Origin of the sequence: Klebsiella sp. GB_Kp056, from assembly GCF_040064755.1 — a bacterium.
GTDB classification, from domain to species: domain Bacteria; phylum Pseudomonadota; class Gammaproteobacteria; order Enterobacterales; family Enterobacteriaceae; genus Klebsiella; species Klebsiella quasipneumoniae.
In genome coordinates this window covers 1-56,547 of sequence record NZ_JBEAJA010000043.1, presented here as the reverse complement: position 1 = coordinate 56,547, position 56,547 = coordinate 1, and the positions used below count along the sequence as shown (strand labels likewise).

Annotated in this window: 51 protein-coding genes, 1 pseudogene and 1 other annotated feature (1 of these 53 only partly in view); of the genes and pseudogenes, 23 read left to right on the top strand and 29 right to left on the bottom strand. The window is 58.1% G+C overall.

Translation table 11 applies throughout. The features are described from left to right. Both ybbP and ybbA read right to left on the bottom strand, forming a co-directional pair. Window positions 1-2,055: the 5' portion of a putative ABC transporter permease subunit YbbP gene (ybbP, locus tag ABLV52_RS10250; RefSeq protein ID WP_348890335.1), read on the bottom strand. It extends 360 nt beyond the left edge of the window; the window shows 2,055 of its 2,415 coding nt (coding positions 1-2,055); it begins with the start codon at window positions 2,053-2,055; the stop codon falls past the left edge of the window. After that, window positions 2,052-2,738, bottom strand: coding sequence for a putative ABC transporter ATP-binding protein YbbA (gene ybbA / locus ABLV52_RS10245; protein ID WP_032454210.1), 687 nt, complete (start codon window positions 2,736-2,738; stop codon window positions 2,052-2,054). Before ybbA ends, ybbP begins: the two co-directional genes overlap by 4 nt. Between ybbA and tesA the strand changes: the two genes are divergently transcribed. From tesA to ABLV52_RS10230, 3 genes are read left to right on the top strand one after another with little or no spacing between them, the layout of a single operon-like run. Continuing rightward, a complete protein-coding gene (tesA, locus tag ABLV52_RS10240; RefSeq protein ID WP_044521318.1) occupies window positions 2,709-3,332 on the top strand; it encodes a multifunctional acyl-CoA thioesterase I/protease I/lysophospholipase L1 in 624 nt (207 codons plus the stop codon). The two genes, ybbA and tesA, sit on opposite strands and share 30 nt — an antisense overlap. Then, window positions 3,322-4,131, top strand: coding sequence for an SDR family oxidoreductase (locus ABLV52_RS10235; RefSeq protein ID WP_072096484.1), 810 nt, complete (start codon window positions 3,322-3,324; stop codon window positions 4,129-4,131). Before tesA ends, ABLV52_RS10235 begins: the two co-directional genes overlap by 11 nt. Before the next feature lie 58 nt (window positions 4,132-4,189). Next, on the top strand, window positions 4,190-5,044 hold the full coding sequence (locus ABLV52_RS10230; protein WP_023288662.1) for a co-chaperone YbbN: 855 nt from the start codon (window positions 4,190-4,192) through the stop codon (window positions 5,042-5,044). 106 nt (window positions 5,045-5,150) lie between these two features. Here the strand turns inward: ABLV52_RS10230 and fetB are convergent, their stop codons facing one another. Both fetB and fetA read right to left on the bottom strand, forming a co-directional pair. Next, window positions 5,151-5,933: an iron export ABC transporter permease subunit FetB gene (gene fetB, locus ABLV52_RS10225; RefSeq protein ID WP_004204721.1), complete on the bottom strand. Its 783-nt coding sequence runs from the start codon at window positions 5,931-5,933 to the stop codon at window positions 5,151-5,153. Continuing rightward, complete coding sequence (gene fetA / locus ABLV52_RS10220) at window positions 5,920-6,597, bottom strand: iron ABC transporter ATP-binding protein FetA (RefSeq protein WP_023288661.1); 678 nt, start codon at window positions 6,595-6,597, stop codon at window positions 5,920-5,922. The genes fetB and fetA overlap by 14 nt, the downstream gene beginning before the upstream one ends. Window positions 6,598-6,737: 140 nt before the next feature. Between fetA and ABLV52_RS10215 the strand changes: the two genes are divergently transcribed. Together ABLV52_RS10215 and ABLV52_RS10210 are read left to right on the top strand one after the other, a co-directional pair. Continuing rightward, window positions 6,738-7,655 (top strand): SPFH domain-containing protein, encoded by a 918-nt coding sequence (locus ABLV52_RS10215; RefSeq protein WP_004204723.1) that lies wholly within the window; start codon window positions 6,738-6,740, stop codon window positions 7,653-7,655. Further along, window positions 7,652-8,110, top strand: coding sequence for an NfeD family protein (locus ABLV52_RS10210; protein WP_348890334.1), 459 nt, complete (start codon window positions 7,652-7,654; stop codon window positions 8,108-8,110). Before ABLV52_RS10215 ends, ABLV52_RS10210 begins: the two co-directional genes overlap by 4 nt. Here the strand turns inward: ABLV52_RS10210 and cueR are convergent. Then, complete coding sequence (cueR, locus tag ABLV52_RS10205; protein WP_004204725.1) at window positions 8,107-8,517, bottom strand: Cu(I)-responsive transcriptional regulator; 411 nt, start codon at window positions 8,515-8,517, stop codon at window positions 8,107-8,109. The two genes, ABLV52_RS10210 and cueR, sit on opposite strands and share 4 nt — an antisense overlap. A 106-nt stretch (window positions 8,518-8,623) precedes the next feature. Between cueR and copA the strand changes: the two genes are divergently transcribed. The 3 genes from copA to ybaK all read left to right on the top strand — a co-directional run bounded on the left by copA (window position 8,624) and on the right by ybaK (window position 12,731). Beyond that, window positions 8,624-11,125, top strand: coding sequence for a copper-exporting P-type ATPase CopA (gene copA / locus ABLV52_RS10200; protein ID WP_044521405.1), 2,502 nt, complete (start codon window positions 8,624-8,626; stop codon window positions 11,123-11,125). 130 nt (window positions 11,126-11,255) lie between these two features. Then, on the top strand, window positions 11,256-12,050 hold the full coding sequence (locus tag ABLV52_RS10195; protein ID WP_023288658.1) for a TraB/GumN family protein: 795 nt from the start codon (window positions 11,256-11,258) through the stop codon (window positions 12,048-12,050). A 201-nt stretch (window positions 12,051-12,251) separates the two neighbouring features. Continuing rightward, window positions 12,252-12,731: a Cys-tRNA(Pro)/Cys-tRNA(Cys) deacylase YbaK gene (ybaK, locus tag ABLV52_RS10190; protein ID WP_004204728.1), complete on the top strand. Its 480-nt coding sequence runs from the start codon at window positions 12,252-12,254 to the stop codon at window positions 12,729-12,731. An 89-nt stretch (window positions 12,732-12,820) separates the two neighbouring features. On the opposite strand, the gene ushA is transcribed toward ybaK, so the two are convergent. Further along, a complete protein-coding gene (gene ushA, locus ABLV52_RS10185; RefSeq protein ID WP_032734896.1) occupies window positions 12,821-14,473 on the bottom strand; it encodes a bifunctional UDP-sugar hydrolase/5'-nucleotidase UshA in 1,653 nt (550 codons plus the stop codon). A gap of 269 nt (window positions 14,474-14,742) precedes the next feature. Here ushA and ABLV52_RS10180 point away from each other — a divergent pair, with 269 nt between their 5' ends. Together ABLV52_RS10180 and ybaL are read left to right on the top strand one after the other, a co-directional pair. Continuing rightward, window positions 14,743-15,963, top strand: coding sequence for an MFS transporter (locus tag ABLV52_RS10180; protein ID WP_008805454.1), 1,221 nt, complete (start codon window positions 14,743-14,745; stop codon window positions 15,961-15,963). A gap of 225 nt (window positions 15,964-16,188) precedes the next feature. Next, window positions 16,189-17,865, top strand: a complete 1,677-nt coding sequence (ybaL, locus tag ABLV52_RS10175; protein ID WP_023288655.1) for a YbaL family putative K(+) efflux transporter — start codon at window positions 16,189-16,191, stop codon at window positions 17,863-17,865. Window positions 17,866-17,899: 34 nt separating this feature from the next. Here the strand turns inward: ybaL and ABLV52_RS10170 are convergent, their stop codons facing one another. The 9 genes from ABLV52_RS10170 to ABLV52_RS10130 form a co-directional block, all read right to left on the bottom strand. Continuing rightward, entirely contained in the window at window positions 17,900-19,204 is a 1,305-nt protein-coding gene (locus ABLV52_RS10170) for an inosine/guanosine kinase (RefSeq protein WP_032454205.1), read from the bottom strand. Window positions 19,205-19,267: 63 nt separating this feature from the next. After that, entirely contained in the window at window positions 19,268-20,230 is a 963-nt protein-coding gene (hemH, locus tag ABLV52_RS10165) for a ferrochelatase (RefSeq protein ID WP_023288653.1), read from the bottom strand. Window positions 20,231-20,358: 128 nt separating this feature from the next. Next, window positions 20,359-21,003, bottom strand: coding sequence for an adenylate kinase (gene adk / locus ABLV52_RS10160; protein ID WP_002892184.1), 645 nt, complete (start codon window positions 21,001-21,003; stop codon window positions 20,359-20,361). Between the two features lie 222 nt (window positions 21,004-21,225). After that, the gene (gene htpG, locus ABLV52_RS10155; RefSeq protein WP_023288652.1) at window positions 21,226-23,100 is read right to left on the bottom strand and encodes a molecular chaperone HtpG; all 1,875 of its coding nucleotides are present in this window, start codon (window positions 23,098-23,100) and stop codon (window positions 21,226-21,228) included. Window positions 23,101-23,211: 111 nt separating this feature from the next. Continuing rightward, window positions 23,212-23,817 carry a recombination mediator RecR gene (recR, locus tag ABLV52_RS10150; protein WP_002892177.1) on the bottom strand — a complete coding sequence of 202 codons (606 nt, stop codon included), beginning with the start codon at window positions 23,815-23,817 and terminating at the stop codon, window positions 23,212-23,214. After that, window positions 23,817-24,149, bottom strand: a complete 333-nt coding sequence (locus tag ABLV52_RS10145) for a YbaB/EbfC family nucleoid-associated protein (protein WP_008805448.1) — start codon at window positions 24,147-24,149, stop codon at window positions 23,817-23,819. The genes recR and ABLV52_RS10145 overlap by 1 nt, the downstream gene beginning before the upstream one ends. 57 nt (window positions 24,150-24,206) lie before the next feature. Beyond that, window positions 24,207-26,114, bottom strand: a complete 1,908-nt coding sequence (gene dnaX / locus ABLV52_RS10140; RefSeq protein ID WP_065812398.1) for a DNA polymerase III subunit gamma/tau — start codon at window positions 26,112-26,114, stop codon at window positions 24,207-24,209. Continuing rightward, window positions 24,810-24,874: a sequence feature (DnaX frameshifting element), on the bottom strand. Its footprint overlaps the gene before it by 65 nt. Before the next feature lie 92 nt (window positions 26,115-26,206). Next, window positions 26,207-26,758 (bottom strand): adenine phosphoribosyltransferase, encoded by a 552-nt coding sequence (gene apt / locus ABLV52_RS10135; RefSeq protein WP_023288650.1) that lies wholly within the window; start codon window positions 26,756-26,758, stop codon window positions 26,207-26,209. Window positions 26,759-26,908: 150 nt separating this feature from the next. Then, on the bottom strand, window positions 26,909-27,286 hold the full coding sequence (locus tag ABLV52_RS10130) for a DUF454 family protein (protein WP_004204740.1): 378 nt from the start codon (window positions 27,284-27,286) through the stop codon (window positions 26,909-26,911). A 69-nt stretch (window positions 27,287-27,355) separates the two neighbouring features. On the opposite strand from ABLV52_RS10130, the gene priC reads away from it, so the two are divergent. The 3 genes and pseudogenes from priC to ABLV52_RS10115 all read left to right on the top strand — a co-directional run bounded on the left by priC (window position 27,356) and on the right by ABLV52_RS10115 (window position 29,036). Then, window positions 27,356-27,883 (top strand): primosomal replication protein N'', encoded by a 528-nt coding sequence (gene priC / locus ABLV52_RS10125; RefSeq protein ID WP_048296890.1) that lies wholly within the window; start codon window positions 27,356-27,358, stop codon window positions 27,881-27,883. Window positions 27,884-27,895: 12 nt separating this feature from the next. Next, the gene (gene rsmS / locus ABLV52_RS10120) at window positions 27,896-28,069 is read left to right on the top strand and encodes a pleiotropic regulatory protein RsmS (RefSeq protein WP_044521303.1); all 174 of its coding nucleotides are present in this window, start codon (window positions 27,896-27,898) and stop codon (window positions 28,067-28,069) included. Between the two features lie 67 nt (window positions 28,070-28,136). Beyond that, window positions 28,137-29,036, top strand: a pseudogene (locus ABLV52_RS10115) (Rpn family recombination-promoting nuclease/putative transposase). Between the two features lie 35 nt (window positions 29,037-29,071). Here the strand turns inward: ABLV52_RS10115 and mscK are convergent. Together mscK and acrR are read right to left on the bottom strand one after the other, a co-directional pair. Then, the gene (mscK, locus tag ABLV52_RS10110; RefSeq protein ID WP_023288647.1) at window positions 29,072-32,419 is read right to left on the bottom strand and encodes a mechanosensitive channel MscK; all 3,348 of its coding nucleotides are present in this window, start codon (window positions 32,417-32,419) and stop codon (window positions 29,072-29,074) included. 129 nt (window positions 32,420-32,548) lie between these two features. Then, entirely contained in the window at window positions 32,549-33,199 is a 651-nt protein-coding gene (acrR, locus tag ABLV52_RS10105) for a multidrug efflux transporter transcriptional repressor AcrR (RefSeq protein WP_023288646.1), read from the bottom strand. Between the two features lie 142 nt (window positions 33,200-33,341). Between acrR and acrA the strand changes: the two genes are divergently transcribed. The 5 genes from acrA to maa all read left to right on the top strand — a co-directional run bounded on the left by acrA (window position 33,342) and on the right by maa (window position 39,532). Continuing rightward, window positions 33,342-34,535, top strand: coding sequence for a multidrug efflux RND transporter periplasmic adaptor subunit AcrA (gene acrA, locus ABLV52_RS10100; RefSeq protein WP_023288645.1), 1,194 nt, complete (start codon window positions 33,342-33,344; stop codon window positions 34,533-34,535). Window positions 34,536-34,557: 22 nt separating this feature from the next. Further along, on the top strand, window positions 34,558-37,704 hold the full coding sequence (gene acrB / locus ABLV52_RS10095) for a multidrug efflux RND transporter permease subunit AcrB (protein WP_023288644.1): 3,147 nt from the start codon (window positions 34,558-34,560) through the stop codon (window positions 37,702-37,704). Between the two features lie 483 nt (window positions 37,705-38,187). Beyond that, complete coding sequence (gene tomB / locus ABLV52_RS10090; RefSeq protein WP_002892066.1) at window positions 38,188-38,562, top strand: Hha toxicity modulator TomB; 375 nt, start codon at window positions 38,188-38,190, stop codon at window positions 38,560-38,562. A gap of 26 nt (window positions 38,563-38,588) precedes the next feature. Further along, window positions 38,589-38,807, top strand: coding sequence for an HHA domain-containing protein (locus ABLV52_RS10085; protein WP_002892050.1), 219 nt, complete (start codon window positions 38,589-38,591; stop codon window positions 38,805-38,807). A 158-nt stretch (window positions 38,808-38,965) separates the two neighbouring features. Continuing rightward, window positions 38,966-39,532: a maltose O-acetyltransferase gene (maa, locus tag ABLV52_RS10080; RefSeq protein ID WP_023288643.1), complete on the top strand. Its 567-nt coding sequence runs from the start codon at window positions 38,966-38,968 to the stop codon at window positions 39,530-39,532. Here maa and ABLV52_RS10075 read toward each other — a convergent pair. Beyond that, window positions 39,504-39,635, bottom strand: a complete 132-nt coding sequence (locus ABLV52_RS10075) for a hypothetical protein (protein WP_032428629.1) — start codon at window positions 39,633-39,635, stop codon at window positions 39,504-39,506. The genes maa and ABLV52_RS10075 overlap by 29 nt on opposite strands. A 33-nt stretch (window positions 39,636-39,668) precedes the next feature. On the opposite strand from ABLV52_RS10075, the gene ABLV52_RS10070 reads away from it, so the two are divergent. Next, window positions 39,669-40,139: a YlaC family protein gene (locus tag ABLV52_RS10070; RefSeq protein WP_023288642.1), complete on the top strand. Its 471-nt coding sequence runs from the start codon at window positions 39,669-39,671 to the stop codon at window positions 40,137-40,139. On the opposite strand, the gene ABLV52_RS10065 is transcribed toward ABLV52_RS10070, so the two are convergent. Next, on the bottom strand, window positions 40,108-41,565 hold the full coding sequence (locus ABLV52_RS10065) for a PLP-dependent aminotransferase family protein (protein WP_348890333.1): 1,458 nt from the start codon (window positions 41,563-41,565) through the stop codon (window positions 40,108-40,110). The genes ABLV52_RS10070 and ABLV52_RS10065 overlap by 32 nt on opposite strands. 100 nt (window positions 41,566-41,665) lie before the next feature. Here ABLV52_RS10065 and ABLV52_RS10060 point away from each other — a divergent pair, with 100 nt between their 5' ends. After that, a complete protein-coding gene (locus tag ABLV52_RS10060) occupies window positions 41,666-42,364 on the top strand; it encodes a GNAT family protein (RefSeq protein WP_101862457.1) in 699 nt (232 codons plus the stop codon). Here the strand turns inward: ABLV52_RS10060 and ykgO are convergent. The 3 genes from ykgO to ABLV52_RS10045 all read right to left on the bottom strand — a co-directional run bounded on the left by ykgO (window position 42,361) and on the right by ABLV52_RS10045 (window position 43,951). Next, entirely contained in the window at window positions 42,361-42,501 is a 141-nt protein-coding gene (gene ykgO / locus ABLV52_RS10055; protein ID WP_002892018.1) for a type B 50S ribosomal protein L36, read from the bottom strand. The genes ABLV52_RS10060 and ykgO overlap by 4 nt on opposite strands. After that, complete coding sequence (locus ABLV52_RS10050) at window positions 42,501-42,764, bottom strand: type B 50S ribosomal protein L31 (protein ID WP_348890332.1); 264 nt, start codon at window positions 42,762-42,764, stop codon at window positions 42,501-42,503. Before ABLV52_RS10050 ends, ykgO begins: the two co-directional genes overlap by 1 nt. 116 nt (window positions 42,765-42,880) lie before the next feature. Continuing rightward, window positions 42,881-43,951 carry a LacI family DNA-binding transcriptional regulator gene (locus ABLV52_RS10045; protein WP_023288639.1) on the bottom strand — a complete coding sequence of 357 codons (1,071 nt, stop codon included), beginning with the start codon at window positions 43,949-43,951 and terminating at the stop codon, window positions 42,881-42,883. Between the two features lie 270 nt (window positions 43,952-44,221). On the opposite strand from ABLV52_RS10045, the gene ABLV52_RS10040 reads away from it, so the two are divergent. After that, window positions 44,222-45,493, top strand: coding sequence for a maltoporin (locus ABLV52_RS10040; protein WP_023288638.1), 1,272 nt, complete (start codon window positions 44,222-44,224; stop codon window positions 45,491-45,493). A gap of 136 nt (window positions 45,494-45,629) precedes the next feature. Here ABLV52_RS10040 and ABLV52_RS10035 read toward each other — a convergent pair whose 3' ends face one another. From ABLV52_RS10035 to ABLV52_RS10010, 6 genes are all read right to left on the bottom strand, one after another. Continuing rightward, entirely contained in the window at window positions 45,630-45,944 is a 315-nt protein-coding gene (locus tag ABLV52_RS10035; protein ID WP_023288637.1) for a glucose PTS transporter subunit EIIB, read from the bottom strand. 64 nt (window positions 45,945-46,008) lie between these two features. Then, on the bottom strand, window positions 46,009-48,066 hold the full coding sequence (locus ABLV52_RS10030; protein ID WP_348890331.1) for a beta-galactosidase: 2,058 nt from the start codon (window positions 48,064-48,066) through the stop codon (window positions 46,009-46,011). 30 nt (window positions 48,067-48,096) lie between these two features. Beyond that, window positions 48,097-49,299, bottom strand: coding sequence for an arabinogalactan endo-beta-1,4-galactanase (locus tag ABLV52_RS10025; protein WP_049013784.1), 1,203 nt, complete (start codon window positions 49,297-49,299; stop codon window positions 48,097-48,099). 4 nt (window positions 49,300-49,303) lie between these two features. Then, window positions 49,304-50,155, bottom strand: coding sequence for a sugar ABC transporter permease (locus tag ABLV52_RS10020; RefSeq protein ID WP_004204761.1), 852 nt, complete (start codon window positions 50,153-50,155; stop codon window positions 49,304-49,306). A gap of 10 nt (window positions 50,156-50,165) precedes the next feature. Further along, the gene (locus ABLV52_RS10015; RefSeq protein ID WP_017898898.1) at window positions 50,166-51,473 is read right to left on the bottom strand and encodes a sugar ABC transporter permease; all 1,308 of its coding nucleotides are present in this window, start codon (window positions 51,471-51,473) and stop codon (window positions 50,166-50,168) included. A gap of 62 nt (window positions 51,474-51,535) precedes the next feature. Then, complete coding sequence (locus tag ABLV52_RS10010; protein WP_017898899.1) at window positions 51,536-52,768, bottom strand: maltodextrin ABC transporter substrate-binding protein; 1,233 nt, start codon at window positions 52,766-52,768, stop codon at window positions 51,536-51,538. A gap of 354 nt (window positions 52,769-53,122) precedes the next feature. Between ABLV52_RS10010 and ugpC the strand changes: the two genes are divergently transcribed. After that, on the top strand, window positions 53,123-54,232 hold the full coding sequence (gene ugpC, locus ABLV52_RS10005) for a sn-glycerol-3-phosphate ABC transporter ATP-binding protein UgpC (protein WP_348890330.1): 1,110 nt from the start codon (window positions 53,123-53,125) through the stop codon (window positions 54,230-54,232). A gap of 235 nt (window positions 54,233-54,467) precedes the next feature. Next, window positions 54,468-56,027 (top strand): EAL domain-containing protein, encoded by a 1,560-nt coding sequence (locus ABLV52_RS10000; RefSeq protein ID WP_048334184.1) that lies wholly within the window; start codon window positions 54,468-54,470, stop codon window positions 56,025-56,027. Between the two features lie 62 nt (window positions 56,028-56,089). On the opposite strand, the gene ABLV52_RS09995 is transcribed toward ABLV52_RS10000, so the two are convergent. Further along, a complete protein-coding gene (locus tag ABLV52_RS09995; RefSeq protein WP_004204767.1) occupies window positions 56,090-56,362 on the bottom strand; it encodes a metal-sensing transcriptional repressor in 273 nt (90 codons plus the stop codon). Between the last annotated feature and the right edge of the window lie 185 nt (window positions 56,363-56,547).

The window sequence follows — 56,547 nt, the reverse complement described above, 5'->3', positions numbered from 1 at the left end:
CACCATCACCTCCAGCGCCCGGCTGACCTGGGAGAGCACCTGGCCGACCTGGCGCAGGATAGCGCCAATATCCAGCAGACTGACGGTGGGAAACTCGCGGTTCAGCTGGGTCAACATCGCAGGACCGTTATCCCAGCGGAAGCTGGTGAGCCAGCTCTGCGGCTGCCCGTCCAGCGCCCCGGTGGGGAAAATAAAGAAGAAGTTTGGCCGCAGGCTCTCCCAGTCGACTTTGCGCACGCTGCTCACCTTCGCGCTGAACTCCTGCGTATCGCCGTTAAAGGTCACCGTATCGCCGATTGTCACTCCCAATCGCTGCGCCAGCCCCTCCTCAATCGATACCTCGCCCTGCTTCGGCGGCCAGCTGCCGGCCACCAGCGGATTATGATCCGGACGCTGTTCGCTCCAGGTGAGATTAAGCTCGCGATTCAGCGCTTCGTCTTTATTCCCGTCCGTGGACTGGCCGTTGATCTGCGTCAGACGAGCCCGGACGATCGGATAGAATTCCGCCGCCCGCGTCTGATGTTCGGCGAGGAAGGTCTTCACCGGCATTATCTGCTCAGGGGCGATATTGATCAGGAAGTAGTTCGGGCTCTCCGGGGGCAGTTGCTGCTGCCAGCGATCGAGCAGATCGCCGCGCAGCACCAGCAGGAGCGCCAGCAGCATAAATGACAGGGAAAACGCCGCCAACTGGCTGAGGGTCGACCACGGCTGGCGCAGCAGGCGATTCACCGCCAGACGCAGCGGCAAGGCTCTGAGCGTCAGGCGTTTGAGCAGCCACAGCAATCCCCAGCCCACCAGGCCGCACAGCAGCGCCAGCACCACCGCCCCGGCCAGCACTGACCACAGCAGCGGACTGCCGCCCATCAGCCACGCCAGCAGGCCCACCACCACGGCGCTGACCGTCGGGATCCAGATTTTTAACGGCCAGACGCTGGCCACCACGTCCTGGCGCAGCACTCGCAGCGGCAGGGTCGCCAGCAGCAGCCGATACGGCCGCAGGCCCACCAGCAGGGAAATCACGCCGGTCGCGCCCACCGCCCACAGCCACGGCCAGCCGCTGGCCGGCGGGAGCGCGGCGGGAAGAACCGGTTTGAGCACCAGCAGCAGCAGGCGCTCCAGCGCCAGCCCCGCCACCCCGCCGGTTATCACCGACAGCGCCAGCAGCAGCAGCCACTGACCGACAATCAGCTTGCGCAGCTGCGCCCGTCCGGCGCCCAGCGTCTTGAGTATGGCGACCAGATCGTAGCGGCTGCGGCAGTAGTGGCCCATCGCCACGGCCACCGCCGCGACGGCCAGCAGCAGCGTCAACAGCGCGGATAACAACAGGAATTGCTGCGAGCGTTCGAGGGATTTGCCCAGCGCGCTGTCGTCCTGTTCAAGACCAATCCAGCGATGCTCCGGGCCGAGTTTCGGCAGCAGCCACTGCTCATAACGGGCCAGCTGTTCAGCGTCGCCGGCGAACTTATAACGCCATGCGACGCGACTGCCGGGCTGCACGGCGCCGGTCTTTGCCACGTCGGCCATATTCATCATCAGCCGCGGCGCCATCTGGAAGGGGTTAAACCCCGCATCCGGCTCCTGAATCACTTCCCCGGCAATGCGCAGCGTGGCGTCGCCAACGTCAATCGTATCGCCGGTTTTCAGGTTCAGCAGCGCCATCAGCCTTGGCGCCAGCAGGACGCTGCCCGCCCGGGGCTTCAGCCCCGGCGGCTGCGTCTCGAGAGTGCCATACAGCGGATAGCGGTCATCCACTGCCTTGACGTCCGCCAGCTGCGGCGTATCGCCCGCAAAGGTCATGGTGGCGAAGCTCAGCTGTTCGCCGACGCTCAGCCCTGACTTCCGCGCTTGCGCGATCCACTCAGCGGGCACCTCGCGCGAACTGCGCAGCGTCCGGTCGCCCGCCATAAACTCACGGCTTTGCTGGCTGAGGCCTTTCTCCATTCGATCGCTTATCGACCCCAGAGCCAGCACGCAGGCCACGGCGAGGCTTAACGCCAGCCAGACGATCAGCAGTGACGGCGAGCGCCATTCGCGCCAGAACCAGCGGGCGATCATGCTTCCTCCCGCAGCTGGCCATCCACCAGGCGCAGACGGCGGTCGCAGCGCGCCGCCAGCAGCGGATCGTGAGTGACGAGGATCAGGGTGGTGCCGTGTTCGCGATTAAGCGAGAACAGCAGATCGGCAATTTTGTCCCCGGTCTGGCGATCGAGGTTGCCGGTGGGCTCATCGGCGAACAGAATGGCCGGACGCCCATTGAAGGCCCGGGCCAGCGCCACCCGCTGCTGTTCGCCGCCGGAGAGCTGCGCCGGCAGGTGGTGCAGGCGTTTGCCAAGCCCCAGCTGCTCAAGCAGCGCCCGGGCATCGCCCCGGCTCTGGCTATCGCTGGCGCCGCGCAGCAGCGCCGGCAGCTCGACGTTCTCCAGGGCGTTGAGCGTTGGGATCAGCATAAACGACTGAAATACAAAACCGACGTGCTGCGCCCGCAGCGCCGCCCGCGCCTCCTCATCCATTCGATGCAGCGGTTTGCCCAGCATCGATACTTCCCCGCTGCTGCCATCGTCCAGGCCGGCGAGGATCGCCAACAGGGTCGATTTACCGGAGCCCGACTCGCCGATCAGGGCGATGGTCTGCCGCGGTTTGACAACCAGCTCAACTCCGGTAAGGATGGTGAGCTGATGCTCCCCCTGACCGACGGACTTCTTAAGATGATGAACTTCAAGTATGTTTTCCGCTGGCATGTGCCTTTCCTGTTTTTGTTCCTGTTTACCTGCCGCGCGATGGCGGCGGACACGCTGCTGATCCTCGGCGACAGCCTGAGCGCTGGCTATCGGATGGCGGCCAACGCCGCGTGGCCTGCGCTGCTCAATGAGAAGTGGCAGGCGAAAACGCCGGTGGTGAACGCCAGCATCAGCGGCGATACCTCCCAGCAGGGACTGTCCCGTCTGCCAGCGCTGCTTAAGCAGCATCAGCCGCGCTGGGTGCTGGTTGAGCTCGGCGGCAACGACGGGCTGCGCGGCTTTCCGCCGCAGCAGACCGAGCAGACGCTGCGCACCATCATTCAGACGATCAAAGCGGCCAACGCCGAGCCGCTGCTGATGCAAATTCACCTGCCGGCGAACTATGGCCGCCGCTATAATGAAGCCTTCGGCGCGATTTACCCGGCCCTGGCCAAAGAGTTCGCTATTCCTCTCCTGCCCTTTTTTATGGAGGAGGTGTATCTGAAACCCCAGTGGATGCAGGACGACGGCATTCACCCGAATCGCGACGCGCAGCCGTTTATCGCCGACTGGATGGCGAACCGGCTGGCTCCCTTAGTTAATCATGACTCCTGAACGCCAGGGGTCGCTGACAGGTAAAGTTATGCAAAAAACGGTTTTAGTGACAGGCTGTTCCAGCGGAATTGGTCTGGAAAGCGCGCTGGATTTAACCCGCGAGGGCTTTCGCGTGCTGGCAGCCTGCCGCAAAGCGGAGGATGTGGCGCGGATGCAGGAGCTGGGGCTAACCGGTATTTTGCTCGATCTGGACGACCCGCAGAGCGTGGAGCGCGCGGCGGCGGAGGTGATTGCGCTGACCGATAATCGTCTCTACGGCTTGTTCAATAACGCCGGTTACGGCGTCTATGGCCCGCTGAACACCATCAGCCGCCAGCAGATGGAACAGCAGTTTTCCGCCAACTTTTTTGGCGCCCATCAGCTCACCATGCTGCTGCTGCCGGCGATGACCCCGCACGGCGAAGGGCGCATCGTGATGACCTCCTCGGTGATGGGGCTTATCGCCAGCCCCGGCCGCGGCGCCTACGCCGCCAGCAAATATGCCCTTGAGGCATGGTCCGATGCGCTGCGCATGGAGCTGCGCCACAGCGGTATTCAGGTCAGCCTGATTGAACCGGGCCCGATCCGCACCCGCTTTACCGATAACGTCAACCAGACGCAAAGCGACAAGCCCGTTGAAAACCCGGGCATCGCCGCCCGTTTTACCCTCGGGCCGGAGGCGGTGGTGGAAAAAGTGCGCCACGCTTTTACCAGCGATAAGCCGAAGCTGCGCTACCCGGTCACCCTGGTCACCCACGCGGTGGCGCTGCTCAAACGCCTGCTGCCAGCCCGCGCGATGGACAAAATTATCCACGGCTGAGTTGAAGCGCGGAATGCCGCCCCCATGTAAAACAGAAATCGACTAACGAGAAATGCCCATGTCCGAACAGAATATTGTCAACATTAGCGAAGCGAACCTGCAGCAGACGCTACAGCAGTCTATGAACGTCCCGGTGCTGTTTTACTTCTGGTCTGCCCGCAGCCAGCACTGCGAACAGCTGACCCCGGTTCTTGAGCGTCTGGCCGCGCAATACAATGGCCAGTTTACGCTGGCGAAGGTCGATTGCGACGCTGAGCAGATGCTCGCTTCACAGTTTGGTCTGCGCGCCATCCCTACGGTTTATCTGTTCCAGAACGGCCAGCCGGTGGACGGTTTTGAAGGCCCGCAGCCGGAAGAAGCGATCCGCGCCCTGCTGGATAAAGTCCTGCCCCGCGAAGAGGAGCTGAAAGCTCAGCAGGCGCTGGCCCTGATGCAGGAAGAAAAATACGCCGATGCCCTGCCGCTGCTGAAGGAAGCCTGGCAGCTGTCGAATCAGGAGAGCCAGATTGGCCTGCTGCTGGCGGAAACGCTGATTGCCCTGCACCGTTCCGATGAAGCGGAAAGCGTGCTGAAAACCATCCCGCTGCAGGATCAGGATACCCACTATCAGGGTCTGGTGGCGCAGATTGAGCTGCTCAAACAGGCCGCCGACACGCCGGAAATCCAGCAGCTGCAGCAGCAGGTGGAACAGAATCCGGAGGATGCGCTGCTGGCCTCCCAGCTGGCGCTACAGCTGCATCAGGTCGGGCGTAACGAAGAAGCGCTGGCGCTACTGTTCAGCCATCTGCAGAAGGATTTAGGCGCCGGCGACGGCCAGGCGCGCAAGATGCTGCAGGAGATCCTCGCCGCCCTCGGTACCGGCGATGCGCTGGCCGCCAAATACCGCCGTCAGCTCTATTCGCTGCTGTACTAATTCGTTGCCTGCCCCGGATAGCGCTGCGCTATCCGGGCTATGCGAACGAGGCGCAACGCAGCCTTAGTAACCCGGGTGAGGCGTGAACGCCGCAACCCGGGATCGTTCACGGGCGTTTTTTCAGCTGCGTCACCACCAGCTGATGGCGGGCGTTGAAGAACTTCCGGTAGGTCAGATAGCCGGCGATAATCGTCGACAGGCTGGCGGTCGACAGCAGCATAAAAGTTACCATGATCTGGTACTTAATCGCCTTCACCGGGTCAATACCGGCAAAAATTAGTCCCGACATCATCCCTGGCAAACTCACCAGGCCGACCGTTTTCGCTGAATCGACGGTGGGAATCAATGACGCGCGGATGCTGTCGCGGATCAGCCGCGCCGAGGCCATCTTCGGCGTCGCGCCGAGGCTGAGCTTCTCCTGAATCTGCTGCTGCTCGCTGCTGAAGCGCTGGCCCATATTGTTGTAGCACAGCCCCACCGCCACCATGGCGTTCCCGGCCACCATCCCGGCAATCGGGATCACTTGCATCGGCACGAAGGCTATCGAGCCGGAGAACACCAGCACCGCCAGCGTCAGCCCAGCGCCGGTGGTGATGGCGATAAATGACGAGACAAACGCCTTATCGATATATTTACTGCGCTTTTTGGCATTCCACGCCGCGTTAAAGCAGATAAACAGCACCATCAACAGCGTCAGAACCGCATGGTTGACGTTAAAGATATATTTCAGCACATAGCCGACGATAATCAGCTGCACGATCGCCCGGCAGATGCTCCAGAGAATATCTTTTTCCAGCGCCAGCTTTTCCCGATAGCTCACCAGAATAGCGATCAGCACCAGCACCATCGACAGCGCCAGCGATTCGTTCGTAATGTTATGCCCGTTCATGCTGTGCCTCCTGCATGTTTCCGCCGGCAGGTTGCAGCGTAATTACTTCATCGGCATGCGAAATTTCATTGCGATCGTGGGTGACCCATAGAACAGCGACCTGTTTTTCCGTCGCGTAGCCATGAATAATGTCATTCACATTCTGTTTATTACTGTCATCCAGCGCGCTGGTAATTTCGTCCAGCAGCAGCACGCGCGGCAGAAATTGTAAATTGCGAATCAGCGATACGCGCTGCTTTTCACCGCCCGACAGTTCGTTAATCGATTTTTCCAGCATATTTTCGCCAAGACCAAAGCGCTGCAGATCGGCCACCAGCGCCTGCGGATCCGGTTGTTTATTACGGATCTGCCACGGAAAAATCAGGTTATCGTAAACCGAATCCCCGAACAGCGCCGGCGTCTGCGCACAATAAGAGACCTGCTGGCGATACCTTTCCGGCGACAGCGTCGCGACATCGGCATCATCGAAAAACAGACGTCCGGAGGTCGGGCTGAGCAGCGAGGCGATAATTTTCAGCAAGGTGCTTTTCCCGCAGCCGGAAGGCCCGGTAATCAACTTGAATTCCCCGGGTCTGAGCTGAAGGTTGATATTATGTAAAATAACTGCGTCGTCGGTCTTAAATCCCACATCCTCGAGACGCAAAAGCGCGTTATTTTCCTTCATGAGTCTTCCTGATTATTTTCTGAAACACCGCTAGTTTACCCCACTTTCCTTTCTCCAGGATGAGGAGAAAGATATACTCAATTTAAACATGCGCTATTTCCTTGTAGCGCCCCACCAGGCAACAAGACAGGAGGTTTTTGATGCTGATTTTTATTCCTATCCTTATTTTCGTCGCGCTGGTCATTGTGGCCGCGGCGGTGAAAATCGTCCCGCAGGGCTACCAGTGGACGGTGGAGCGCTTCGGGCGTTTTACCCAGACGCTGCAGCCGGGATTAAGCTTAGTCGTGCCGTTTATGGACCGCATCGGCCGCAAAGTGAACATGATGGAGCAGGTGCTCGACATCCCGTCACAGGAGGTGATCTCCCGGGATAACGCCAACGTCACTATCGACGCCGTTTGCTTTATTCAGGTGGTTGACGCGCCGAAGGCCGCCTACGAGGTCAGCAATCTTGAGCAGGCGATCGTCAACCTGACGATGACCAACATCCGTACCGTGCTCGGCTCGATGGAGCTGGACGAAATGCTCTCCCAGCGCGACAGCATTAACACCCGCCTGCTGCATATCGTTGACGACGCCACCAACCCGTGGGGGGTGAAAATCACCCGCGTCGAAATTCGCGACGTTCGCCCACCGGCGGAACTTATCGCCTCGATGAACGCCCAGATGAAAGCCGAACGAACCAAGCGCGCTTATATTCTCGAGGCCGAAGGGGTGCGTCAGGCGGAAATACTGAAAGCGGAAGGGGAAAAGCAGTCGCAGATCCTCAAGGCGGAGGGCGAGCGGCAGTCCGCGTTCCTGCAGGCGGAGGCCCGCGAGCGTTCCGCTGAAGCGGAAGCCCGCGCCACCCAGATGGTCTCCTCGGCGATCGCCTCAGGCGATATTCAGGCGATCAACTACTTCGTGGCGCAGAAATACACCGATGCGCTGCAGCAGATTGGCGCCGCCAACAACAGTAAAGTGGTGCTGATGCCGCTGGATGCCAGCAGCCTGATGGGATCGATCGCCGGGATCAGCGAGCTGATCAAAGAAGGCGCTGGCGATCGGAAAAAATCATGATCGACCTGATCCTCGCCCACCCCCATCTGTTCTGGCTTAGCCTCGGCGGGCTGCTGCTGGCGGCCGAGATGCTGGGCGGCAGCGGATACCTGCTATGGAGCGGCGTCGCCGGCGTGGTGACCGGCGCCCTGACCTGGCTCCTGCCGCTGAGCTGGGAATGGCAAGGCACGCTGTTTGCCGTCCTCACTCTGCTGGCGGCGTGGCTGTGGTCGAAGTGGCTGCGCAAGCGCGTCAAACTGCAGCGTCCTGCCGATGCTCAACTCAACCAGCGCGGGCTACAGCTGATTGGCCGCCGTCTGACGCTGGATGCCCCGCTGGTAAACGGCCGCGGCCACGTGCGCGTGGGCGACAGCTCCTGGCCGGTGATGGCTGACGAGGACCTCGCCGCGGGCAGTCAGGTCGAAGTGGTCGCCGTGGAAGGGATTACGCTGCGGATCAGACCCGTTGTTCGTTAAGCCTGCGCCTTGCGATGACAACAGCCGGAAAGATTATCGATAATCGGGCACTCCGCGCTGTCGTCGCCGGGGCAGGATTCAGCCAGCGCCAGCAGGTGCGCGCGCATATTTTGCAGCTCGCGGATATGGTTCTCGATATCCGCCACTTTCTCCAGCGTGCGTTTTTTCACATCGGCGCTGTGCCGTGACGGGTCGTTGAATAGCGCCACCAGCTCGCGGCACTCTTCCAGATTAAACCCCACCTGCCGCGCCTGGCGCAGCAGCGTCAGCTCATCGAGATGCTGCTGACCGTAGGTGCGGTAGCCGTTTTCGCTCCGCAACGGCGGCGTCACCAGCCCCTTCTCTTCGTAAAAACGAATCGCTTTGCTGGTTAAACCGGTTTTTTTCGCCACATCGCTGATATTCATTTTTTCTCCTTGACCTTCCCCTTGCTGGAAGGTTTAACCTTCTTAATACTCGATGAAAGAGTGGTTCTGGTCAATCGTTGACCGGAAAATTATTCAGGAGTTATTTATGTCTAACACTATCGACCTGACGCTGGATGGCCTCTCCTGCGGCCACTGCGTTAAACGCGTGAAAGAGAGTCTGGAGCAGCGTCCTGACGTTGAGCAAGCGGAAGTCACCCTCACTGAAGCCCATGTGACGGGCAGCGCCAGCGCACAAGCGCTGATTGAAACCGTTAAACAAGCCGGATACGGCGCGGAGCTCAGCCACCCAAAGGCTAAACCGCTGGCAGAATCATCAATCCCGTCGGAAGCACTGACAGCGGCCACTCCTGAGCTTCCGGCAGCCCATGACGAAGATGACAGTCAACAGCTGCTGATCAACGGCATGAGCTGCGCCAGCTGCGTCTCCCGGGTACAGAACGCGCTTGCCGCGGTGCCGGGCGTCTCACAGGCGCGGGTTAACCTGGCGGAACGCACGGCGCTGGTGATGGGCAGTGCGTCCGCCGCAGAATTAGTGCAGGCGGTGGAGAAAGCGGGCTACGGCGCGGAGGCGATCGAGGACGATCTGGAACGCCGCGAACGGCAGCAGGAAACCGCCATCGCCACCATGAAACGTTTTCGCTGGCAGGCGATTGTCGCCCTGCTGGTCGGCGTGCCGGTGATGGTCTGGGGCATGATCGGCGATAACATGATGGTCAGCGACGACAACCGTTCGCTGTGGCTGGTCATCGGCCTCGTCACCCTGGCGGTAATGGTCTTCGCCGGCGGCCACTTCTACCGCAGCGCGTGGAAAAGCCTGAAAAACGGCACCGCCACCATGGATACGCTGGTGGCGCTCGGTACCGGCGTCGCCTGGCTGTACTCGATGAGCGTCAACCTGTGGCCACAGTGGTTCCCGATGGAAGCCCGCCATCTCTATTACGAAGCCAGCGCAATGATTATCGGCCTGATTAACCTCGGCCATATGCTGGAGGCCCGCGCCCGCCAGCGCTCCTCAAAAGCGCTGGAAAAACTGCTCGACCTGACGCCGCCTTCGGCGCGGGTCGTTACGCCCGAGGGCGAGAAAGATCTGCCGCTCGCTGAAGTTCAGGCCGGCATGACGCTGCGCCTGACGACCGGCGACCGCGTCCCGGTCGACGGCGTGATAAGCCAGGGGGAAGCCTGGTTTGATGAAGCGATGCTCACCGGCGAACCGGTACCGCAGCAAAAAGGCGACGGCGACGCCATTCACGCCGGCACCGTAGTGCAGGACGGCAGCGTGCTGTTCACCGCCAGCGCCGTCGGCAGCCAGACCACGCTGGCGCGTATTATCCGCATGGTGCGCCAGGCGCAGAGCAGCAAGCCGGAGATCGGCCAGCTGGCGGATAAAATCTCCGCGGTGTTTGTCCCGGCGGTGGTCGCCATTGCGCTGATTAGCGCTGCGATCTGGTACTTCTTCGGCCCGGCGCCGCAGATCGTCTATACCCTGGTGATCGCCACCACGGTACTGATTATCGCCTGTCCGTGCGCCTTAGGCCTGGCGACGCCGATGTCGATTATCTCCGGCGTTGGCCGGGCGGCGGAGTACGGCGTACTGGTGCGCGACGCCGATGCTCTGCAGCGCGCCAGTGAACTCGACACCCTGGTATTCGATAAAACCGGCACCCTGACCGAAGGCAAGCCGCAGGTGGTGGCGGTGAAAACTTTCGCAGACGTTGATGAGATGACCGCGCTGCGTCTTGCCGCCGCGCTCGAGCAGGGTTCAAGCCATCCGCTGGCGCGAGCGATCCTTGATAAAGCCGGAGACAGCCCGTTGCCGGAAGTGAGCGGCTTCCGCACCCTGCGCGGCCTGGGCGTCAGCGGCGAAGCGGAAGGCCATCGCCTGCTGCTCGGTAACCAGGCGCTGCTCAACGAGCAACATATCGCCACCGGCGATATAGAAAGCGAGATGATGGCGCAGGCCTCGCGCGGGGCTACGCCGGTGCTGCTGGCGGTAGATGGTCAGGCGGCCGCGCTGTTCGCCATCCGTGACCCGCTACGCGAAGACAGCGTCGACGCTCTGGCGCGCCTGCATCGTCAGGGCTACCGCCTGGTGATGCTCACCGGGGATAACCCCACTACCGCGAATGCTATCGCCAAAGAAGCCGGCATTGATGAGGTGATTGCCGGCGTGCTGCCGGACGGTAAAGCCGACGCCATTAAGCGTCTGCAGAGCCAGGGGCACAAAGTGGCGATGGTGGGCGATGGGATTAACGACGCCCCGGCGCTGGCGCAGGCGGATGTCGGGATCGCCATGGGCGGCGGCAGCGATGTCGCCATTGAAACGGCGGCGATCACCCTGATGCGCCATAGTCTTCACGGCGTGGCCGATGCGCTGGCGATTTCGAAGGCGACCTTACGCAATATGAAGCAGAACCTGCTGGGGGCCTTTGTCTACAACTCGCTGGGCATCCCGATTGCCGCCGGGATCCTCTGGCCGCTGACCGGCACGTTGCTCAATCCGGTGGTCGCCGGCGCGGCGATGGCGCTGTCGTCGATTACCGTGGTGAGTAACGCTAATCGCCTGCTGCGCTTTAAACCAAAAGCGTAAGCGTTGTCGAGGAAAGCGGGCGCTGACAGGGTCGGCGCCCGCTTTTTTACCGGGACAAGAAAAGCCCGCCGGAAGGGTGACGTGTATCACCATATGCGCTAGCATGAATGCCTCACACTTCGGAGCGCGTATGGGCCTGTTAAACCGGATAAAAATGCTGTGGCGAGCCGCCGTCGGCTCGTCTTATTCCTGGCCTGCGATGGATATCGTCCTGCCCGGCGAACGCTATCTGCACCTCGTCGGCAGCATCCATATGGGCACCCGCGATATGGCGCCGCCGCCAGCGAAGCTGCTGAAAAAAATACGCCAGGCCGATGCGTTAATCGTTGAGGCCGATATCAGCGGCAATGAAACCCCGTTTAGCCATCTCCCCGCTTATCCGCCGCTGGCGGAGCGCCTGAGCGACGCGCAGCTGAGCGAGCTACAGACGCGAGCCGGTGAACTCGGCCTGTCGGTCGCGCTATTCGACAGCCAGCCGCTGTGGCAGGTGGCGATGGTTCTGCAGGCCACCCAGGCGCAGAAGCTGGGGCTGCGGCCGGATTACGGTATCGATTATCAGTTGCTGATGGCCGCCCGCGAGAGCAACATAGCGGTGATGGAGCTGGAAGGCGCCGACAGCCAGATCGCGCTGCTGCGCGACCTGCCCGATGGCGGAATGGCGCTGCTGGAGGATACGCTGACCCACTGGCGCACCAACGCCCGTTTACTGCAGGTCATGATCGGCTGGTGGCTGGAGCAACCGCCGTCGCGCGGCGCGGTATCGCTGCCGACGACCTTCAGCCAGTCTTTATATGATGTGCTGATGCACCAGCGCAATCTCGCCTGGCGCGAGACGCTGCTGGCCCTGCCGCCGGGGCGCTACGTGGTCGCCGTCGGCGCGCTGCATCTGTATGGCGAAGGGAATCTGCCGGATATGCTGACATAAAAAAATGGCCAATATTGCTATTGGCCCGTCAAAGAGGAATTTCATCATTATTATTATCCCGGGATTTGCATCCCGGATCGTCTGATTGTCGCTCAAAGTGACCATCACTGCCAACACTATTGCGCAAGATGGTACTATTTTTTAGACAACCTGCGGGCGTATTCTGACGTCACGCAAAACCGGTTGGTAAGAAGGATAGCTATGACTCCCGCCGTTAAATTACTCGAAAAAAACAAAATCCCCTTTCAGATCCACAGTTACGATCACGATCCCAATGAGACCAACTTCGGTGATGAAGTGGTGCGCAAGCTCGGCCTCAATGCCGACCAGGTTTACAAGACCCTGCTGGTCGCCGTAAATGGCGATATGAAGCATCTGGCGGTCGCCGTCACCCCGGTCGCCGGGCAGCTGGATTTGAAGAAAGTGGCGAAAGCGCTGGGCGCCAAGAAAGTCGACATGGCCGACCCGATGGTGGCGCAGCGTATCACCGGCTATCTGGTGGGCGGTATCAGTCCGCTGGGGCAGAAGAAGCGCCTGCCGACGGTGATTGACGCCCCGGCGCAGGAATTTGCCACCATTTACATTTCCGGCGGCAAACGCGGGCTGGATATTGAGCTGGCGGCCAGCGATCTGGCGCAGCTGCTGGATGCGAAGTTCGCCGATATCGCCCGCCGCGATTGATGACGCGCCCCGTGCCCGGTAAGCGCAGCGCCACCGGGAAAGCGCCCGGATAGCGACGCAGCGCGCTTTATCCGGGCTTCCCCTCAGGGTTACTGCCAGCTCACCTCGCCTTTCGGCTCATAGGCGGCGGCATCCAGCGGCGAGTTCTTCTCGATATACTCTTTCAGCACTTCGGCATCGATAAAGCCGGTATTCACATACCCGGGTTTATCGGCGATGTTCGGATAGCCATCGCCGCCGGTGGCGTTAAAGCTCAGCGTCGCCATCCGGTAGGTCTTCGCCGGATCCACCGGTTCGCCTTTGATTTTCAGATCGTTCAACTTGCCGTCTTTGGCCACAAAGCTGACGTTCGCAAACTGCGGATAGGCGCCGGAATCCGGCTTCATCTGCGCGACGGCGGTCAGGTAATCCACCACCTCTTTGCCGCTCATATCGACATAGGTCAGCACATTGCCGAACGGCTGGACCTTCATCACATCCTTGTAGGTGATATCGCCCGCCTCGATGGAGTCGCGGATCCCGCCGCCGCTCATCACCGCGAAATCCGCGTTACTGCGCGCCATCTGCGCCGCCAGCAGCAGGTGGCCCATATTGGTCTGTACGAAGCGCACTTTACTGCGATCGCCCTCCAGATGACCATTCACGCTGCCGATCTTGACCTGCAGTTGCGCCTTACCTTTGTTCTGGAACGGCGTCAGCAGCGACATCATCTGCGGGTTCTCCGCGATCTGCGGCGTATACAGCACCCGCTCGCTTTGGCCGTTATCGTATGTCACTTTTTTCTTCAGGTTGACCGGGATCAGCTGATAGTGCACCAGCTTCATCTCGCCGTTGCGGAACTCAAAATCGGCGCGGCCGACGTATTTGCCCCACTCATGCGCCTGGACGATCCAGATACCGTTCTGACGATCCGGGGCGCACGGCGTCCCAGGCACATAGTCGACCTGTTTTTTATTTTCCGACGCCATGCACACCGGATCCTGCGAGTGACCGCCGACGATCATCGCCAGCGAGCCCGCGGGTAAACTGCGTGCCATCTCGACATCCCCCGGCGCGTTAGAGCCGTGGTTGCCGTTGTCATAGTGGCCCATATGGGTGGTGGCCAGGATCACGTCCGGCTTTTCATTCTGCTGCAGCTCCTGGATCACCAGCTTCGCCTCTTCCGCCGGTTTGCGGAATTCGATATCGGTGAAATATTCCGGATTGCCAATCTTGGCCGTATCGTCAGTGGTTAAGCCAATTACCGCGATTTTTAACCCGCCGCGTTTAAACAGCGCCCAGGGTTTGAACAGCCGTTCGCCGGTGCTTTTCTGATAAATATTGGCCGACAGGAACGGGAACTTCGCCCACTTTTCCTGCTGGCGCAGCACGCTCAGCGGATTATCAAACTCATGGTTCCCCACCGCCATCGCGTCGTAGCCGATCAAGTTCATGCCGCGAAAATCGGGCTCTGCATCCTGTAAATCAGACTCCGGCACCCCGGTATTGATATCCCCGCCGGACAGCAGCAGAACGCTACCGCCTTCGGCCGCCACCTCTTTACGAATACCGTCCACCAGCGTTTTCTGCGCCGCCAGGCCATATTCGCCGTAGTCATTGCGCCAGAAATGGCCGTGGTGATCGTTGGTGTGCAGGATGGTAATTTTATAGGTTTTATCCTGCTCATAGGCCTGCGCGGACAGGCTGCCCAGCGATAAAGCGGCGAATAACGCCAGCGCCACGCTGTGTTTGAAATAATGCATGCTTCACTCCCTGACTTAATCCCAAGTGCCGAAAGTATAGCGAGTTAGACGCGTTGACAAATATGTTTTCAGAATTGCGACTTCCTTCAAACCTTATCTGCAGGTATGTTAGTCGGATAATAATTCCACCTGCATCCTCTATACGCCTTCGCGTTGTATGGCATTGCGTCAGCCCGTTGGTTATATTTCCCATGTAGTAGCCGGGAAAATCAGGGTCGTCGCCATGGCGTAAAAATGACGAAAGCTATATAAAAAAGTGACGTGAACCTATGGCAATCAATCAGACCGCTCAACCCCTGTCCGGCCCCGCTGCGCCGCCGCAAAAAGCACGCACCTCGTTTGGCATCTTAGGCGCGATCAGCCTGTCCCATTTGCTTAACGATATGATCCAGTCGCTCATCCTTGCGATTTACCCACTGCTGCAGGCGGAGTTCTCCCTTACCTTCGTGCAGATCGGGATGATCACCCTCACCTTCCAGCTCACCTCATCGCTATTCCAGCCGGTGATTGGCTACATCACCGATAAACGCTCGATGCCGTGGTCGCTGCCGGTGGGCATGTGCTTCACCCTCTGCGGTTTGATTCTGCTGGCGCTGGCCGGGAGTTTCGGCATGGTGCTGCTGGCTGCCGCGCTGGTGGGTACCGGCTCCTCGGTTTTCCATCCGGAATCATCCCGCGTGGCGCGGATGGCCTCTGGCGGCCGTCACGGCCTGGCCCAGTCGCTGTTCCAGGTCGGCGGCAACTTCGGCAGCTCGCTTGGTCCATTGCTGGCGGCGGTGATTATCGCCCCCTATGGCAAAGGCAACGTCGCCTGGTTCGTGCTGGCCGCCCTGCTGGCTATTGTGGTGCTGTCGCAAATCAGCCGCTGGTATGCCGCACAGCACCGTATGAATAAAGGCAAACCGAAGCCGCTGATCGTTAATCCGCTGCCGCGCAATAAGGTGATTCTGGCGGTAGGTATTCTGCTGATGCTGATTTTCTCGAAATATTTCTATATGGCGAGCATTAGCAGCTATTACACCTTTTATCTGATGCATAAGTTCGGATTATCGGTGCAAAATGCCCAGCTTCATCTGTTTGCCTTCCTGTTCGCGGTTGCCGCCGGGACGGTAATCGGCGGGCCAGTTGGCGATAAAATTGGACGTAAATATGTGATTTGGGGCTCTATCCTCGGTGTGGCGCCGTTTACCCTCGTTTTACCCTACGCCAGCCTTGAATGGACGGGGATTTTAACGGTGATTATTGGTTTTATCCTCGCCTCGGCCTTCTCCGCTATCCTGGTCTATGCGCAGGAGCTGCTGCCGGGTCGAATCGGCATGGTTTCTGGCCTGTTCTTCGGCTTCGCCTTTGGCATGGGTGGCCTTGGCGCCGCGGTGCTGGGCCTGCTGGCGGACCATACCAGTATCGATCTGGTGTATAAAATCTGTGCCTTCCTGCCGCTGCTGGGTTTCCTGACGATATTTCTTCCTGATAACCGGCAAAAAGCCTGATTATCCGGCGGCCAAAGTGCAACGCTGGCCGCCGTTATCCCTTGCGCCATCAGCCTGATGCGCGCATTCCCTCCGCGATTTTCCCTTCTGTGCCTTTTGGCCGGTTAATTCCATTTTTTTGCACAATTCAAGAATTATTCATAAACAAAGTGAACGTTTTTGTCATAAACTATTACCCGGACAGGGTAGCAAAATGGACCGATTCACCACTGGAAAGGAGACGGAATGCACCACGCAACACCGCTAATCACCACCATTGTCGGCGGCCTCGTGCTCGCCTTTATTCTCGGCATGATTGCCAATAAGCTACGTATTTCTCCTCTGGTGGGATATCTCTTAGCGGGCGTGCTGTCCGGACCTTTCACCCCTGGCTTTGTTGCTGACACCAAACTGGCTCCGGAACTGGCGGAGCTCGGCGTGATCCTGCTGATGTTCGGCGTCGGCCTGCATTTCTCCCTCAAGGATCTGATGGCGGTAAAGTCGATCGCCATTCCCGGGGCCATCGCCCAGATAGCCGTGGCGACGCTGTTGGGTATGGCGCTCTCCGCCGCCCTTGGCTGGTCGCTGATGACCGGCATCGTCTTTGGTCTGTGCCTCTCCACCGCCAGTACCGTGGTGCTGCTGCGCGCCCTGGAGGAACGACAGCTGATTGACAGTCAGCGCGGGCAGATCGCCATCGGCTGGCTGATTGTGGAAGACCTGGTGATGGTCCTGACGCTGGTCCTGCTGCCGGCGGTGGCCGGCATGGCGGAGAAAGGCAACCTCGGCTTCGCTTCCCTGGCCCTCGACCTCGGGATCACCATTGGCAAAGTGGTGGCCTTTATCGCCATTATGATGCTGGTCGGCCGTCGGCTGGTGCCGTGGATCATGTCGCGCAGCGCGGCCACCGGCTCGCGCGAGCTGTTCACCCTGTCGGTGCTGGCCCTGGCGCTGGGCATCGCCTTCGGCGCCGTGGAGCTGTTTGATGTCTCCTTCGCCCTCGGCGCCTTCTTTGCCGGCATGGTGCTTAACGAATCCGAGCTGAGCCACCGTGCCGCTCATGACACCCTGCCGCTGCGCGACGCCTTCGCGGTGCTGTTCTTTGTCTCCGTCGGCATGCTGTTTGACCCGATGGTGCTGGTCCAGCAGCCGCTGGCGGTGCTGGCGACGCTGGCGATCATTATCTTTGGTAAATCCGCAGCCGCCTTTTTCCTCGTGCGTATGTTTGGCCACTCGCCGCGTACCGCATTGACCATTGCCGCCAGCCTGGCGCAGATTGGTGAATTTGCCTTTATTCTCGCCGGCCTGGGGATGGCGCTTAACCTGCTGCCGCAGGCCGGGCAAAACCTGGTGCTGGCCGGAGCGATCATCTCGATTATGCTCAACCCGGTACTGTTCACTCTGCTGGAGAAATATCTCGATAAAACCGAAACCCTCGACGAGCAGACCCTGGAAGAGGTGCTGGAAGACGAGAAGCAGGTGCCGGTCGATATCTGCAACCACGCGCTGCTGGTCGGTTTCGGCCGCGTCGGCAGCCTGCTGGGCGAGAAGCTGATGGCCCAGGGGATCCCGCTGGTGGTGGTTGAAACCTCGCGCACCCGCGTGGATGAGCTACGCGAGCGCGGGATCAGCGCGGTGCTGGGCAATGCCGCCAATGAAGAGATCATGGAGCTGGCGCATCTCGACTGCGCCCGCTGGCTGCTGCTGACCATTCCCAACGGCTATGAGGCCGGCGAGATTGTCGCTTCCGCACGGGAAAAATGTCCGCATATCGAGATTATCGCCCGCGCCCATTATGATGACGAAGTGGATTACATTATCGACCGTGGGGCCAATCAGGTGGTGATGGGCGAGCGGGAAATTGCCCGCGCCATGCTGCAGCTTCTGGAAACGCCACCCGCCGGTGAAGTGGTCACCGGCTGATGTTCTGCCCTCTCCCGTCGGGAGAGGGACTCCCTTACCGATCCCAGTACGCCTCTTCCAGGCTGTCCTCACGTTCCGGCAGGCCGCGGGTTAAGCGCGGCGAGTGCTGGTTCAGCACCTGATAGCTCACGCGGTTGGCATATTTACACACCTGCGCCAGCGAGGAGTAGGTCAGCCATTTGCATTTGTGTTTGCTGGAGTTGGGGACGTTATTGCGATGGTAGTTATTGGCGGTGATGTCATGCAGCAGCGCCGCCAGCGCGCCGTCCCCTGCGCCGTTGGTGTTCATGATCTTCTCCGGGCCGCCCATATACGGCGCAATGTGCGAATAAATCCGCAGCGGATTGACGCAGTCCTGGTGACGCATCGCGCGACTGAATTCGAACTGGTTAAATTCCGGGATCGCCCCCGGCAGCAGCGGATGCTGGGTCTTACGCTTCGCCTCTTCTTCAGTGAAGCCCGCCATATACAGCCCCGCCGGTCCGGCGGTGCACAGCACCAGGTCGACCCAGTCCAGCGCTTTATCCGCCGCCGACAGCGGATCGGCAAAGCCGGTCAGCGCTTCCCCTTCCTCTTCATTCATCGCCAGAATCGAGACATGCTCCTGCAGGAACTGCTGCCACCACGCCGGGTTATCGGCAATCACGTATTTGGTTCCAAGAGTCAACACCACCGGCACATCATGCTTTTTGGCATACTCGATGGCTTTCATCGTCGCGTCCGGCATCGGCTCGCCCGGCTTGCAGCGTACCAGGTAGGAGGTCAGCACCAGCGCCGAGGCGCCGGCGATCACCGCTTCCGGAATGCTTTCCGGGCGCAGCTTGTTCATATGACCCGGGCTGATGGCGAAGGTGCGCTCGCCGCTGTCGCTGATCAGGGTGAAGCAGCGGCCAATGGCGCCGTCGACGCCCTGCAGATAGTTCAGATCGGTACGGCTGGAGGTATTGCACAGGTAGCGATAGGCATAGCCGCCGATTTCGATATTGCTGCACATGACGCCAAGCAGCACCGAGCGATCGTCCGCCAGCACCGAGTAGTTGTGCATGGTATTACCGATCGTGCCGCCGGCAAACTGATGGGTAATAAGATTATTGCGCACCAGCTCCTGGTACAGCGCCTCGGCGACGTCATCTTCAATCACCAGCGAGTGGCCCGCGCTCAGGCCGTAGCGCACGATAAACGCCTCATCCACTTTCGCTTCGATATCCACCAGCGTCTGGTCGATACCCACCACCCAGGAGACGCTGGATTCATTCTCCGGCTGAATTTGCTGCAGCAGCGGGTCGCGGGCGTTAACGGGAAAATAGTGTTTGGATTTGCGTTTACCGGGAAATTTCATAGTGGCGCTTAAATAACAGGGAACAAGCGGGAAATAGTAGCATATTCCCCGCCCTGCGCGCGATCAGCGATAAGGCGCCGTCAGGTTGACCATCATCTCAATATGCGCGGCGTCCGCGTTAAGCGCCGGAATGTATTCATATTGCTTTCCGCCCGCTTCGAGGAATATTTCCCGGTTCTGGACGGCGATCTCTTCCAGCGTTTCGAGACAGTCGGCGGCAAACCCCGGGCACAGCACCTGAATATGCTTCGTCCCTTTCTCGCCGAGCATCTTCAGCGTCTCATCGGTGTACGGCGTCAGCCAGGGTTCCCGACCAAAGCGCGACTGGAAGGTCATCATCACCCGCTCCGGCGGCAGCCCCAGCGCGGAGACCAGTTCCCGCGTGGTATCGCGACAGCGCTGAGGATAATCATCCCCCTGATTGGCATAGCGCTGCGGGATCCCATGATAGGAGAGCAGCAGCAGATCCGGTTCCCCATGAACGGCAAACGAGGCGCGCACGCTGGCCGCCAGGGCATGGATATAGTCCGGGTGCCCGGCGTAATCGCGAATAAACGAGATACCGGGAATGGCGCGTTTCTTCGCGAGGATCCGCGCCAGCTCATCCCAGACGGCAGCCACCGTCGAGCAGGAATATTGCGGATACAGCGGCAGCACTACGATGTGCCCCACCCCCTGCGCCAGTAAATCATCCACCGCGCTGGCCAGCGACGGCGATCCATAGCTCATGCCCAGCGCCACCGGGGTATCCGGCAGTCTGGCGGCCAGCGCCTGCTGCTGGCGACGGCTGTATACCATCAGCGGCGACCCCTCTTCCATCCAGACGGACTGATAGAGTTTAGCCACGCGGGGAGAGCGAATCGGCAGTATGACGCCGCGCAGCAGCGGCCACCATAGCAGACGAGACGTATCCACCACCCGTTTGTCGCTGAGGAATTGTCGCAGATAGCGCTTCACCGCACCGGGGGTGGGCGCATCGGGAGTGCCTAAATTGGCCAGCAAGATACCTGTTTTCGTCTGATGCATTACCGCCTCTTAACCATTTGAATCGCAGCCAATTGTAGCTGAAATGGCGCTAAACGGAACCAATCATAGCAAAAGGTAGGAATGAGAGAAGTTCTCATCCTGCCGCAGCAGGATGAGAAAAGGCTTTATCAGCCGAGGATTTTTTCCAGTTCGGCGCGCACGTCAGCCACCGCTTTGGTGCCGTCGACTTTGGCGTATTTGGTGTTGCCCGCCTGCGCTTCTTTGGTGTAGTAGCCGATCAGCGGCGCCGTCATCTGATGATATTCCACCAGACGCTTACGCACGGTCTCTTCCTGGTCGTCTTTACGGGTGGTCAGCTCTTCGCCGGTCACGTCGTCTTTGCCTTCCACCTTCGGCGGATTAAATTTGATGTGGTATACGCGACCGGATGCCGCGTGAACGCGACGGCCAACGATGCGGTCGACGATCAGTTCGTCCGGCACATCGAATTCCAGCACGTAATCAACGGTAATGCCCGCTTCTTTCATGGCGTCAGCCTGCGGAATAGTGCGCGGGAAGCCGTCCAGCAGGAAGCCGTTACGGCAATCTTCCTGGGCGATACGCTCTTTAACCAGCGCGATAACCAGCTCATCGGTCACCAGCTTGCCGGCGTCCATGATGTCTTTCGCTTGCTTACCGAGCTCGGAGCCGGATTTTACCGCAGCGCGCAGCATATCGCCGGTGGAGATTTGCGGAATACCGTATTTCTCCATGATGAACTGAGCCTGAGTTCCTTTACCCGCGCCCGGAGCGCCAAGCAGAATAATACGCATTACGAAAATCCCCTCAAAAGTCGATTCAATTTTTCAAAAACGCTAAACCATACCACCAGAACGGCGATGGCTCAAGGAAGGCGGTGCGGCTGAAACGGTTAATGGTGAGATATTTTATGCCATCCAATGTGAAATGCCCCGCCGGAGCAAATCGCTCAGACGGGGCATTTATCCCGTTCCCGGCGTCGCGTCGCTCGGCCGGGCTACTCATTCAGGTTCGCGTCAGGAAGCCAGCAGCTGGTTCATACGGCGGATAAACTGGTTCGGATCTTCCAGCGTGCCGCGCTCGGCCAGCAGCGCCTGATCCAGCAGCAGTTCCACCCATTCGCCGAACTGCGCGTCATCCTGGGTATCGGCTGCGCGTTTCACCAGCTGATGCGCCGGGTTCAGTTCGAAGATGTATTTCACTTCCGGCGCCGCCTGGCCCGCAGCCGCGAACAGCTTCGCCATCTGGGTGCTCATCTCGTCGGCATCGGTGGTGACAATCGCCGGGGTGTCGGTCAGACGATGGGTCAGACGCACCTCTTTGACCCGGTCGCCAAGCAGGTTTTTCACACGCTCAACGAACGGCTCCAGCGCTTTTTCGGCTTCTTTGGTGGACTCGTCCACTTCGTCCGCCAGTTTGTCCAGCGACTCGTCGGCTTTAGCGACAGACTGGAACGCTTTGCCGTCGAATTCGGTCAGGTAGCTCATCATCCACTCGTCGATGCGATCGGAGAGCAGCAGCACTTCGATCCCTTTCTTACGCAGCAGTTCGAGGTGTGGGCTGCTTTTCGCCGCCGCATAGCTGTCGGCAGTGATGTAGTAGATCTTCTCCTGACCGTCTTTCATACGCGAGACGTACTCTTCCAGCGACACGGTCTGCGCGGAGGAGTCGGTATGGGTGGTCGCGAAGCGCAGCAGTTTGGCGATCGCCTCCTGGTTGCTCGGATCTTCCGCCGGGCCCTCTTTCAACACCAGGCCGAACTGTTTCCAGAAAGTCTGATATTTTTCGGCGTCGTCTTTCGCCAGCTTATCCAGCATCTGCAGCGCGCGTTTGGTCAGCGCGGTGCGCAGGTTACGGGTCACGCTGCTGTCCTGCAGGATTTCACGGGAGACGTTCAGCGGCAGATCGTTGGAGTCTATCAGGCCGCGTACGAAGCGCAGGTAGTTCGGCATAAACTGCTCGGCGTCGTCCATAATGAACACACGCTGGACGTACAGCTTCAGGCCGTGTTTATGATCGCGGTTCCACATATCCCACGGCGCCTGCGACGGGATATACAGCAGGCTGGTGTACTCCTGCTTACCTTCCACGCGATTGTGGCTCCAGGTCAGCGGGTCGCTGTAGTCATGGGCAATGTGCTTATAGAACTCTTTGTACTCGTCGTCGTTAACTTCAGACTTGCTGCGGGTCCACAGGGCCTGCGCCTTGTTGATTTTTTCCCAGCTGATAACGGTTTCGCCGTCTTTCTCTTCCTGTTTTTCAATCTCAACCGGCAGCGCGATATGATCGGAATACTTGCTGATGATGGAGCGCACGCGCCAGTCGTTGAGGAAATCGTCCTCACCTTCGCGCAGATGCAGGGTGATTTCGGTCCCGCGATCGGCTTTGGTGATGTCGGCCACGGTATATTCCCCTTCGCCGGCGGATTCCCAGAACACGCCGTTTTCAGGTTTATCGCCTGCCGCACGGGTGCGCACGGTCACTTTATCCGCCACGATGAAGGCCGAATAGAAGCCGACGCCGAACTGGCCAATCAGCTGGCTATCTTTTGCCTGGTCGGAACCCATGGATTCCAGGAACGCTTTGGTGCCGGATTTGGCGATGGTACCGAGATGATCGATAACCTCTTCCCGGTTCATGCCGATACCGTTATCGGCGATGGTCAGGGTACGGTTGTCTTTATCAAACGAAACCCGCACGCGCAGCTCGCCGTCTCCCTCATACAAATCCGGCTGCGACAGCGCGCGGAAACGCAGCTTATCGGCCGCATCAGAGGCGTTGGAAATCAGCTCACGCAGAAAGATTTCTTTGTTGGAATAGAGGGAATGGATCATCAGGTGCAGAAGCTGTTTTACTTCTGACTGAAAACCACGAGTTTCTTGTCCTTTCATCTGATTCAACCTCAACAATGCCATTTTAAATGGGTAAAAAACCGTTGAGTGGGAGATGGGGACAGCGGGGAAATTTTTCAAGCGGAGGCGGCGATGGCCGCCTCCATTTGTTCAGAAAGTAATCTTGTGGCGACCAGCCAGCGAGTGGGACAGCGTGGTGCCGTCGACCATCTCCAGCTCGCCGCCCACCGGCACGCCGTGGGCGATTCGGCTGGCGTCGACGCCATACTGCGCGCACAGCTCAGCGATGTAGTTGGCCGTCGCCTCGCCCTCAACGGTCGGGTTGGTGGCAAGGATCACCTCGGTGATCGACTCCGCCTCCAGCCGTTGTTCCAGGCGATCGAGCCCGATGTCGTCAGGCCCGATGCCGTCGAGCGGCGACAGGTGCCCCATCAGCACGAAGTAGCGGCCGGAATACTGCCCGGTCTGCTCAATGGCGTAGATGTCCGCCGGACTCTCCACCACGCAGATTTGGCCGTTTTCCTGGCGACGCGGGTTGCTGCAGATATTGCACACCTCCTGCTCGGTGAAGGTGCGGCAATCGGCGCAGTGGCCGATCTCCGACATCGCGCGCGTCAGCGCCTGCGCCAGACGCATCCCGCCGCTGCGATCGCGCTGCAGCAGGGTAAACGCCATGCGCTGCGCGGACTTAGGGCCGACGCCCGGCAGACAGCGCAGCGCTTCCATAAGCTGAGTTAACAGCGGGCTGGTTTGCATCAGAACGGCATCTTGAAGCCTGGCGGCAGCTGCATACCGGCAGAGACGGAAGCCATCTTCTCTTTCTGGGTCTCTTCGATACGGCGCGCGGCGTCGTTGAACGCGGCAGCCACCAGATCTTCCAGCATCTCTTTGTCATCTTCCAGCAGGCTTGGGTCGATCTCCACGCGGCGGCAGTTGTGCGCGCCGTTGATGGTCACTTTCACCAGACCCGCGCCGGACTCGCCGGTCACTTCCAGCTGAGCGATCTCTTCCTGCATCTTCTGCATTTTGTCTTGCATCTGCTGGGCCTGCTTCATCAGGTTACCCAGGCCGCCTTTTCCACCAAACATAGGCTTCTCTCTCAGTCAGTCATCATTAAAGGTACTGACTGCAAGTCAAACTTGCAGTCAAATGGGGCGGATACTCTCTTCATCCAGATCGGCGTCGAAGAAACGACGCAGGGTCTGAATGTTATTATCCGCAATAATCGCGTCGCGCGCCTGCGCGAGCTTCTCTTCATAAATAGCCTGCCGCCACTCCAGCGGCGTGCGCATCGCGGGATTATCGTCTTCCACGATGGTCAATTCAACCGGCGTACCGTACAACACCCCCAGCGCTTCAGCCAGCTTTTGCTGCGCGCCGGCGGAATTGAGGTGGCGCTGACTAGGGCGCAGATGCAGACAGACGCGATTGCCCTCCTGCTCTTTCCACGCGTTGAGCGCCACCTGCTCGACCAGCTTCGGTACCGCCAGCTGGCTCACTTCCGCCGCCCAGCTGTCGCGCTCGACCGCTTCAACGGCAAGCTTAGCCGCCAGCTCCGGCGTTTTTTCATGCTCCAGCGCTTTTTTCAGCGCTTTAGGCGTGGCGACTTCGACTTTGGTCTCTTCAACCACCGTCGTCGCCTTCCAGCGATAAGCCTCTTTCTTCGCCGGGGCCTGCTCCAGCGCCGCCGCGGCCGGACGAGCCTGGACGCGCTCGGTAATCGAACTCAGTCGCTCCAGCGCAGCGTTATTCACCGGCCGCGCGCGGGAAGCGGCTGCCGGTTCACTCTTTTTTGGGGTGGTTGCTCCCTGGCTGCGCTGCAGGTGGCTGCGGGCCGCCAGCACCTGGCTGGTGGTCGGCGGCAAACTCTGCGACGGCTGTGGCGGCGGCGCTGCGGGGGAAACCGGCTGGCGCGGCGCGGGCGCGGCGGCCTGTGCCGGCTGCACCTCCGGCTCGGGCAGCGGCTTACGCGGATGAAACGCCAGGGCGCGCAGCAGCGTCATTTCGACGCCCATCCGCCGGTCCGGGGCATAGGGCAGCTCTTTGCGGCCAATCAGCAGCGTTTGGTAGTAGAGCTGAACGTCGCCCGGCGGTACGGTGCGCGCCAGTTCGCGCATTCGCACTTCGACCGCGGCCATGTCGGCGCCCAGCGCCGAAGGGGACAGCTGAACCATGGCGATGCGGTGCAGCAGGCTCTGCATCTCCACCAGCAGCGCCTCCCATTCAACGCCGCGCGCGGCGGCGTCATTGACGCCCGCCATGACCCGCTCGCCATCGGCGGCGACCAGGGCTTCAATCAGCGACAGCGCCTGATCGTCATCGAGGGTGCCGAGCATGGCGCTCACCGACGCCGCCGTCAGTTGCCCTTCTCCACTGGCAATAGCCTGATCGGTCAGACTTAAGGCATCACGCAGACTGCCGTCGGCGGCGCGCGACAGAAGCTGCAGCGCGCGGGGCTCGAAGGCAATCTGCTCTTCGCCAAGAATATGCTCCAGCTGATGGCGGATCTGTTCAACGTCCAGCGCCTTCAGGTGGAACTGCAGGCAGCGGGATAAGATCGTCACCGGCAGCTTCTGCGGATCCGTCGTCGCCAGCAGGAATTTGACGTGCGCCGGCGGCTCCTCCAGCGTCTTTAATAACGCGTTGAAGCTGTGGCGCGACAGCATATGGACTTCGTCGATGAGATAGACCTTAAAGCGGCCGCGGGCCGGCGCGTACTGGACGTTATCCAGCAGGTCGCGAGTATCTTCGACTTTGGTTCGCGAGGCGGCGTCAATCTCAATCAGATCGACAAAGCGCCCCTGTTCTATTTCCCGGCAGTTATCGCACACGCCGCAGGGGGTGGCGGTGATGCCGGTTTCACAGTTTAACCCTTTCGCCAGCAGGCGGGCGATGGAAGTCTTACCGACCCCGCGGGTACCGGAAAAGAGATAAGCGTGATGAATGCGCCCTAACGACAAGCCGTTCGCCAGTGCGGTCAGCACATGTTCCTGGCCGACGACGTCAGCAAAGGTTTGTGGGCGCCATTTACGGGCTAAGACCTGATAACTCATGGGCTGGCTCTGAAACGCTGGAAGGTGAAATCACGAAGGGGTCATGCTATCACAGCCCCGCCCGATCGGCGAGGCTATGTGGAGGGATTTGCTTAGTGGCCCGGGAACGGCACCAGACTGTAGCAGTGGACCCCCAGCTTCTCCAGGCGCTGTTCGCCGCCCAGATCGAAGAGATTGATAATGAAAGCGGCATCCTGTACTTCGCCGCCGAGACGGCGGATCAGTTTGACCGTCGCGTCGATGGTTCCGCCGGTCGCCAGCAGATCGTCCACCACCAGCACTTTGTCGCCCGGTTTGATGGCGTCAACGTGGATCTCCAGCTGATCGGTGCCGTACTCCAGCTCATAGCTCTCAGCGATGGTTTCACGCGGCAACTTACGCGGCTTGCGTACCGGAACAAAGCCCACGCCCAGCGCCAGCGCAACCGGTGCGCCGAAAAGGAAGCCACGCGCCTCAGTCCCTACCACTTTGGTAATTCCCGCGTCTTTGTAGCGCTCGGTCAGCAGTTCAATGCTGAGCGCGTAAGCTTTCGGGTCTTCCAGTAAACTGGTGACATCGCGGAAAAGAATGCCAGGTTTTGGATAATCCTCGATACTCTGGATGCTGTTCTTCAGATATTCAAGCTGCTGTGCAGTTGCGGTCATAAGTGTATGCCTGATTGAAACGGTGTTACCCACGGGCGTGCAAAAGGGGCCAAAGAAACATTTGTTTAACCTTTGACCAGGCTTACCCGCGCTCGAAAACGCCAGAATTTACTGGCTGTCAGCAACAATTGCAACAGGCATTATTGCGCATCAGTGCTTTTGTTGCTTTGCGTCAACCACCGGAATGCGCCACATAAAGATCAGCAGACAGGCCAGAATGACCAACAGCATGATGCGCACCCACGTAAGCTTAACCAGCCACAGTGAAATAGCAAAAGTCGCTACGATCATGGCAATGGCGCGCGGTTTGGCGCCGCGGGGCATGGCGCGGTACTGCTGCCAGTGGCGAAGATAGCCGCCGAACCATGAGCGATACAGCAGCCACTGGTGAAAGCGCGGCGATGAGCGGGCAAAGCACCAGGCGGCGAGCAGAATAAACGGCGTCGTCGGCAGCAACGGTAAGAAAACGCCCAGCGTACCCAGCGCTACCGCCAGCCAGCCGATAATGGTTAAAATAACAGGTGGCATAATGCGAATCGTTATCAAACAGATACGGCTACTGTAGCACAGTTGGCTGATGGAAAATGGAGGGGGTGGGTGAAAACAGCTCAACTTTTACAAACGCTGAACAATCAGCTCAGCGAGCTGGCCGCGCTGGTGGCGCCGCTGGCGGAGCACGCGACCCTCAGCCCGCGCTTTGACCGCCAGCTCTTCCACACCCGCAGCACGCTGATGCAGGCCTATCTGGCGGAAGCCCAACACAACTTCAGCCAGCTCCGCCAGGCCGTCGAGCGCCAGCAGCTGCCGCAGGTAGCCTGGATCGCCGAGCGGCTGGCGGCGCAAATCGCCGCGCTGCGTCGCGAAACCGCCACCTGGTCGCTGCGCAGTTGGGACCATGCCTCGCCAACGCTGAGCCGCTGGCAGCGCCGTCGCCTGCAGCATCAGGAGTATGAGCGCCGCCTGCTGGCGATGCGCGACCAACGCCAGCGCCAGCTGACGCAGGCTACCAGTCTTGACGAGCAGCAGCGGCTGGCCAGCGAAGTCGAGGTCTACAGCGGACGGCTGGCGCGCTGTCGACAGGCGCTGGACAAGATTGAAAACGTACTGGCGCGGCTGACGCGCTAACAGGAGAGTCCGATGTCGCTGGAAAAAGCCCCCGATGAGGTCAAACTGGCCGTCGATTTAATCATGTTGCTGGAGTCGCATCAGATCCCGGCGCAAACGGTGCTGGACGCGCTGGAAATTGTCAGGCGGGATTATGCAAACAAGTTAAAAAACGCGGAAAGCGCCTCGCAAACGCCGCAGAAGTAAGATGTTGCCCACGACGACGTGCTGGCAGAGTGGTCCTCTGCGCATGACGCCGATGGAGGCAATATTGATGGAAAAGGTCAGTCAAACCCCGCACGATGCGGTTTTTCGCCAGATGCTGATGCATCAGACGGTGGCGAAGGATTTCCTGCAGCTGTATCTGCCCGCGCCGTTTCTGGCAATTTGCGAGCTGGATTCACTGCAGCTGGTCTCCGGTAGCTTTGTTGAAGAGGACCTGCGCGCCAGCTATTCCGATATCCTTTACTCACTGCGCACCCGCCACGGACCGGGCTATGTTTACGCGCTGATTGAGCACCAGAGTACCCCGGACAAGCTGATGGCGTTTCGCCTGCTGCGCTACGCGCTGGCCGCCATGCAGCGTCATCTGGACGCTGGCCACGACACGCTGCCGCTGGTGGTGCCAATTCTGTTTTATCACGGCAAGGTCAGCCCCTGGCCCTAGCCCCGCAACTGGCAACAGCTATTCGCCGAACCGGCGCTGGCGAAGGCGCTCTATAGCGGTGATTTTCCGCTGGTGGACCTCACCGTTATGCCAGATAATCAGATCGTCCGTCATCGGCGTATGGCCATGCTGGAGCTGTTGCAAAAGCATATCCGCCATCGCGATCTGGCCGAGCTGCAGGTGCCGCTGATTGCGCTGATGACGCAAGGCTATCTGACAGAAGCGCAGTTAAATACGCTGCTGCGCTATATGTTGCAGGCGGGTACCACGGAACATCCGGGGGCGCTGATCCGCGCGCTGGCGGCGCAGTCGCCCAGACATAAGGAGCTGATGATGACCATTGCCGAATGGCTGGAAGAGAAAGGCCGTAAACAGGGGCAGCAGGAGGGCGAACAGGAAGCCACTCGCAGCATCGCCGCCAGAATGCTGGCGCGCGGCCTCGAACGTCAAATCGTGCGGGAACTCACCGGGCTTAGCGACGAAGAGCTCGCCGCGCTGACGCCCTGATGCAGCAGGGGCGGCTTTGCGCCGCCCCTTTTCAGTTAAGACGCGACGGAGGGCGCTAAATCGTCACCCTTTCCGTCCCGCTTCACTTCCGTGACCTCGTCGCCCTTTTCATTTCGCAGATGGACTTCCAGCTGGTTAAAGGCAATGTTGATGTCATTCTCCCGGCACAGACGGTCGATGGCGCGGTTGAGCTCATCCACCGTGTAGCTGCGATCGCGCAGTTCACGGACATACAGACGCAGTTCATGATCCAGGGTACTGGCCCCGAAGGTGGTGAAGAAGACCGCTGGCGCTGGCTCCTGCATCACTTTCGGATGATCGTGCGCGACCTTCAGCAGCACCTCCTTCACCTTATCCAGATCGGAACCGTAGGCGACGCCGAGGCGGATCACCACGCGGGTCACGGTGTCGGAGAGCGACCAGTTGATCAAGCGCTCGGTAACGAACGCCTTGTTCGGGATGATCACCTCTTTGCGATCGAAGTCGGTGATGGTGGTGGCGCGAATACGGATTTTGCTTACCGTACCGGAGAAGGTGCCGATAGTCACCGTATCCCCAATGCGCACCGGACGTTCGAACAGAATAATCAGGCCGGAGACGAAGTTACCGAAGATCTCCTGCAGACCAAAACCTAAACCAACCGACAGCGCGGCCGCCAGCCACTGCAGTTTATCCCATGAGACGCCCAGCGACCCGAATACCGTCATCGCCCCGATGGCGATAATCGCATAGTTAAGAATGGTGGTGATGGCGTAGGAAGTCCCCTGGCGCATGTTGAGCCGCGAGAGGACCAGCACCTCCAGCAGCCCCGGCAGGTTGCGGATCAGCGCCCAGGCAACCATCGACGCCACAATGGCAAACAGCAGGCTGCCCATCGTGACGCTGCGCACCACGCTGGCCCCTGCCTCGGTGCCGTTGTAATGCCAGAGGGTAATGCTGTCGAGATAGGCGAAAACGGTGATCAAATCCGACCAAATCGCCCAGAACATGACCGCGAACAGCGCGATCATCACCAGCATGGTGATGCGTAACGTCTGCTGGTTGACCTGCTCGAGGGCGATAGTCGGCTCCTCCTGCGGCTCGGCGCCTTCCGCGCCCTCCTTCACCAGATGCTGACGGCGCGCCAGCGCCCGGCGCCAGGCGATGCGCCGCGCCGCCACGCTCAGGCCGCGCAGCACAGTCTGGTACAGCAGGTTCCAGATCATGACCAGATAGACGGTCTCGATCCAACGTCCCGCCAGGCGCAGCGTGGTGTAGAAGTAGCCGGTCGCCGTTAGCACCATCAGGGCCACCGGAACGATAGACAGCACTGTGATCGTCAGCAGGCGCAGGCTGTGCGACTCTTTATCGCGCCAGCTTTCCCGGCACATCGGCCAGACCAGCACCGCTATCAGCAGTAAGTTGAAGAAAATCACCAGCTGCCCCAGCACGTCGTCCATCAGGTTCAGCGGCGACAGCTCGGAAATCACCGACCAGAAATTCAGCGGCAGCAGCGCCAGGCTGACGCGAACAATCTGCCGCCGCCAATGGCTGGTCAATTGCGCCGGCATATTGAAGTGGCTGACCGCAACGCCGTTCTTTTCCAGCACTTTCCAGCACAGGCCAAACACCAGCCAGAACATCGCCAGCTTTTTACTGTATGCCCACAACAGAGCACTGATATTGAGCTGCATGGTGAGTAAGATCAGGCCAATCGCCAGAATCACCAGCACCACCGGTAAGGCGCGGATCAGGTCGATAAGGATCGCCTTCGGCGTATGCAGTTGGGTATCATTCCGCAGCTGGCCTACCTGGGAGGCAAGCTTTGCCTGATAATCCTTGAGCCACTGCAAACGCCAGCGGATCAGGCCGGCAATCAGCAGCAGCGGTAATCCGGCAAGAAAAGCGACAAACACCGCTGGCCACGCTTTTTCCCAGTTCACGGTGATTTTCATCGCCTTAAACTGACCTTTCAGCGCTTCCGGGAAGGCCTTAATCCACTCCCAGTCCATCGGTTTATTGCTGTTCACCCAGAAAATTTGCTGGGTCAGAATTTCTTTCAGGCTGCTCGAGACGCTCATCAGCTGCTGCTGGTTGATCTGCAGGTTGATGGCCATCATCAGCTGATTCCCCAGCTGTTTATTGAACTGGTCGAGCAGCTCCCGGCGCATGTCGATCACTTCCAGCAGCGCGGCGTGCACTTCATCGTTTACTTCAGCGCTGTGCCCCTCTTCCAGCTTAGCGACATAGGCATCGCTCTGGAACAGCGCGTCGCGTTTCTGATTCACCTCGAACTGTTCGAGCCGCAGATCGGCAATGCGATTGGTCATATCCTGCAGCTCATCCGCCGACGGCAGCGTCTGCTGCTGCTGGTAGAGAATGCGCGACAGCAGCAGGCTGCCCTTGAGCACGGAAATTTGCTCTTTAATATCCCGCTCAGACTGCAGGGCGCGGTCGAGCCAGTTCTTCACCTGAATATTGCGCTGCACCAGCTGGTTGCCGTTCTCCGTCGCCTGAATCAGCTTCTCGCTCAGCTGGTGGTTGATATCCAGCTCCTGCTTGACCAGCGGGTTGGCCTGAATACGCGCCGTTTCGTCGGGCGTGACCGCCTCCTGGGCGGTTTTCTCAGTCAGCGTCAGCCGCTTGCTGTTCACCGCCTCCTGCAGGAGCTGCAGCTGATGCTCCAGCCGGTTGCTCCAGGCGGTGACGTAGTCACGCTGCTTCTGCAGGGTATCCTGCAGCACCGTATTGCCTTCGAGGCTCTTGCGCTGCTGCTCGATCTGCGCGTTAAGCAACGCCTGCTGGGCCTGCAGCAGCACCTGCTGGGTCGGACGTAGAGTCTCATCGCCCACCGAGGTGCCATTCAGACGATTGCGGATCTGCTGCAGCTGCTGGGAGGCTTTGTACATCGCATTTTGCACGCGTTCCGGCTGCGTTTGCAGGGAAACCAACTGGCTGTTGTAGGTCGCCAGATCGTTTTGCGCATTCTGCAGATCGTCCAGCGTTTGGGTGACGCGCGATTCCAGCTGACGCAGGGAGAGCGTGCTCAGCGTTTTGCGCGTCGCGTCGTCGTTCGGGACATCGCTCAGATTGTTAAGGCTATCCACCGCCTGGCGCAGCTTCGCCGGGGCTTGCTCGACCTGCTGGCGGAGCTGCGTCGTCTCGCTCTTGACGCGATCGATTTTATCCAGCGTTTCCAGGGTCTGGGTCAAATCCTGCTGGACCAGTTTGTCCTGCGGAGTCAGTTCTTTTTGCTTGTTTAAGGTATTGAGCTGACTCTGCACCTCCGCCCGGTCAGGGAGGTCCGCGGCGCGGCCCTGAACTGGACTGAAAAGGCCAATAAAACAGAGCAGCATAATGATAAAGATGAACGTGGCGCGTTGCCTGGAGATCGTGTGCAGCATAGTTAATATGAATGAATGCAAATGCCGGAGAATACCGGGGGTCGTCGCAAGCGCGAAGAATAGCACTTCTCATCGCTGGCGAATAGCGGCGGACGGCGCTAAAAATTCACGTCCCTCCGCGCGTGACGTTTACGCTGACAGGTTCTCCGGGCCGCGCAGCGTGGGGCAGAACTGATACATCTCCAGCAGGATGGCGACATAGTCGCGCGCTTCCGCATGCAGGTCGAACGAGTCGGGGGCAAACAGCCAGTTCTCCATCAGGCCGGAAAGATAGCTGCGCATTAAAATCGCCGCTCGCCGGGTGAGTAAATTGGCGGGCAACAGCTTCGCGGCGATGCACTCTTTCAAGGTCTGCTCGATGCGCTCGTAGCTCGCCAGGGATAACTGCCGCTGGGCCTGCTGCACCACGGTCATTTCACCGACGAATTCACACTTATGGAAGATAATCTCCATCATCAACCGACGGCGCTCCTCTGTCACCGTCGCTTCAAGAACATAGACTAGTATCTCCCTGATAACTGAGAGTGGATCGTTAGGGAATTTTGCCCGATACTCAATTTCGAGATCGCTAATACTGGCGTCTGACAGCTCCCAAATTTCGTTGAATAAATCTGATTTATTCTTGAAATGCCAGTAGATAGCCCCCCTCGTTACACCCGCAGCTTTTGCAATTGTTGCCAACGAGGTAGATGATACGCCTTGCTGCGAAAACAGACGCAGAGCAACATCCAGAATCAGTTGCCGGGTTTCACGTGCCTGTTGTTTGGTTTTTCGTGCCATAGGTTAATGACTTTACAGAGGTTACGTTTACATACATTTGTGAATGTATGTACCATAGCACGACCATAATAGAAAGACTGTAGTGGGTTTGTGGTTGTTTGAGCCACTGAACATTTTGAAATTGGACACTCGAGGTTTACATATGAACAAAAACAGAGGGTTAACGCCTCTGGCGGTCGTTCTGATGCTCTCAGGCAGCTTAGCGCTAACAGGATGTGACGATAAACCGGCTCAACAGGGAGCCCAGCACATGCCGGAAGTCGGTATTGTGACGCTCAAATCCGCACCTCTACAAATGACCACCGAACTGCCAGGCCGCACCAGCGCCTATCGCATTGCGGAAGTCCGCCCTCAGGTCAGTGGCATTATTTTGAAACGTAACTTCGTCGAAGGTAGCGATATCCAGGCCGGCGTCTCCCTGTATCAGATCGATCCAGCCACCTATCAGGCCAGCTATGACAGCGCCAAAGGCGACCTGGCAAAAGCCCAGGCGGCGGCAAACATGGATCAACTGACGGTCAAGCGTTATCAGAAACTGTTAGGCACTAAATATATCAGTCAACAAGACTACGATACCGCCGTCGCAACGGCGCAGCAGAGCAATGCGGCCGTGGTCGCGGCGAAAGCGGCCGTGGAAACCGCGCGCATCAATCTGGCCTACACCAAAGTCACCTCGCCGATCAGCGGCCGCATTGGTAAATCCGCGGTGACCGAAGGGGCGCTGGTGCAGAATGGTCAGTCAACCGCTCTGGCAACCGTTCAGCAGCTGGATCCGATCTATGTTGACGTCACCCAGTCGAGCAATGATTTCCTGCGCCTGAAACAGGAGCTGGCCGATGGCCGTCTGAAACAGGAAAACGGTAAAGCGAAAGTGGAGCTGGTGACTAACGACGGTCTTAAGTATCCGCAGTCCGGCACCCTGGAGTTCTCGGATGTGACCGTCGACCAGACCACCGGCTCTATCACGCTGCGCGCCATTTTCCCCAACCCGGATCACACCCTGTTACCGGGGATGTTTGTCCGCGCGCGTCTGGAAGAAGGGGTTAACCCTGACGCCCTGCTGGTGCCGCAACAGGGCGTGACCCGTACGCCGCGCGGTGACGCCAGCGTCATGGTAGTGGGTGAAGGCGATAAGGTCGAAGTCCGCCAGGTCACTGCTTCTCAAGCGATTGGCGATAAATGGCTGGTCACTGACGGTCTGAAATCCGGCGATCGCGTTATCGTCACCGGCCTGCAAAAAATCAAACCAGGCGTGCAGGTAAAAGCGCAGGAAGTAGCTTCTGATGATAAACAGCAAGCCGCAGGCAACGCGCCATCAGAACAAACCAAGTCTTAACTTAAACAGGAGCCGTTAAGACATGCCTAATTTCTTTATCGATCGCCCCATATTTGCATGGGTGATCGCCATCATCATCATGCTGGCTGGGGGATTATCGATCCTCAAATTGCCGGTGGCGCAATATCCAACGATTGCGCCGCCAGCAATTTCCATTACCGCCATGTACCCCGGTGCTGACGCCGAAACCGTGCAGAACACCGTGACTCAGGTTATCGAACAGAATATGAACGGTATCGATCACCTGATGTACATGTCCTCGAATGGCGACTCCACCGGTACGGCGACCATCACCCTGACCTTCGAATCCGGTACCGATCCGGACATCGCCCAGGTTCAGGTTCAGAACAAGCTGGCCCTGGCCACCCCTCTGCTGCCGCAAGAAGTACAGCAGCAAGGGATCAGCGTTGAGAAAGCGTCCAGCAGCTTCCTGATGGTTGTCGGCGTCATTAACACCAACGGCACCATGAACCAGGACGACATTTCGGACTACGTGGCGGCCAACATGAAGGACCCGATCAGCCGTACCAGCGGCGTCGGCGACGTTCAGCTGTTCGGTTCCCAGTACGCGATGCGTATCTGGATGGATCCGAATAAACTGAATAACTTCCAGCTCACGCCGGTGGACGTGATCAGCGCGCTGAAAGCGCAGAACGCCCAGGTAGCCGCTGGTCAGTTAGGCGGTACGCCGCCGGTGAAAGGCCAGCAGCTCAACGCCTCCATCGTCGCACAGACGCGTCTGACCAATACGGAAGAGTTTGGCAACATCCTGCTGAAGGTGAACCAGGATGGTTCCCAGGTTCGTCTGCGTGATGTCGCCAAAATTGAACTGGGTGGCGAAAGCTATGACGTGGTGGCGAAGTATAACGGCCAGCCTGCGTCCGGTCTGGGTATTAAACTGGCTACCGGCGCGAACGCGCTGGATACCGCCAACGCGATCCGCGCTGAACTGGCGAAGATGGAGCCGTTTTTCCCGTCGGGGATGAAAATCGTTTACCCGTATGACACCACCCCGTTCGTGAAAATCTCTATTCACGAAGTGGTTAAAACGCTGGTGGAAGCGATCATCCTGGTCTTCCTGGTGATGTATCTGTTCCTGCAGAACTTCCGCGCCACCCTGATCCCGACCATCGCGGTGCCGGTGGTCCTGTTAGGGACCTTCGCGGTGCTGGCGGCGTTTGGCTTCTCGATAAACACCCTGACGATGTTCGGGATGGTGCTCGCCATCGGCCTGCTGGTGGATGACGCCATCGTGGTGGTCGAGAACGTCGAGCGCGTCATGGCCGAAGAAGGCCTGCCGCCGAAAGAAGCGACGCGTAAATCGATGGGGCAGATTCAGGGCGCGCTGGTAGGTATCGCCATGGTGCTGTCGGCGGTATTTATCCCGATGGCGTTCTTCGGCGGCTCAACCGGGGCCATCTATCGCCAGTTCTCCATCACCATCGTTTCCGCGATGGCGCTATCGGTACTGGTCGCGCTGATCCTGACGCCGGCGCTGTGCGCCACGATGCTGAAGCCTATTCAGAAAGGCAGCCATGGCGCGACCACGGGTTTCTTCGGCTGGTTTAACCGCATGTTCGATAAGAGCACGCACCATTACACCGACAGCGTAGGCAACATTCTGCGCAGCACCGGTCGTTATCTGGTGCTGTATCTGATCATCGTGGTGGGTATGGCGTGGCTGTTCGTTCGTCTGCCGAGCTCGTTCCTGCCGGACGAAGACCAGGGGGTGTTCCTGAGTATGGCCCAGCTGCCTGCCGGCGCCACCCAGGAGCGCACGCAGAAAGTGCTGGATGAGATGACGAATTACTATCTCACCAAAGAGAAGGACAACGTGGAATCTGTGTTTGCGGTTAACGGCTTCGGCTTCGCCGGCCGCGGCCAGAACACCGGTATCGCGTTCGTCTCGCTGAAAGACTGGAGTCAGCGTCCAGGCGACGAAAACAAAGTTGAAGCGATCACCGGTCGGGCGATGGGCTATTTCTCGCAGATTAAAGACGCGATGGTCTTCGCCTTTAACCTGCCGGCTATCGTTGAACTGGGTACCGCGACCGGCTTTGACTTCCAGCTGATTGACCAGGGCGGCCTGGGACACGAAAAACTGACCCAGGCACGTAACCAGCTGTTTGGCATGGTGGCGCAGCATCCTGACGTGCTGACCGGCGTGCGTCCTAACGGTCTGGAAGATACACCGCAGTTCAAAGTCGATATCGATCAGGAAAAAGCCCAGGCGCTGGGCGTCTCCATCAGCGACATTAACACCACGCTGGGCGCCGCCTGGGGCGGAAGCTATGTCAACGACTTTATCGACCGCGGCCGCGTGAAGAAAGTGTACATCATGTCCGAAGCGAAATACCGTATGCTGCCGGAAGACATCGGCAAGTGGTATGTTCGCGGCAGTGATGGCCAGATGGTGCCGTTCTCCGCCTTCTCCACCTCGCGTTGGGAATACGGTTCGCCGCGTCTGGAACGCTACAACGGTCTGCCATCAATGGAAATTCTTGGCCAGGCAGCGCCAGGCAAGAGTACCGGTGAGGCGATGAGCCTGATGGAAGAGCTGGCGGGTAAACTGCCGTCGGGTATTGGCTACGACTGGACCGGGATGTCTTATCAGGAGCGGCTGTCCGGTAACCAGGCCCCTGCCCTGTATGCCATCTCGCTGATTGTCGTCTTCCTGTGTCTGGCAGCGCTGTATGAGAGCTGGTCGATTCCGTTCTCGGTCATGCTGGTCGTACCGTTGGGTGTGGTCGGCGCGCTGTTAGCCGCCACCTTCCGCGGTTTAACCAATGACGTTTACTTCCAGGTTGGCCTGTTGACCACCATCGGCCTGTCGGCGAAGAACGCGATACTGATCGTTGAATTCGCCAAGGACCTGATGGAGAAAGAGGGCAAAGGGCTGATTGAGGCGACGCTTGAAGCGGTACGTATGCGTCTGCGTCCGATCCTGATGACCTCCCTGGCGTTTATCCTTGGGGTTATGCCGCTGGTTATCAGCTCCGGAGCGGGCTCCGGTGCGCAGAACGCCGTAGGTACAGGCGTAATGGGCGGGATGGTGACCGCGACGATCCTGGCAATCTTCTTCGTGCCGGTGTTCTTTGTGGTGGTTCGACGCCGCTTTAGTAAGAAATCGGAAGATATTGAGCACAGCCATCAGGTTGAGCATCATTAATCTGCACTGCTGAACAAAGGGCTGCTACCGCGGCCCTTTTTTTGATCATTACCCACAGGGCACATATTGCCATTGTTTATTTTTCGCGCTGCATTTAATATATATTGATGTGTTCCCGGCTATATCTATCACGCTGTTTAGCCCTTAGGATCTTCTTACACTCATTTACCAGGAATAATCCTAATATCATCATCACGGCCGGCGGTTTCTGAACGCGACGACTGCCTGCCTTAAGCCAATGATTGATAAGACATCTCTATTTTTCAGGCTGCACGCTCGGGCCGGAGAAATTAATTCGTCTATTTTTAAGATAATTTCTCTCTGATAATTGTAATTTTTCGTAATAGCACGATGAAATCTGTTGGAGAGTGGATTATAGTTAAATCAGCAGGATTACTCAGTTAGTGTCAGGTCAGTTAGTCGTGTTCATCCCACAACGGTGTTTGTTAGTCGTCGTTTAAACCACTCAAAAGGGGATGCGTTATGGACGAATACTCGCCAAAAAGACATGATATCGCACAACTACGCTTTCTCTGCGAAACGCTGTATCATGACTGCCTTGCAAACCTGGAAGAGAGCAACCATGGCTGGGTCAACGACCCGACATCGGCTGTCAATCTCCAGTTAAATGAACTGATCGAGCACATTGCCACGTTCGCCCTTAATTATAAAATTAAGTACGCTGAGGATAATAAGCTGATCGCTCAGGTTGACGAATATCTGGACGATACATTTACGTTGTTCAGTAACTACGGCATTAACTCTACGGATTTGCAAAAGTGGAAAAAATCCGGTAATCGGTTATTTCGTTGTTTTGTCAACGCCAGCCGGGAAAATCCGGCCAGTCTTTCGTGTTAGGATTATTACAATCAAAAGGTGGAATTATGTCTGATAAGCCATTAACTAAAACAGACTATTTGATGCGCTTACGCCGTTGCCAGACAATTGACACGCTGGAGCGCGTCATTGAAAAAAACAAATATGAACTTTCTGATAATGAGCTGGCGGTATTTTACTCAGCCGCCGATCATCGTCTGGCTGAACTGACCATGAATAAGCTGTACGATAAGATCCCGACGTCCGTCTGGAAATTTATCCGCTAATTACCGCGCCCGACGTGGTCTGCTGACCGGACGGTAATCGCCAGCCTCAGCAGGGTATCTTTGTGATAGTCATCACATCATTTAGCCAACAGCAAACCTGTAACCGGTTTCTTTTTTATACTGCTTTGGCCATCTAACGTCAGGTATAAGGAAGACCAATGAGTGAAGAAAAACGCAAAATGATCGCCGGTGAGCTCTATTTATCTGGCGACCCAACGCTACGCGCCGATCGCCTGCGCGCCAGACAGCTGCTGCACCGTTATAATCATTCCGCCCCGGATGCGCAGGAAGAACGTCAGCGTATTCTCGCCGAGCTGCTCGGTCGCGCTGGCGATGCGTATATCGAGCCAAGCTTTCGCTGCGACTACGGCTACAATATCTTCCTCGGCGCCGGTTTTTACGCCAATTTTGACTGCGTGATGCTGGACGTCTGCCCTATCCATATTGGCGATAACTGCATGCTGGCCCCGGGCGTCCATATCTATACCGCCACCCATCCGCTGGATGCTGAGGCCCGAAACAGCGGCCAGGAATATGGCAAACCGGTGACCATTGGCCACAATGTGTGGATTGGCGGTCGGGCGGTGATCAATCCCGGGGTGACAATCGGCGATAATGCGGTCATCGCATCCGGAGCGGTGGTCACTAAAGACGTCCCCGCCAGTACCGTTGTCGGCGGCAACCCGGCGCAGATCATCAAGCGCCTTCCGCCGCCAAATGCGTAACTGTTATGCTTTTCTGTAACTGATCTGTTACTTTCTCCGCAGAATACTGCAACATAAAATAGCCTTCGGGCTGAGCCTGCCACGCCCGAGCCACCGGGCGCACGGGGCAGGCTTATTGCAGAATTCGGGGACCAAGATGACAGAAATACAACGCCTGCTAACTCACACCATTGATGAACTGAACGTGCAGGAAAAACGCGATAATCGCCCGCGTTTTAGCATCAGTTTTATCCGTAACCATCCGGGCCTGTTTGTTGCCATGTATGCCGCGTTTCTGGCGACGCTGGTGGTGATGCTGCGCTCTGAAACGCTGGTGGATTCGGTCTGGTTGTTGGTGGTGCTGTTCATCCTGTTCAACGCTTTTTTCTTCTTTGACGTCTATCCACGCTATCGTTACGAAGATATCGATGTCCTCGACTTTCGCGTGTGTTACAACGGCGAATGGTACAACACCCGCTTTGTCCCCCGACAGCTGATCGACCGTATCCTGCAGTCGCCGGACGTCGATAGCGAGCAGAAGGCGCAGCTTAAAAAAATGGTCGACACCAAAGGCGATCTCTCCTTTTACGATGTCTTTACGCTGACCCGAGCCGGTACTGCGCAATAAGACGATTCAGCGTCCGCAGCGCCAGCGGATAGCGGGAAGCAGAAGTATTGCCATACCCCAGCACCAGCCCGCTCCGCCCCCGCCGCGGGTCGAGATAGAAATGACTTAGCGCAGCGGGCGCCAGCTGAAACTGACGCGCCTGCTGCGCTATCGCGCGATCGTCGATCCCCTCGATGGCCAGCGTCAGATGGAGCCCCCCTTCCCCACCAAGGACTTCGCACGGCACGGTGATCTCTTGCGCCAGCGCCTCGCGCAGCAGCTGCTGACGTTTGCGGTACAGACGACGCATCGCCGCCAGATGACGCGCATAGTGCCCCTTCTCGATAAAGCTGGCCAGCGCTCGCTGTTCAGCGCGGTGCCCCCCGCGCAGCAGCGCGCCAATGGCCTCCTGAGCGGCATCCGCCAGCGCGGGCGGCATTACCATAAAACCGATACGCAGCGCCGGAAAAAGGGTTTTGCTGAAGGTGCCGAGATAGACCACCGGGGCATCCGGGACCATTCCCAGCATCGCCGGGATCGGCTCTCCGCTGTGGCGAAACTCGCTGTCGTAGTCATCCTCCACAATCCACGCGCCGTGCCGATGGGCATACTCCACCAGCGCCAGACGCCGCGCGGCGCTCATAACGCTCCCAAGGGGATACTGATGAGAGGGAGAGGTGAAAATCAGCCGGGGTGGCTCTGCCGCGCCGTTGGCCATACACATCCCTTCATGATCGACGGCCATCCCGCAGACCTGCAGCCCCGCCCGCTGGAAACCACTCCTGGCGCCCAGGTATCCCGGCTCTTCCTGCCACACGGTATCGCCCGGGTTGGTCAACAGCGAGGCGCATAAGTTGACCCCTTCCAGCGCCCCCTCGGTGATGACGATCTGCCGGATATCGCACTGAATACCCCGGGAGAGCGCCAGATGGCGAGCGATCGCCTCCCGCAGCTGGGGATCGCCCGCGGCCTCACCGTAGCCCAGCAGCGTGCTGCCCTCGCCGCGCAATGCTTTATCCAATAACCGCCGCCACAGCGGCAGCGGGAAATAGTTCACCGCCGGCATGCCAGGCGTAAACAGCAGCGCCGGCGAGTCACGGCGCATAGCGGCTGGCAGCCCCTGCAGCCGCTCAGACAGCACAACGGGTGGCGCGTTTACCTCCTGCCGGCGGCTGGCGGCGAGCGGCACAACCTGCGTCCCCTGACGGCTTCGCGTCAGGTATCCTTCCAGCGTCAGCTGCTCGAGTGCGGCATTCACCGTATTGCGCGACAGATGCAGTCGACCGGCAATCACGCGCGATCCTGGCAAACGGCAGCTGGCCGCCAGGGTTCCCTGCAGGATGGCATGGCGCAAAGTGTGGTAAAGGGCCCGCTGCAGAGTTTCGTCCGTTCGCTGCCGCATCCCCTGCGTCACCAACCCATAAAACGCATCGTCCGGTATGTTCATGTCACCTCCTCGTGGATCCATAAAAATATACTCTGGTGGCACTTTTTATGGAACCAGCCAGCGCGTACGCTGCCTGTACATCCCCAATAAGGAAACCGCAATGTGTGAATACAATCAGTTTGGACAGGCGCTCGGCGCCGCGCTGCCCGACTGGCAACCCCGCCCCTGGCCAACGCGGCAGGTACTTCAGGGCAGCCGCTGTCGGCTCGAACCGCTCACCCTCGCCCACGCCAGCGATCTGTTTGCTGCCCACCAGCTGGCGCCCGACGCCCGCAGCTGGACGTGGCTGCTGCGCGAACCGGAAAGCAGTCTGGCTGAATTTAGCGCCTGGGTGGCGCAGGTTGCGACGCTGACCGATCCTATCCATTTCGCCGTCGTTGACCAGCAGCGCGGGACGGCGGTCGGGTCGCTGGCGTTAATGCGCATCGATGCCAACCACGGCGTGGTCGAGGTGGGGCATGTCCATTTCTCTCCGTTGCTGAGCCGAACGGCTATGGCCACCGAAGCGCACTGGCTGTTGATGCAGTATGTTTTCGGGACGCTCGGCTACCGTCGCTATGAATGGAAATGCAATAGCCTCAATACGCCGTCAGGCCGGGCGGCAAGGCGACTGGGATTTCAGTACGAAGGACGTTTTCGTCAGGCGCTGGTGAGCAAAGGACACAACCGGGACACGGACTGGTTTTCAGTGATTGATGGCGAATGGCCGGAGCTGGATAGCGCCATGCGCCAATGGCTGGCCGCCGACAATTTTACCGCCGACGGCCAGCAGCGCCGTCCCCTGGAAAGCTTCCGTTAACGACGTTTTTTGCGCCCCTGCACCGCTTTAAAGCGGGGGTTGCTCTTACAGATCACGTACAGCCGCCCTTTGCGTTTGACCAGCTGGCAATCCGGGTGGCGCTGTTTGGCGCTGCGTAATGAGTTAACGACCTGCATCATGCTTTCCTTTTTGCATCAATAAAGCCGCCGAAGCGCTGGCGGAAACGGGCCGCGCTACCCTCGCTGGCGAACGTTTTTTGTTTGCCGGTGTAGTAAGGATGCGATTTCGATGAGACATCGATCGTCACATACGGATACGTCTTACCGTCGAGCTCAATTACGCGTTCGGTGCGGATGGTTGAGCCAACTTTAAAATATTCATTGGCGCTGGTGTCGTGAAACACCACCGTGCGATAGGGAGGATGGATATGGGCTTTCATGATGACCTCGTAATTATGTTATAACATAACAATTAAGTTACGCCGTTCCACGACAAAGATCAACCATGGTCATAGCAGGGGTAATAACAAAGAGGCGAGTTTCCTCGCCTTTGGCTTCAGGGCGCCAGACGGTGGGCGATAGCGCGAAGTTGCTCCGCGATAGCCTGCAGATCTTTCCCCTGCTCGACTCTGGCGCCGCTGGAATGGCGAATCACCAGGCGCGCCGGCAGGATGGATGAGGTATGCGCCGCGCCGCTGGTACTGGCGAGGATCCGCCGCACCGCCTCTTTACCCTGCAGGTCGAGGTCCAGCGATACCGTACTCAATGCCGGATAGAAAAAGGAGCTTTCATAGGTATCGTCATAGCCAATCACCGATTTCTCTCCCGGCACCGCCACCTGATGCTGATGGAAGGCGCTGAGCACCCCCAGCGCCATCTGGTCATTGCCCACCAGCACAGCGCTGAAGTTCGGCGTTTCACGCAGCATCTGCAGCGCGCCGGCGTAGCCGCTTTGCGCATCCCAGTTGCCGTGCAGGACGGTCACCGGCTTCAGACCGTAGCCATCCAGGGTCTCCAGCCAGCTTTTCAGCCGCAGTTTGGCCGATACGGAGCTGTCCGGCCCCGCCAGCAGCGCGATCTCCCGATGCCCCATCTCGTAGAGATATTTGACGCTGGCCCGGGTGCCGTCCGCCGGGTTAAACGAAACGTTAAACACGGAACTGTAGGGATCAACATCGAGAAACAGGCAGACGATATCATCGTTGTCAGCGGCGATTTTCTGCGCCTGTTCGGTCTCCAGCGGCACGTTGATAATGACCTTATCCACCCGCTGAGACTTCAGCTCATTGATGGAATCCTGGATGCTTTGATTGACGCTCTCATCGATCATCGAAATCAGGACCTGGTAACCTTCCAGGTTGGCATAGCGTTTTACCGCCGCCGCTACCTGGGAGGGGGCATGCCAGGCCAGCGAAATCGTCACCAGCCCCACCGTCTGGCTCTCCTTCCCCACCAGCTGCTGCGCCAGCCGGTTGGGCACATAGCGTAGAGCCTCTATCGATTTCTCCACCTTGCGGCGCGTCGCTTCGGATACATTGGCAGATTTGTTGAGTACCCTGGACACGGTCTGGTAAGAGACACCCGCATGACGTGCGACGTCTTCCAGAGTAGCGCTTTTAGACTTCATGGTCCGGTTCCTTATGTTGTTATCCCATGATTGTAACAGGGGCCATTTGAAAAAACGCTCACCGCCACTTCTCACCGCAAAATTAGACCACAAAAAGTATTACGTTCACAACCAGGTTAATTGTGAATCACCTCACTCATCACAACAAAAACCAGCGTTATTATTTGCACTTAGTCACACAATAATCATATCTCGTTTGCCTGAAGTTACATTTAGGCATTTTATGACATCAGTTATGTGAACGTAATACAAAACAATAAGAGGATAGAGATGAATACGACACTGCGCGCCCTTTCCACAGCATTAGCCGCTGCGCTAATCACCCCTTCCGCCTTTGCGGCTACCGCTGCGATCCCGACCGTTGATTTTCATGGCTATTTGCGCGCCGGGGTTGGGGTCTCCGGCGACGGTAGCGAAGCGGAATGGCAAAAGAACAAGCTGGGCCGGTTGGGGAACGAATCGGATACCTATGGCGAACTGGAATTGGGCTCCGAGGTCTACAAAAAAGATGATGTCAGTTTCTATCTCGACAGCATGGTCAGCATGGTCTCCGATGGCTCTAACGATAATGAAACCACGTTGAACGATGACGCGCAGTTCGGCTTACGTCAGCTGAATCTGCAGATCAAAGGGCTGATCCCGGGCGATCCGAATGCGGTGATCTGGGGCGGCAAACGTTACTATCAGCGTCACGATCTGCACATCATCGATACCAAATACTGGAACATTTCCGGCTCCGGGGCCGGGGTGGAAAACTACACCCTTGGCCCGGGCGCCGTCTCGCTGGCGTGGATCCGCGGCGATGCCAACGACGTTGACTATCGCGTCGATGGCGACAGCAACGTCAATATCAACTATATCGATTTACGCTATGCGGGATGGAAGCCGTGGTCCGGGTCGTGGACCGAATTCGGCATCGACTACGCCATGCCGAACACCACCAAAAAACAGGACAGCTACGGCGGGCTGTACGATGCCGAAAATGGCGTGATGCTAACCGGTGAAATCAGTCAGGATATGCTGGGCGGCTATAACAAAACCGTGCTGCAGTATGCCAACAAAGGGCTGGCGCAGAATATGGTCTCCCAGGGCGGCGGCTGGTACGATATGTGGAACTACGTGAATGACGCCACCGGCTATCGCGTGATTAACACCGGTCTGATCCCCATTACCGAGAAGTTCTCCATCAACCACGTTCTGACCTGGGGCTCGGCGGATGATATTACCGACTACACCGACAAAACGCGGATGCTGTCGCTGGTCGCCCGCGGGCAGTATCAGTTCACCGACTACGTGCGCCTGATTGGCGAAGTCGGCGGTTTCTATCAGAAAGACAGCTACAACAATGGCACCAGTTACAAACAGGCCGGTGAGAAATATACCATTGCGCTGGGTCTGGCGGACGGGCCGGACTTTATGTCACGTCCGGAATTACGTATTTTCGCGTCGTATCTGAATGATTCCGAAGATGGTAAACCATTTGAAGACCAGACGGCGAATAATACCTGGAATTTCGGCGTGCAGGTTGAGGCCTGGTGGTAATATCGCTCTGGTAAGAAAAATACGTTATTGATATCTCCAACGCTAAGGTCATTAATTACCCTCCGGTAATCATTATTGCCACTGCTGTCTTTGTCTTATTTTCGGGATAACCTGTTTTCAGGTTATCCCGTTTTATTTATTTCCGCGCGGCAAAATGGTCATCCAGCAATTGACGTAGCGCATCGGACTGCTTACCGAAAATAGCATGAACCTGCTGACCAAGAATAATGACGCCCAGCGCGCCCTGCTGCTGTAATGCGTCAGAGTCCACGGCCGCCAGATGACGAACCGTTACCCGCAGACGGGTAATACAGGCGTCCACTTGGGTAATATTCGCTTCACCGCCGAAGGCCTGAATCAGCGCCTCGATTTGCTGTTTTTCCGCTTCGCTTAACGGCTGTGCCGGACGCGCAGGCGAGAAATAGTGCAGGAAAGATTTTAAACTCACCATCATAAACTCCAGGGTAATAGATAAAAAAAAGCCTGCTCGGCAGAGCAGGCGTGGAGAAAAAGGATTACGCGTGGCGACGGATAATACGGCAATCCCATGCTGACAGGGTCAGCGGGTCCGACACCGCCGCGTCGGTCAGGCAATCCCGATACCCTGGCGGCAGGCTCAGGGTATGGCTTTGCGCGCTGTAGTTCTGCAGGAAGACAAATGTACTCTCACCGTCGGTGCGCGCGGTGGCCACCACTCCGGGCGGTAAATCCGCCGCGATCGCCCGCGGCAGCGCCAGCTCCTTGCTCAGGGCGGCAAAAAAGTCGCGCTGGAAGGCCAAATCGTTGCGGGAGGCCACATGCCAGGCTTTACCTTTCCCGAAGCCGTTCACCGTCACCGCTGGCCTTCCGGCATAAAAATCATCCCGGTAGGTGGCCAGCGTCTGCGCGCTTTCGGTATGGATCAGTTCACAGAGATGGCGCACCTGATAGGGGCCCTGAAGACCGCACTGATTCCCGGCCAGGCCCTGCACCAGATTAAACTCGCCGTCATTCAGACAGTCGATCTCCTCCGCCCAGATGCCCAGAAGATTGCGCAGCGGGCCCGGGAAGCCGCCGAGATAGCAGAGATCGGACTCGTTGACGATGCCGGTCCAGTAGGTAGTCACCAGATGGCCGCCGCTGGCGACGAACGCCTCCGCCCGCCCGGCAAAGCCGTCGCGCACCATGTATAACATCGGGGCGATCACCAGCCGGTACGGCGTTAAATCAGCGTCGGCGTCAATCACATCGACGGCGATGCCCTGCTCCCAGAACGGACGGTAGTGCTCATTGACCGTCTTCTCATACTCCATACCCAGATTGCGCGGCCCCTGGGCGTCATCAAGCGCCCAGCGGTTCTGCTGGTCGAAAATAATCGCCACTTTCGCCTCGGTGCGACACCCCCTCACCGCCGGCAGCTTGCTGAGGATCTCGCCGAGCTGGCTGACTTCACGGCCAATGCGGGTATCAATATGCCCAACGTGGTCGACCACCGCGCCGTGGAATTTCTCAACCGAACCACGGCTCTTGCGCCACTGGAAATACTGCACCGAGTCGGCGCCATGCGCCACCGCCTGCAGCGAAGAGAGAATATGCATCCCCGGTTTCTTCAGTTTGCTGGTCGGCTGCCAGTTGGTGGCGCCCGGCGTGGACTCCATCAGCACAAACGGCTGGCCGCCCTTCAGGCTGCGCATCATGTCGTGATACATCGCGGTATAACAGGCCAGCGCGGTTTCGTCTTTGTCGCGGTGCCACATCGGATAGCTGTCCCAGGAGATAAAGTCCAGCACCTCCGCCAGCTGCCAGTAGTCGTAATCGTAAAAATACTCCATAAAGTTGGTGGTCACCGGCAGGGCGGCATTCGCCGCCTTCAGCGGGGCGATTTCATGGCGGCAGAAATCGGTCACCTGGGCGGTATTAAAGCGATGCCAGTCCAGATTCAGGCCGTGGATCGACACCTCGCCCTGCGGCGCAGGCGATTCAATCTGCGACCAGTCGCTGTAGGTATGGCTCCAGAAAGTGCTCCACCAGGCCTGGTTGAGATTCTCCAGGGTCTGGTACCGCGCCTTCAGCCAGTCGCGAAAGCGAGTCTGGCAGCGCTCGCAATGACATTCGCCGCCATATTCATTGGAAATATGCCAGCCCAGCACCGCCGGATGCGCAGAATAGCGCTCCGCCAACAGAGTATTGATTTTAAGGGTCTTCTCACGATACACCGGCGATGACATACAGTGGTTGTGACGGCCGCCGTGCAGGGCTGGCACCCGATCGCGCCCCACCCGCAGAACCTGCGGATAGCGCTGTGACATCCACGCCGGACGCGCGCCGCTCGGCGTGGCCAGAAAAACATGAATGCCGGCGGCATACAGTTTATCGAGGATAGTATCCAGCCAGGCGAAATCAAATACCCCTTCGCACGGCTCAAGTTTCGCCCAGCTAAATATTCCCACCGACATCACATTACATTTTGCCTGCTGCATCATGGCAATGTCTTTATCAATAATATCGGGGTCATTCTCCCATTGTTCCGGGTTATAATCTGCGCCATGCAGCAGCGTATTAACCTTTGGATGTAAAGGTGCAAATTTATTCATAATAAACTTCCTGAAAAAAACGACAAAAAATTAATTAAATACTTTTACCGACGGCAATACTTTTCCCTGACAATCAAATAGCGCCTGATTTTCACGCGCATTGCCCTCTTTCCATTCGTCATGGATATATTTCATCCCCGCCGGGGTGGCCCAGGTATTTCCCGGAACGGCAATCCACGTGGGCTCCCAGTAAAAAATCCCTTTGCCGCGCTGGTCGGGAACATCGATGACCGCCTGCATCAGATCGTGGATATAGCGATATTGTCCCTGCACGCTGGCGGGATATCCCCCATCCTTTTCCTCTTTGGCCTGGAAACTATTTTCCGCGTTATCGCAATTGGCCAGGGTATAGGCATAGGCCGCCTCGACGACAATAACGTCTTTGTTATAGCGTTTGCTGATGTCATCCATATTGGCCTTCAGGGCGCTGATCGGCCCGTTCCAGTAGGTGTACATCGACAAACCGATCACGTCATACGGCACATGGCGTTTCTCTATTTCGTCAAACCACCAGCGGAAGGTATCGTTTTTGGTACCTTCAGCCAGATGCAGCATGATTTTCACCTGCTCGCCGTTGTGCAGGTTCGCCTTCAGGCCATCAATGGCCGCGTTCAGCAGACCAGCCAGCCGGTCGAACTCTCCGCCCCCCTGCCCCCAGCTTTTCCCTTCCGGCCACAGCATACCGCCATTGATCTCATTGCCGATCTGCACCATATCCGGCAGGACGCCCGCCTGCTTAAAGCGGGCGATGGTATCCCGGGTATAGTCATGAATCGCCGTTTTCAGCTGTGGGTAATCCATCTTTTCCCAGGCCTTCGGTTTGAACTGCTTGCCGGGATCGGTCCAGAAATCGCTGTAATGAAAGTCGAGCAGCAGCTTCATTCCCTGGGCTTTCGCGCGTTTCGCCAGCGCCAGGGTCGTGGCCAGATCGTTATTCCCGCCGCCATAGCCCTCGCCGCTTGCCGATTGCGGATCCACCCACAGGCGGAGGCGAACATAGTTGACGCCGTTCTCTTTCAGAATCGCGATCGGATCCTTACGCTGGTTATTCTGGTCGTAGAAGGTCGCCCCGTGCTTTTCAGCATCCAGCAGCGTGGAGATATCCGCGCCTTTAATAAAGTCCGCCGGCATGCCCTGAAAGTCGCGGGTTTCAAGCGCGTCCGCCGCCAGCGAAGGGGGGGAAAAACTGCATGCCAGACAAACCGCAAGCCATGCGGGTGTAAATCTTTTCATGTGCTTATCCTTTAGTACTGCCCGAGGTCAGGCCGGAGACGAAGTATTTTTGTAACGCCAGATAGAGGATCGCGACCGGCACGGCAATCAGCACCGCCCCCGCCGCGTAGGTGGTGTAGCTGGCCCCCATTTTTTGCGCCACCAGGTTATACAGACCGATAGGCAGGGTGTATTTATCCGGGGTACGCAGGATGGTGCTGGAGAGGATGAAATCCCCCAGCGGGCCGGTGAAGGAGAACAGCGCCACCACCGCGAGGATCGGCCTCGACAACGGCATGATGATCTCGATAAAGATGCGAAAGCTGCTGGCGCCGTCCATGCGGGCGGACTCATCCAGATCTTTGGGGATCGCGTCGAGATACCCCTTCATCAGCCAGGTGTTCATCGGGATCATTCCCCCGACGTAGATCAGCACCAGCGCCAGATGGCTGTTAATCAGGCCAAGCAGTTGCGACAGCACAAAGATGGCAATCAGCGCGGAAAACTGCGGGATCATCTGCAGCAGCAGGAACAGCATCAGCCCGTTCTGCCGCCCTTTAAAGCGGAAGCGGGAGAAGGCGTAGGCGGTAAAGCTGACGCTAATCAGGGTCAGCACCATGGTCAGGAAGCTGATTTTCATCGAGTTCCAGTACCAGGTAAGGTAATTCACATTGCCATTGAACAGATCGGCATAGTGCTGGAACGACAGATTTTCCGGAATGATCGAGGTACTCAGCAGGCTATTGCCGGCGTTCAGCGACGCCCCGACGGTCCAGACCAGCGGATAGATAATCACCACCGAGACCAGGATAACCACCAGCCAGGTGAGAGAGAGTCGGATCCACTTTTCGCGTTTAATACTGGGTGATTGAGCCATGTTGCTTCCCTTACGCCATGTCGTCATTTTTGAAGGATTTGGTGGCGCGGAACTGCCACAGCGCCAGGCCGACGACGAAGATCGACAGCAGGATAGTGATGGTCGCCGCGATGGCGTACTGCGACGAGGACATCGTCAGCTTATAGATCCACGACACCAGAATATCCGTCCCGCCGGCGTTAGATCCCGCCACCGCAGGGCCGCCGTTGTTAAACAGATAAATGATGTTGAAATTATTAAAGTTGAAGGTGTACTGGGTGATGATGATCGGCGCGATCGCGTACAGCACCAGCGGCAGGGTGATGGTGCGCAGGCGGGTAAAGGCGCTGGCGCCGTCCATCGTCGCCGCTTCATACAGATCGTCCGGGATCGCCTGCAGCACGCCGGTGGTCATGGCAAAGACAAACGGGAAGCCAAGCCAGGTCTGCATCATGATCAGCGCGGTTTTGGTCCAGAACGGGTCGGTCAGCCATGCCTTTGGACTGATGCCGAAGAATGACAGGATCGCGTTGTTAATCACCCCGAAGGAGTCATTGAACATCCCGGCAAAGACGAGGATGGTGACAAACCCCGGCACCGCCCACGGCAAAATAAAGATAGTGCGGATCAGCGGCTTAAAGCGCAGATCTTTTTGGTTCACCAGAATCGCCAACAGCACGCCCACCGTACACTGCAGGGTGGTCGCCAGCAGCGTCCACACCACGGTCCACTGCAGCACATCCAGGAAGGTGGAGCGCCAGATGGAGAGGGTGAAAATATTGACGAAGTTTTTCAGGCCCACCCAGTCCACCAGCTTCGCCGGCGGCGTGTGGTACAGGTTATAGTTGGTGAAGGCGATGGCGAAACCAAACAGAATGGGAAAGATCACCACAAAGACCAGCAGAATAAAGCCTGGCGTGATCATCAGGTACGGGAAGCCATCGCTCAGCAGCATCTGGTACTGCTTACGCACGCTGTTCAGCGCGACTCCCTCATCGCGTTTTTTGCCGTTCAGCCACGCGTCCCGCAGCGAGAGAAAATAGATCAGCACGCCAAAAGCGACGATCAGCACGCTGATAATCCCCTCCGCTAACAGGAAGATAGAGTTATCCCGGGGCACCTCTTCACCCAGGGTATAGAGCCCCCACAGCCCCTCGCGCAGGAAGTCATAAAAAATACCCAGAAAGCTGCTCAACAACACCAGGAAGACCAGCCCCTTCAGCCACTGGCGATGATAAAACTGGCCGAAACCCGGCACGATTGCCAGCAGCAGGCCGCACCACGCATGGCGCCCGGGCCCGCGCGCGTCGCTAAAATTTTCGCTGGAATGGATGCTCACACTCGACTCCTTCTACAAACGGGAGGTCCCCCTCCCGCTCGGTGACTTCACGTGACGGTAAATTACTGATTGCTGGCCTGCATCGCTTCGATCTGCATCTTGATCTGTTTCACCGCGTTATCGAGCGCGGCCTGCGGCGCCTGCTTGCCGGTGAGGCTCAGTTCAAGCGCGGCATTAGCCGGCCCCCACACTTCCCCCATCTCCGGAATGCCCGGCATGGCCATCGCCCGCGCCGACTGTACGGCGACGGCGCTGGCCTTTTCGTCATTTTTAATCACCGGGTCGTCAATCATCGCCTTCAGCGGTGGGATTTCGCCGGTGGCGACATAGCGGGCTTTTACATACTGCGGCTGGTTGATGAACTCGATAAACTGTTGCGCCAGCGCCTTGTCTTTACTCCAGGTCGATACCACGTAGCCCTTAACGCCGAGGAAGGAGCTCATCGGCTTGCCGTCCGGCAGGGTCGGCAGCGGCACCACGCCGTAGTTGATACCGGCGGCTTCATACGGCTGGAAGGCCCAGGGGCCGTTGATCACCGCCGCCGCTTTTTTCTCGGTAAACAGCGAATCAATGGCGTTCAGCCCGTTATCGCCGAGGATCCCTGCAGGGAAAGCCTTCTCGGCATAGAATTTTTTCAGGAAGGTCACGGCTTCCACAGCGCCGGGAGTATTGAGCCCCACCTGCTGCGGGTTGAAACCGCCGCCGTCGTTCTTCGCGAAGATATAGCCGCCCATCGGGCCAATGGCTCCCCAGCTGTAGTAGATCTGATCAAACTTCGCCAGCAGGCCGTATTTGTTCTGCTCGCGCTGGGTCTTCGAGTAGTCCAGCCAGGCCTGCAGGCTGTCCAGCGGCTTATCGATCAGGTCCTTGTTGTAGATAAGCACCAGGGTTTCCACCGCTTTCGGGATGCCGTACAGCGCGTTGTCCATGCGGAAGGCATTGATAGAGGCTGGCGTAAAGGCATCCTGTTTCGCCTGCTCGACGTTGAGCGGCGAGAGAAGCCCCTGAACGACGGCGCCGCCGAGCTGGTCATTCGGGATCACCAGCACGTCCGGCCCAATGCCCGCCGGGCCGTCGAGGCGCAGCTTTTCCAGCTGCTGGGCATAAGGCATCTCCTGCAGATTGACCTTCACGTTGTACTGCTTCTCAAAATCGCTGACCGCGGTTTTGATGCCAGTGGATTTTTTAATGTCTTCCCAAACGTTGAGCTGCCCGGCGGCATGCGCCTGCAGGCTGGTAAGTTGCCCCGCCGCGAGGGTGGTAAGGATCAGTGCAGCAAGCGTGTTCTTTTTCATTATCAACCTCATGTGAAGGTATAACAATTTAATGGTTTTTATTTGAATTACGTCTGTCAGCCAGAAAAAAAATCATTTTAAACTGCGTTGTTACATAGAAAACAGACGCTGATTCGCTTTTGTTATACGCTACGCTTTGATTGGGGATAAAACTACCATAAGCTGCCAGTTGTGTGATCATCCTTGCAGAAATGAAACGCTGCTGTATGGCGCAAAATCCGCGGAAGTTATAGTCAGGACATGATTTTAGCGCTGTTGAATATCGTCACGCTGTTTTGTTACACGTAATACAATTTCACTCAAATCAGCGACACGCCAACGGCAAACAACGGCTACTCACTTCGGGGAATGTGGATGTCCAATATACGACTGAGGAATGTCACCAAAAGGTTCGGCAGCACGGTGACGCTGCACCAGGTCAATCTCGATATTGAAGATGGCGAGTTTGCGGTCTTCGTCGGCCCTTCCGGCTGTGGAAAATCGACGCTGTTACGTATGATTGCCGGGCTGGAAGAGGTTAGCGACGGGGAGGTGCTGATCGGCGATGAGGTGATGAACGATGTGGTCCCCGCCCGCCGCGGCGTGGCGATGGTTTTTCAGTCCTATGCGCTCTACCCGCACATGACGGTGGCGGAGAATATGGGCTACGGGCTGAAGGTGAATAAAGTGCCGAAAGCGGAGATCCGTCGCCAGGTGGAAATGGTGGCCAAAACGCTGCAGCTCTCTCACCTGCTGGACCGTAAACCGAAGCAGCTCTCCGGCGGCCAGCGGCAGCGCGTGGCCATTGGCCGCGCTATCGTGCGTAATCCCCGGGTGTTTATGTTCGATGAGCCGCTTTCTAACCTCGACGCGGAACTGCGCGTCGATATGCGCCTGCATATTGCCCGCCTGCACCAGGAGCTGAAGACCACCATGGTGTATGTCACTCACGATCAGGTGGAGGCGATGACTCTCGCTGATAAAATCGTGGTCATGAACTACGGAAAGGTTGAACAAATGGGTTCGCCGATGGCGCTTTACTACAATCCGGTCAACAAATTCGTCGCCGGTTTTATCGGCTCGCCAAAGATGAACTTTTTACCCGCCACCGTCAGCGACTGGCAGCCAGAGCGTTTAACGGTCACCCTCGCCCAGGACCATCAGCTCACCCTGAACGTTGCCACCCAACCGCTTAACCCCGGCGCCGCGGTAACGCTGGGGATCCGGCCAGAGCACCTTACGCCTGAAGTCTCCACCGGTACCGTGGTGGAGTTTCAATGTGAAGTGGTGGAACGTCTGGGCAACAATACCTACCTGTTCGGCCAGTGCTATGGTCACGATAACGTCAAGGTTCTGCTGCCCGGCGACGTCCATTTCCGCCCGTGGCAGAAGATTAATCTGGCCTTCGATGACCGCTTCTGCATGGTGTTTGATGAGAACAATCTGCGCATCAGCGCCGATATCACGGCGCCAGACGCGCACTAAGCCAACATATTGCTGTCATCTGCGCAGCGTATGCTGCGACTGAATGCCGGAATACATCCTGCCCGGCATTCACACCCTCATTTTTATTCTGCTGCATCGGAATCATCCTTCTCTCCCGGCATCGCAGGCTATTGTGATGCCGGTTTTTTTCCCCACACAGCGCGATTTCTCCCACTGCGCCCGGTTTATCTTTCGCATATACTGATGACACCCGGCGAACGATAAGGACACAGGCATGAGGACCCGGCATCTGATGGCGCTGTTTACAGGGGTGCTGATACTGGCCATCATCCTGCCCATCTCGCTCAGCATCTGGCAGGCGGCGCGGCAGGCCAAAATGCAGTTCTATCGTGAACTGGATGATTATTCCAACCGCATCGTCGTCCGCACGCTGCAGGTCGCCGATCAGGCCCGGGAAGCGCTGCGGGAGGCCGATGCACATACAGCCTCGTCCTGTAGCCCTGAACATCTGCTCATGCTCCGCCGGATCGCCTATACCCACCGCTACGTTCAGGAAGTGCTCTGGCTGCAGGATTCCGTGCCGCAATGCTCCTCCCTGGAAGACCATAGCGTCGCGGTGACCTTCCCGCCACCGGACCACATTGCCTCCGACGGCTATCGCACCTGGCTGACCTCGATTAACGATCTTGGCCTCAATCACCAGATGACGGCCATGGCCAGCCAGCAGCATATGGTAATGATCGATCCCATCTCCTTCATTGATGTGGCGCCCGTCAGCGAGGAGAAGATCCATAGCATGCTGTTTGGTTTGGACCATCTGAAAATGGTGATCAGCAGCCAGCCGCTGCCGGCGAAGGCCTGGCAACGGATTAAAGACCCGCACCTGAATATGCTTACCCTGGATAATACGGTCTACCGGATCCAGCGCATTCCCGAGCTGGGATCCGGCATTGTGACCTGGTCATCCACCCTGCCCCTGCAGCAGCACATACGGCAGCAGTTGATCTTCTGGCTCCCGGCCGGCATCTTCACCAGCCTGCTTGCCACCTGGCTGCTGCTGCGCCTGCTGAGACACCTGCGTTCACCGCGTAACAGTATGCTGGACGCCCTCCATTCCCAGGCGATTCAGGTTCACTATCAGCCGATTATTTCATTGCAGGACGGGAAAATCGCCGGAGCCGAAGCGCTGGCGCGCTGGCAGCAACCCGACGGTACCTATTTATCGCCGGATATCTTTATTCCCCTGGCCGAGCAGACCGGACTGATCACCCAGCTGACGGAAGATATCGTCAGGAAAATTTTCGCCGATCTGGGCCCCTGGCTGAGGCAGCGGCCGGAAGTGCATATCTCCATCAACCTGTCGGTGGATGACTTACGCTCTCCCACCCTGCCCACGCTGTTACACGATCAGCTGCAGCACTGGGGGATCGCCGCCGAACAGATCATCCTTGAGATCACCGAGCGCGGGTTTGTCGACCCGGAGACCACCATGCCGGTGATCGCTCACTACCGTCAGGCTGGCCATCGGATCTCGATTGACGATTTCGGTACTGGCTACTCCAGTCTGAGCTATCTGCAGAAACTGGACGTCGACACGCTGAAAATCGATAAATCCTTTGTCGATACCCTCGAGTACCGGCCGCTGACGCCGCACATTATTGAAATGGCCAAGGCGCTCAATCTGACCACCGTCGCCGAAGGGGTGGAAACCGAAAGCCAGCGCGACTGGCTGCGACAGCATGGCGTTCAGTACGCCCAGGGGTGGCTGTACAGCAAAGCGCTGCCAAAAGAGTCATTTATTCAGTGGGCGGAAGATAATCTCCATGCGCATTAAGCGGCAGGCAGCCTGCGCAGAAGGTCAGCGGGCGCGGCCTCTTCGCCGCCCTCTGCCGGAGGCTACTTCAGATAGGATTTAATCACCTGCATCACCGTCTCCAGATCCGCTTCACGCTGCGTCTCATCTGGCTCTTTCACCACATGGTCGGTCAAATGCCCCTGGATAACCTGCAGCATCATGCCATTGACCGCGCCGCGGATCGCCGCCAGCTGCTGTAGCACCTCAGCGCACTCATGCTCGCGATTAAGCATTTTCTCTAATGCGGTACTCTGCCCCTGAATTTTCTTCAGCCGGGTCAGTAACTTCTTTTTGTCTCTCACTGTGTGTGACATTGCGCGATCCACCGTTTTATTCTGCCGTCATTGCCCGACCTTCGACGCCGGCAACGCTTGCCAGCATAGCATGATCCCTTTTATCAGCCTCTTTTTCTACTGGGGGGTAGTATTTTACTACTGGGGGGGAGTAGCATAGAGCCACTTTTGGCAAGGATCCCGATATGCACGATTTCACTTCCCTT

Coding starts and splice junctions, on each gene's coding strand:
- ykgO (WP_002892018.1), bottom strand. CDS start 42,501: ATGCAGGTCGTTAACTCATTACGCAGCGCCAAACAGCGCCACCCGGAT.
- fetA (WP_023288661.1), bottom strand. CDS start 6,597: ATGAAGGAAAATAACGCGCTTTTGCGTCTCGAGGATGTGGGATTTAAG.
- ABLV52_RS10040 (WP_023288638.1), top strand. CDS start 44,222: ATGAATACGACACTGCGCGCCCTTTCCACAGCATTAGCCGCTGCGCTA.
- ABLV52_RS10025 (WP_049013784.1), bottom strand. CDS start 49,299: ATGAAAAGATTTACACCCGCATGGCTTGCGGTTTGTCTGGCATGCAGT.
- acrR (WP_023288646.1), bottom strand. CDS start 33,199: ATGGCACGAAAAACCAAACAACAGGCACGTGAAACCCGGCAACTGATT.
- ABLV52_RS10145 (WP_008805448.1), bottom strand. CDS start 24,149: ATGTTTGGTGGAAAAGGCGGCCTGGGTAACCTGATGAAGCAGGCCCAG.
- ABLV52_RS10180 (WP_008805454.1), top strand. CDS start 14,743: ATGGCAATCAATCAGACCGCTCAACCCCTGTCCGGCCCCGCTGCGCCG.
- ybaL (WP_023288655.1), top strand. CDS start 16,189: ATGCACCACGCAACACCGCTAATCACCACCATTGTCGGCGGCCTCGTG.
- maa (WP_023288643.1), top strand. CDS start 38,966: ATGAGTGAAGAAAAACGCAAAATGATCGCCGGTGAGCTCTATTTATCT.
- copA (WP_044521405.1), top strand. CDS start 8,624: ATGTCTAACACTATCGACCTGACGCTGGATGGCCTCTCCTGCGGCCAC.
- ABLV52_RS10085 (WP_002892050.1), top strand. CDS start 38,589: ATGTCTGATAAGCCATTAACTAAAACAGACTATTTGATGCGCTTACGC.
- ABLV52_RS10030 (WP_348890331.1), bottom strand. CDS start 48,066: ATGAATAAATTTGCACCTTTACATCCAAAGGTTAATACGCTGCTGCAT.
- cueR (WP_004204725.1), bottom strand. CDS start 8,517: ATGAATATCAGCGATGTGGCGAAAAAAACCGGTTTAACCAGCAAAGCG.
- htpG (WP_023288652.1), bottom strand. CDS start 23,100: ATGAAAGGACAAGAAACTCGTGGTTTTCAGTCAGAAGTAAAACAGCTT.
- ABLV52_RS10215 (WP_004204723.1), top strand. CDS start 6,738: ATGCTGATTTTTATTCCTATCCTTATTTTCGTCGCGCTGGTCATTGTG.
- ABLV52_RS10235 (WP_072096484.1), top strand. CDS start 3,322: ATGACTCCTGAACGCCAGGGGTCGCTGACAGGTAAAGTTATGCAAAAA.
- ABLV52_RS10230 (WP_023288662.1), top strand. CDS start 4,190: ATGTCCGAACAGAATATTGTCAACATTAGCGAAGCGAACCTGCAGCAG.
- apt (WP_023288650.1), bottom strand. CDS start 26,758: ATGACCGCAACTGCACAGCAGCTTGAATATCTGAAGAACAGCATCCAG.
- ABLV52_RS10065 (WP_348890333.1), bottom strand. CDS start 41,565: ATGAACATACCGGACGATGCGTTTTATGGGTTGGTGACGCAGGGGATG.
- dnaX (WP_065812398.1), bottom strand. CDS start 26,114: ATGAGTTATCAGGTCTTAGCCCGTAAATGGCGCCCACAAACCTTTGCT.
- tesA (WP_044521318.1), top strand. CDS start 2,709: ATGAACTTCAAGTATGTTTTCCGCTGGCATGTGCCTTTCCTGTTTTTG.
- ABLV52_RS09995 (WP_004204767.1), bottom strand. CDS start 56,362: ATGTCACACACAGTGAGAGACAAAAAGAAGTTACTGACCCGGCTGAAG.
- ABLV52_RS10020 (WP_004204761.1), bottom strand. CDS start 50,155: ATGGCTCAATCACCCAGTATTAAACGCGAAAAGTGGATCCGACTCTCT.
- mscK (WP_023288647.1), bottom strand. CDS start 32,419: ATGCTGCACACGATCTCCAGGCAACGCGCCACGTTCATCTTTATCATT.
- ABLV52_RS10060 (WP_101862457.1), top strand. CDS start 41,666: ATGTGTGAATACAATCAGTTTGGACAGGCGCTCGGCGCCGCGCTGCCC.
- ABLV52_RS10010 (WP_017898899.1), bottom strand. CDS start 52,768: ATGAAAAAGAACACGCTTGCTGCACTGATCCTTACCACCCTCGCGGCG.
- ABLV52_RS10035 (WP_023288637.1), bottom strand. CDS start 45,944: ATGGTGAGTTTAAAATCTTTCCTGCACTATTTCTCGCCTGCGCGTCCG.
- ABLV52_RS10050 (WP_348890332.1), bottom strand. CDS start 42,764: ATGAAAGCCCATATCCATCCTCCCTATCGCACGGTGGTGTTTCACGAC.
- adk (WP_002892184.1), bottom strand. CDS start 21,003: ATGCGTATTATTCTGCTTGGCGCTCCGGGCGCGGGTAAAGGAACTCAG.
- ushA (WP_032734896.1), bottom strand. CDS start 14,473: ATGCATTATTTCAAACACAGCGTGGCGCTGGCGTTATTCGCCGCTTTA.
- acrA (WP_023288645.1), top strand. CDS start 33,342: ATGAACAAAAACAGAGGGTTAACGCCTCTGGCGGTCGTTCTGATGCTC.
- acrB (WP_023288644.1), top strand. CDS start 34,558: ATGCCTAATTTCTTTATCGATCGCCCCATATTTGCATGGGTGATCGCC.
- ABLV52_RS10000 (WP_048334184.1), top strand. CDS start 54,468: ATGAGGACCCGGCATCTGATGGCGCTGTTTACAGGGGTGCTGATACTG.
- ybaK (WP_004204728.1), top strand. CDS start 12,252: ATGACTCCCGCCGTTAAATTACTCGAAAAAAACAAAATCCCCTTTCAG.
- ABLV52_RS10170 (WP_032454205.1), bottom strand. CDS start 19,204: ATGAAATTTCCCGGTAAACGCAAATCCAAACACTATTTTCCCGTTAAC.
- ABLV52_RS10045 (WP_023288639.1), bottom strand. CDS start 43,951: ATGAAGTCTAAAAGCGCTACTCTGGAAGACGTCGCACGTCATGCGGGT.
- ABLV52_RS10130 (WP_004204740.1), bottom strand. CDS start 27,286: ATGCCACCTGTTATTTTAACCATTATCGGCTGGCTGGCGGTAGCGCTG.
- rsmS (WP_044521303.1), top strand. CDS start 27,896: ATGTCGCTGGAAAAAGCCCCCGATGAGGTCAAACTGGCCGTCGATTTA.
- ABLV52_RS10070 (WP_023288642.1), top strand. CDS start 39,669: ATGACAGAAATACAACGCCTGCTAACTCACACCATTGATGAACTGAAC.
- tomB (WP_002892066.1), top strand. CDS start 38,188: ATGGACGAATACTCGCCAAAAAGACATGATATCGCACAACTACGCTTT.
- ybbA (WP_032454210.1), bottom strand. CDS start 2,738: ATGCCAGCGGAAAACATACTTGAAGTTCATCATCTTAAGAAGTCCGTC.
- recR (WP_002892177.1), bottom strand. CDS start 23,817: ATGCAAACCAGCCCGCTGTTAACTCAGCTTATGGAAGCGCTGCGCTGT.
- fetB (WP_004204721.1), bottom strand. CDS start 5,933: ATGAACGGGCATAACATTACGAACGAATCGCTGGCGCTGTCGATGGTG.
- ABLV52_RS10195 (WP_023288658.1), top strand. CDS start 11,256: ATGGGCCTGTTAAACCGGATAAAAATGCTGTGGCGAGCCGCCGTCGGC.
- ABLV52_RS10210 (WP_348890334.1), top strand. CDS start 7,652: ATGATCGACCTGATCCTCGCCCACCCCCATCTGTTCTGGCTTAGCCTC.
- ugpC (WP_348890330.1), top strand. CDS start 53,123: ATGTCCAATATACGACTGAGGAATGTCACCAAAAGGTTCGGCAGCACG.
- hemH (WP_023288653.1), bottom strand. CDS start 20,230: ATGCATCAGACGAAAACAGGTATCTTGCTGGCCAATTTAGGCACTCCC.